This window comes from Pantoea sp. Cy-640 (assembly GCF_011752635.1).
GTDB lineage: Bacteria > Pseudomonadota > Gammaproteobacteria > Enterobacterales > Enterobacteriaceae > Pantoea > Pantoea dispersa.
In genome coordinates this window covers 56,770-113,685 of sequence record NZ_VWXB01000007.1, presented here as the reverse complement: position 1 = coordinate 113,685, position 56,916 = coordinate 56,770, and the positions used below count along the sequence as shown (strand labels likewise).

At 58.0% G+C, this 56,916-nt stretch carries 55 protein-coding genes and 1 other RNA gene (1 of these 56 only partly in view); 25 read left to right on the top strand and 31 right to left on the bottom strand.

The annotated features are described in order from the left end of the window. From F3J36_RS17465 to F3J36_RS17450, 4 genes are all read right to left on the bottom strand, one after another. Positions 1-1,358 carry the 5' portion of a GGDEF domain-containing protein gene (locus F3J36_RS17465; RefSeq protein ID WP_166720119.1) on the bottom strand. It extends 67 nt beyond the left edge of the window, so 1,358 of the gene's 1,425 nt are visible here — the first part of the coding sequence; the start codon lies at positions 1,356-1,358; the stop codon falls past the left edge of the window. A 292-nt stretch (positions 1,359-1,650) separates the two neighbouring features. Beyond that, positions 1,651-3,126, bottom strand: a complete 1,476-nt coding sequence (locus F3J36_RS17460; protein WP_166720118.1) for a SulP family inorganic anion transporter — start codon at positions 3,124-3,126, stop codon at positions 1,651-1,653. Further along, positions 3,123-3,764, bottom strand: a complete 642-nt coding sequence (locus F3J36_RS17455; RefSeq protein WP_166720190.1) for a carbonic anhydrase — start codon at positions 3,762-3,764, stop codon at positions 3,123-3,125. Before F3J36_RS17455 ends, F3J36_RS17460 begins: the two co-directional genes overlap by 4 nt. Before the next feature lie 580 nt (positions 3,765-4,344). After that, positions 4,345-5,154 carry a 5'-nucleotidase, lipoprotein e(P4) family gene (locus tag F3J36_RS17450; protein WP_141497049.1) on the bottom strand — a complete coding sequence of 270 codons (810 nt, stop codon included), beginning with the start codon at positions 5,152-5,154 and terminating at the stop codon, positions 4,345-4,347. A gap of 109 nt (positions 5,155-5,263) precedes the next feature. Here F3J36_RS17450 and F3J36_RS17445 point away from each other — a divergent pair, with 109 nt between their 5' ends. Continuing rightward, positions 5,264-5,974: a polyphenol oxidase family protein gene (locus F3J36_RS17445; protein WP_166720117.1), complete on the top strand. Its 711-nt coding sequence runs from the start codon at positions 5,264-5,266 to the stop codon at positions 5,972-5,974. Between the two features lie 31 nt (positions 5,975-6,005). Here F3J36_RS17445 and F3J36_RS17440 read toward each other — a convergent pair whose 3' ends face one another. The 4 genes from F3J36_RS17440 to F3J36_RS17425 form a co-directional block, all read right to left on the bottom strand. Next, positions 6,006-7,325 (bottom strand): gluconate:H+ symporter, encoded by a 1,320-nt coding sequence (locus tag F3J36_RS17440; protein ID WP_058771315.1) that lies wholly within the window; start codon positions 7,323-7,325, stop codon positions 6,006-6,008. Positions 7,326-7,404: 79 nt separating this feature from the next. Next, on the bottom strand, positions 7,405-8,169 hold the full coding sequence (gene idnO, locus F3J36_RS17435; RefSeq protein ID WP_088516131.1) for a gluconate 5-dehydrogenase: 765 nt from the start codon (positions 8,167-8,169) through the stop codon (positions 7,405-7,407). Between the two features lie 9 nt (positions 8,170-8,178). Then, entirely contained in the window at positions 8,179-9,210 is a 1,032-nt protein-coding gene (idnD, locus tag F3J36_RS17430; RefSeq protein WP_166720116.1) for an L-idonate 5-dehydrogenase, read from the bottom strand. A 169-nt stretch (positions 9,211-9,379) separates the two neighbouring features. Beyond that, positions 9,380-10,081, bottom strand: coding sequence for a response regulator transcription factor (locus F3J36_RS17425; RefSeq protein WP_166720115.1), 702 nt, complete (start codon positions 10,079-10,081; stop codon positions 9,380-9,382). Positions 10,082-10,581: 500 nt separating this feature from the next. Here F3J36_RS17425 and F3J36_RS17420 point away from each other — a divergent pair, with 500 nt between their 5' ends. From F3J36_RS17420 to F3J36_RS17410, 3 genes are all read left to right on the top strand, one after another. Beyond that, the gene (locus tag F3J36_RS17420; protein ID WP_166720114.1) at positions 10,582-14,259 is read left to right on the top strand and encodes an ATP-binding protein; all 3,678 of its coding nucleotides are present in this window, start codon (positions 10,582-10,584) and stop codon (positions 14,257-14,259) included. Between the two features lie 99 nt (positions 14,260-14,358). Further along, positions 14,359-14,982, top strand: coding sequence for a response regulator transcription factor (locus tag F3J36_RS17415; protein ID WP_021509694.1), 624 nt, complete (start codon positions 14,359-14,361; stop codon positions 14,980-14,982). A gap of 318 nt (positions 14,983-15,300) precedes the next feature. Next, positions 15,301-17,307, top strand: a complete 2,007-nt coding sequence (locus tag F3J36_RS17410; protein WP_166720113.1) for an NADPH-dependent 2,4-dienoyl-CoA reductase — start codon at positions 15,301-15,303, stop codon at positions 17,305-17,307. Here the strand turns inward: F3J36_RS17410 and rlmG are convergent, their stop codons facing one another. Beyond that, positions 17,308-18,426 carry a 23S rRNA (guanine(1835)-N(2))-methyltransferase RlmG gene (rlmG, locus tag F3J36_RS17405; RefSeq protein ID WP_166720112.1) on the bottom strand — a complete coding sequence of 373 codons (1,119 nt, stop codon included), beginning with the start codon at positions 18,424-18,426 and terminating at the stop codon, positions 17,308-17,310. It abuts the gene before it with no gap. An 81-nt stretch (positions 18,427-18,507) separates the two neighbouring features. Here rlmG and F3J36_RS17400 point away from each other — a divergent pair, with 81 nt between their 5' ends. Beyond that, positions 18,508-19,008, top strand: coding sequence for a M48 family metallopeptidase (locus F3J36_RS17400; RefSeq protein WP_021509697.1), 501 nt, complete (start codon positions 18,508-18,510; stop codon positions 19,006-19,008). Here the strand turns inward: F3J36_RS17400 and F3J36_RS17395 are convergent. Further along, positions 19,005-20,693 carry a chloride channel protein gene (locus tag F3J36_RS17395; protein ID WP_166720111.1) on the bottom strand — a complete coding sequence of 563 codons (1,689 nt, stop codon included), beginning with the start codon at positions 20,691-20,693 and terminating at the stop codon, positions 19,005-19,007. The genes F3J36_RS17400 and F3J36_RS17395 overlap by 4 nt on opposite strands. A gap of 136 nt (positions 20,694-20,829) precedes the next feature. On the opposite strand from F3J36_RS17395, the gene F3J36_RS17390 reads away from it, so the two are divergent. The 3 genes from F3J36_RS17390 to sstT all read left to right on the top strand — a co-directional run bounded on the left by F3J36_RS17390 (position 20,830) and on the right by sstT (position 24,507). Continuing rightward, a complete protein-coding gene (locus tag F3J36_RS17390) occupies positions 20,830-21,816 on the top strand; it encodes a Gfo/Idh/MocA family protein (protein WP_058776398.1) in 987 nt (328 codons plus the stop codon). 255 nt (positions 21,817-22,071) lie between these two features. After that, entirely contained in the window at positions 22,072-23,043 is a 972-nt protein-coding gene (locus F3J36_RS17385; protein WP_021509700.1) for a TerC family protein, read from the top strand. Positions 23,044-23,271: 228 nt separating this feature from the next. Beyond that, positions 23,272-24,507 carry a serine/threonine transporter SstT gene (sstT, locus tag F3J36_RS17380; RefSeq protein ID WP_031280144.1) on the top strand — a complete coding sequence of 412 codons (1,236 nt, stop codon included), beginning with the start codon at positions 23,272-23,274 and terminating at the stop codon, positions 24,505-24,507. 46 nt (positions 24,508-24,553) lie between these two features. On the opposite strand, the gene F3J36_RS17375 is transcribed toward sstT, so the two are convergent. Together F3J36_RS17375 and F3J36_RS17370 are read right to left on the bottom strand one after the other, a co-directional pair. Continuing rightward, positions 24,554-26,044 (bottom strand): UxaA family hydrolase, encoded by a 1,491-nt coding sequence (locus tag F3J36_RS17375; protein WP_166720110.1) that lies wholly within the window; start codon positions 26,042-26,044, stop codon positions 24,554-24,556. Between the two features lie 4 nt (positions 26,045-26,048). After that, positions 26,049-27,497, bottom strand: coding sequence for a tagaturonate reductase (locus F3J36_RS17370; protein WP_166720109.1), 1,449 nt, complete (start codon positions 27,495-27,497; stop codon positions 26,049-26,051). 298 nt (positions 27,498-27,795) lie between these two features. On the opposite strand from F3J36_RS17370, the gene exuR reads away from it, so the two are divergent. The 9 genes from exuR (at position 27,796) to F3J36_RS17325 (ending at position 33,165) form a co-directional block, all read left to right on the top strand. Further along, positions 27,796-28,548, top strand: coding sequence for a transcriptional regulator ExuR (exuR, locus tag F3J36_RS17365; protein WP_166720108.1), 753 nt, complete (start codon positions 27,796-27,798; stop codon positions 28,546-28,548). A 335-nt stretch (positions 28,549-28,883) separates the two neighbouring features. Then, positions 28,884-29,558 carry a DedA family protein gene (locus tag F3J36_RS17360; RefSeq protein WP_021509705.1) on the top strand — a complete coding sequence of 225 codons (675 nt, stop codon included), beginning with the start codon at positions 28,884-28,886 and terminating at the stop codon, positions 29,556-29,558. After that, the gene (mzrA, locus tag F3J36_RS17355; protein WP_031280145.1) at positions 29,558-29,926 is read left to right on the top strand and encodes an EnvZ/OmpR regulon moderator MzrA; all 369 of its coding nucleotides are present in this window, start codon (positions 29,558-29,560) and stop codon (positions 29,924-29,926) included. Before F3J36_RS17360 ends, mzrA begins: the two co-directional genes overlap by 1 nt. A gap of 173 nt (positions 29,927-30,099) precedes the next feature. After that, on the top strand, positions 30,100-30,474 hold the full coding sequence (locus F3J36_RS17350; protein ID WP_141097289.1) for a DUF1090 domain-containing protein: 375 nt from the start codon (positions 30,100-30,102) through the stop codon (positions 30,472-30,474). A 34-nt stretch (positions 30,475-30,508) separates the two neighbouring features. Continuing rightward, positions 30,509-30,814, top strand: a complete 306-nt coding sequence (locus F3J36_RS17345) for a YqjD family protein (RefSeq protein WP_021509708.1) — start codon at positions 30,509-30,511, stop codon at positions 30,812-30,814. A 1-nt stretch (position 30,815) separates the two neighbouring features. Beyond that, positions 30,816-31,211, top strand: coding sequence for a phage holin family protein (locus F3J36_RS17340; protein ID WP_021312955.1), 396 nt, complete (start codon positions 30,816-30,818; stop codon positions 31,209-31,211). Continuing rightward, a complete protein-coding gene (locus F3J36_RS17335) occupies positions 31,208-31,492 on the top strand; it encodes a YqjK-like family protein (RefSeq protein WP_166720107.1) in 285 nt (94 codons plus the stop codon). The genes F3J36_RS17340 and F3J36_RS17335 overlap by 4 nt, the downstream gene beginning before the upstream one ends. A gap of 206 nt (positions 31,493-31,698) precedes the next feature. After that, positions 31,699-32,109, top strand: coding sequence for a DoxX family protein (locus F3J36_RS17330; protein ID WP_010618799.1), 411 nt, complete (start codon positions 31,699-31,701; stop codon positions 32,107-32,109). Between the two features lie 81 nt (positions 32,110-32,190). After that, on the top strand, positions 32,191-33,165 hold the full coding sequence (locus tag F3J36_RS17325) for a glutathione S-transferase family protein (RefSeq protein ID WP_150360373.1): 975 nt from the start codon (positions 32,191-32,193) through the stop codon (positions 33,163-33,165). Positions 33,166-33,235: 70 nt separating this feature from the next. Here the strand turns inward: F3J36_RS17325 and mdtI are convergent, their stop codons facing one another. The 4 genes from mdtI to rsmI all read right to left on the bottom strand — a co-directional run bounded on the left by mdtI (position 33,236) and on the right by rsmI (position 35,776). Continuing rightward, positions 33,236-33,565: a multidrug/spermidine efflux SMR transporter subunit MdtI gene (gene mdtI / locus F3J36_RS17320; protein WP_021509711.1), complete on the bottom strand. Its 330-nt coding sequence runs from the start codon at positions 33,563-33,565 to the stop codon at positions 33,236-33,238. Next, a complete protein-coding gene (gene mdtJ / locus F3J36_RS17315; RefSeq protein ID WP_166720106.1) occupies positions 33,552-33,902 on the bottom strand; it encodes a multidrug/spermidine efflux SMR transporter subunit MdtJ in 351 nt (116 codons plus the stop codon). Before mdtJ ends, mdtI begins: the two co-directional genes overlap by 14 nt. 600 nt (positions 33,903-34,502) lie before the next feature. After that, an RNA gene (gene rnpB / locus F3J36_RS17310) (RNase P RNA component class A) lies at positions 34,503-34,879 on the bottom strand. Positions 34,880-34,912: 33 nt separating this feature from the next. Continuing rightward, positions 34,913-35,776, bottom strand: coding sequence for a 16S rRNA (cytidine(1402)-2'-O)-methyltransferase (gene rsmI / locus F3J36_RS17305; protein WP_058759850.1), 864 nt, complete (start codon positions 35,774-35,776; stop codon positions 34,913-34,915). 62 nt (positions 35,777-35,838) lie between these two features. Here rsmI and F3J36_RS17300 point away from each other — a divergent pair, with 62 nt between their 5' ends. Genes F3J36_RS17300 through dolP form a run of 4 tightly spaced genes read left to right on the top strand, consistent with a single transcriptional unit; the run spans position 35,839 to position 39,426 of the window. Next, positions 35,839-37,884, top strand: coding sequence for a penicillin-binding protein activator (locus F3J36_RS17300; RefSeq protein WP_166720105.1), 2,046 nt, complete (start codon positions 35,839-35,841; stop codon positions 37,882-37,884). Next, the gene (locus F3J36_RS17295; protein ID WP_021509715.1) at positions 37,842-38,237 is read left to right on the top strand and encodes a YraN family protein; all 396 of its coding nucleotides are present in this window, start codon (positions 37,842-37,844) and stop codon (positions 38,235-38,237) included. Before F3J36_RS17300 ends, F3J36_RS17295 begins: the two co-directional genes overlap by 43 nt. A 14-nt stretch (positions 38,238-38,251) precedes the next feature. Further along, positions 38,252-38,839: a DnaA initiator-associating protein DiaA gene (diaA, locus tag F3J36_RS17290; RefSeq protein WP_021509716.1), complete on the top strand. Its 588-nt coding sequence runs from the start codon at positions 38,252-38,254 to the stop codon at positions 38,837-38,839. Between the two features lie 14 nt (positions 38,840-38,853). Continuing rightward, complete coding sequence (dolP, locus tag F3J36_RS17285; protein ID WP_021509717.1) at positions 38,854-39,426, top strand: division/outer membrane stress-associated lipid-binding lipoprotein; 573 nt, start codon at positions 38,854-38,856, stop codon at positions 39,424-39,426. Between the two features lie 30 nt (positions 39,427-39,456). Here the strand turns inward: dolP and F3J36_RS17280 are convergent, their stop codons facing one another. Beyond that, a complete protein-coding gene (locus tag F3J36_RS17280) occupies positions 39,457-40,158 on the bottom strand; it encodes a pirin family protein (RefSeq protein ID WP_031280148.1) in 702 nt (233 codons plus the stop codon). 129 nt (positions 40,159-40,287) lie between these two features. Here F3J36_RS17280 and F3J36_RS17275 point away from each other — a divergent pair, with 129 nt between their 5' ends. Continuing rightward, on the top strand, positions 40,288-41,187 hold the full coding sequence (locus tag F3J36_RS17275) for a LysR family transcriptional regulator (RefSeq protein WP_021509719.1): 900 nt from the start codon (positions 40,288-40,290) through the stop codon (positions 41,185-41,187). 245 nt (positions 41,188-41,432) lie between these two features. Here the strand turns inward: F3J36_RS17275 and F3J36_RS17270 are convergent, their stop codons facing one another. The 11 genes from F3J36_RS17270 to pmbA all read right to left on the bottom strand — a co-directional run bounded on the left by F3J36_RS17270 (position 41,433) and on the right by pmbA (position 50,971). Continuing rightward, positions 41,433-43,343: a BglG family transcription antiterminator gene (locus F3J36_RS17270; protein ID WP_166720104.1), complete on the bottom strand. Its 1,911-nt coding sequence runs from the start codon at positions 43,341-43,343 to the stop codon at positions 41,433-41,435. A 24-nt stretch (positions 43,344-43,367) separates the two neighbouring features. Next, on the bottom strand, positions 43,368-44,105 hold the full coding sequence (locus F3J36_RS17265) for a KDGP aldolase family protein (protein ID WP_166720103.1): 738 nt from the start codon (positions 44,103-44,105) through the stop codon (positions 43,368-43,370). Beyond that, positions 44,102-45,223, bottom strand: a complete 1,122-nt coding sequence (locus F3J36_RS17260; RefSeq protein WP_166720102.1) for a DgaE family pyridoxal phosphate-dependent ammonia lyase — start codon at positions 45,221-45,223, stop codon at positions 44,102-44,104. The genes F3J36_RS17265 and F3J36_RS17260 overlap by 4 nt, the downstream gene beginning before the upstream one ends. After that, positions 45,207-46,340 carry an amidohydrolase/deacetylase family metallohydrolase gene (locus F3J36_RS17255; protein WP_166720101.1) on the bottom strand — a complete coding sequence of 378 codons (1,134 nt, stop codon included), beginning with the start codon at positions 46,338-46,340 and terminating at the stop codon, positions 45,207-45,209. Before F3J36_RS17255 ends, F3J36_RS17260 begins: the two co-directional genes overlap by 17 nt. A 92-nt stretch (positions 46,341-46,432) precedes the next feature. Beyond that, positions 46,433-47,080 carry a DUF4310 family protein gene (locus tag F3J36_RS17250; RefSeq protein WP_021509724.1) on the bottom strand — a complete coding sequence of 216 codons (648 nt, stop codon included), beginning with the start codon at positions 47,078-47,080 and terminating at the stop codon, positions 46,433-46,435. A 12-nt stretch (positions 47,081-47,092) separates the two neighbouring features. Next, positions 47,093-47,869 (bottom strand): DUF4311 domain-containing protein, encoded by a 777-nt coding sequence (locus tag F3J36_RS17245; protein ID WP_021509725.1) that lies wholly within the window; start codon positions 47,867-47,869, stop codon positions 47,093-47,095. A 25-nt stretch (positions 47,870-47,894) separates the two neighbouring features. After that, complete coding sequence (locus F3J36_RS17240; protein WP_021509726.1) at positions 47,895-48,191, bottom strand: DUF4312 family protein; 297 nt, start codon at positions 48,189-48,191, stop codon at positions 47,895-47,897. 2 nt (positions 48,192-48,193) lie between these two features. Further along, positions 48,194-48,550, bottom strand: a complete 357-nt coding sequence (locus F3J36_RS17235; RefSeq protein WP_021509727.1) for an SFCGS family glycine-rich protein — start codon at positions 48,548-48,550, stop codon at positions 48,194-48,196. Between the two features lie 19 nt (positions 48,551-48,569). Beyond that, entirely contained in the window at positions 48,570-48,908 is a 339-nt protein-coding gene (locus F3J36_RS17230) for a glycine dehydrogenase (protein WP_010617110.1), read from the bottom strand. 263 nt (positions 48,909-49,171) lie between these two features. Continuing rightward, the gene (gene cybC, locus F3J36_RS17225) at positions 49,172-49,558 is read right to left on the bottom strand and encodes a cytochrome b562 (protein ID WP_021509728.1); all 387 of its coding nucleotides are present in this window, start codon (positions 49,556-49,558) and stop codon (positions 49,172-49,174) included. A gap of 72 nt (positions 49,559-49,630) precedes the next feature. Continuing rightward, positions 49,631-50,971: a metalloprotease PmbA gene (gene pmbA, locus F3J36_RS17220; RefSeq protein WP_058775743.1), complete on the bottom strand. Its 1,341-nt coding sequence runs from the start codon at positions 50,969-50,971 to the stop codon at positions 49,631-49,633. Positions 50,972-51,086: 115 nt separating this feature from the next. Here pmbA and yjgA point away from each other — a divergent pair, with 115 nt between their 5' ends. Then, positions 51,087-51,629: a ribosome biogenesis factor YjgA gene (gene yjgA / locus F3J36_RS17215; protein ID WP_058759857.1), complete on the top strand. Its 543-nt coding sequence runs from the start codon at positions 51,087-51,089 to the stop codon at positions 51,627-51,629. A 213-nt stretch (positions 51,630-51,842) separates the two neighbouring features. On the opposite strand, the gene mpl is transcribed toward yjgA, so the two are convergent. After that, entirely contained in the window at positions 51,843-53,198 is a 1,356-nt protein-coding gene (gene mpl, locus F3J36_RS17210) for a UDP-N-acetylmuramate:L-alanyl-gamma-D-glutamyl-meso-diaminopimelate ligase (protein ID WP_166720100.1), read from the bottom strand. 168 nt (positions 53,199-53,366) lie between these two features. Between mpl and fbp the strand changes: the two genes are divergently transcribed. Further along, a complete protein-coding gene (gene fbp / locus F3J36_RS17205) occupies positions 53,367-54,374 on the top strand; it encodes a class 1 fructose-bisphosphatase (RefSeq protein ID WP_021509731.1) in 1,008 nt (335 codons plus the stop codon). 176 nt (positions 54,375-54,550) lie between these two features. Here the strand turns inward: fbp and F3J36_RS17200 are convergent, their stop codons facing one another. Further along, complete coding sequence (locus F3J36_RS17200; RefSeq protein WP_021509732.1) at positions 54,551-54,814, bottom strand: helix-turn-helix transcriptional regulator; 264 nt, start codon at positions 54,812-54,814, stop codon at positions 54,551-54,553. A 91-nt stretch (positions 54,815-54,905) separates the two neighbouring features. Here F3J36_RS17200 and F3J36_RS17195 point away from each other — a divergent pair, with 91 nt between their 5' ends. Further along, positions 54,906-55,196, top strand: a complete 291-nt coding sequence (locus F3J36_RS17195) for a helix-turn-helix domain-containing protein (protein WP_021509733.1) — start codon at positions 54,906-54,908, stop codon at positions 55,194-55,196. 97 nt (positions 55,197-55,293) lie between these two features. Here F3J36_RS17195 and F3J36_RS17190 read toward each other — a convergent pair whose 3' ends face one another. Beyond that, positions 55,294-56,853, bottom strand: coding sequence for a methyl-accepting chemotaxis protein (locus tag F3J36_RS17190; protein WP_166720189.1), 1,560 nt, complete (start codon positions 56,851-56,853; stop codon positions 55,294-55,296). Between the last annotated feature and the right edge of the window lie 63 nt (positions 56,854-56,916).

The following is a 56,916-nucleotide window of genomic DNA, read 5'->3' as shown; positions in this document are numbered from 1 at the left end:
TTGGCAACGTAAAGGTGTTTATCGGCCGCCGACACCAGCCGGTTGATTACCCCCGGCCATTCACGTTCGTTAACCGCACCGCCGCGCGCCAGGCCGAGGCTGACCGTCACGGTCACGGTGTTGCCCTGAATCCAGAACTTCTCTTTCACCATTGCCTGACGAATCACTTCGGCCAGCTGAAACAGCTGGCTGTGGGTGTAATCAAACACCACCACCACGAACTCTTCGCCGCCAAAGCGGCACACCAGACCGCGACTGCCAACCACGTGCTGAATACGGCGCGCAATTTCCTCCAGCACGCCATCGCCGGCATCATGGCCGAAATTATCATTAATGGCTTTGAAGTAGTCGACATCCAGCATAATCACGCCGGCTTCACGCTGCAGGGAAAACGGCTGCTGGCGCAGGTTTTCATACAGGCCGGAGCGCGACAGTAGCTGGGTGAGGAAATCGTGATTGGCGCGCAATGCCAGGCGATGGTTAAGCTGGCGAATGGCGTCCATGCTCACCGCCACCAGCAGCGGGCTGAGCGCTACGGTGGCCACGCCGAGCCGTGCGGAAGTGAGATGGCTGATGGGCAGCAGCGAATCATCGCCCTGAATATTCATCACGCCGTGCGAGACCAGCACGATCTCGGTGATGCCGGTGAACAGAATCACCAGGCTGGTGATCGGAATCGGCAGCACAATGGCACACCAGATCAGCGCCGGTACCGGGAAGGTCAGACTGCCCGCGCCACCAATCAGCGCCCCCACCGTGAGCGACAGCGCCACGGCGAGCAGCGGCAGCAGCCTGGCCGGATGAATCAGCGTCCGCAGCGGCACGCTGCGCAGCGGACGCGTCAGCATCACCGGCAGCAGCATCAGCGAGGTGGAGAACTGCTCGCTGAACCAGTCGGCCCACGCCACCACAAAGCGCGCGTTGAAGTCGATATCCTGCGCCCACGCACCCCAGGTGGCACACGCTGCCGCGCCGAGCAGGCACGCCGGAAAAATGCGCATGGCGTTGAACACCTGGCTGTTTGCGGTTGGCGATTGCAGATGCTTAATCAGCATGCTGACTGACACCAGAATAAACAGGATATTGGCAAAATTAATCGTCACCGCTGGCAGTGCCCAGCCGGAAAAAACCGTATCGTTGAAAATCATGGCGGCAAAACACACCAGATAACTGGAGGTGGTGTGCAAAAACGGGTTGCGCACCATCAACCCGGCGATGAGGGCATTCACCGGCCAGAACAGGGAAAACTCTTCGGGAATACGCAGGTGGCTGCCAACAAAGCAGAAGAACAGCGTAATAAGACACAGCGAAAGAGCATTCTTTTTAACATTATTCTCTTCAAACAGCTTAACGCGCATACGTCTGAACCCTGTAACCTGAAATCGCTGCCATCCGTCGCTGGCATCAGCAATCATTTAACCTGAAAAATCCGTGCGATAATTCGCTAATTAACCCGGTATTCGTCGCCCTGCTCTGCGACTGAGCGGCGCTCACTCTGCCATGAAAGCCAGAGACGAGCTACCGGCCCCGCTAAAAGGGAGTGAAACAGGCAGGCGCTGTGAGCGGCAATTATGCCGTATAAATAAAAAAATCGGATATCCGGGATATCCGATTCTGGCGAAAAAAACTGCATGATTGTGCGCGGAAACGTTATTTCACCGCCACCGGCCACTGGCTCAGCCGGATGCCGCGCTCACCGGCGCTATCCCCGAAATCCTGCAGCACCGCTTTCACGTCCGGATCCATATACTCGGCGTTATCGTGATCGACAATCACCACGCTATTTTCCGGAATCTCCGCCAGCAGCCCCTGCAATTTCGGGTTGTGCATAAAGGTCAGGTTTTGCTGAAAGCGCAGCACGTAATGGTCGTCATAGCGGGTAAGCTGCAGCGCGTTGCGGTGGCTTTGGTAGATGCTGCACAGAATCTGCGTCGCGATACCGATGCCAATCCCGGCCAGCATGCCAAACACAATGATACCGCCGATGGTGGCGAGAAACGGCACGTACTGCTGCGCGCCCATGCGAATCTGTTCGACGAACAGGCGCGGCGTTGCCAGCTTATAGCCGGTATACAGCAGCACCGCCGCCAGGCTGGCGAGCGGAATCGCGTTAAGCAGAGCGCTGAACCACAAGCCACAAATCAGCAGCAGCACGCCGTGCAGCAGAATCGACAGTTTGGTTTGGGCACCCACGCTGACGTTGACCGAACTGCGCACAATCACCGCAGTAATTGGCATCGCGCCGAGCAAGCCAGCGGTCAGGTTACCGATGCCCTGCGCGAACATCTCTTTATTCGGTGACGGCGCCGGATGCTGCGGACGCAGTTTTTTCAGCGCCTCCTGGCTGAGCAGCGTTTCAAGGCTGGCCACCAGCGCCAGCGTAATCGCTACCACCCACACCGACGGATTCTGCCACGCCAGCCAGTCAGGGGTTTCCAGCTCCGCCACCAGCGCCGACATACTGTCGAACGCCGGCAGTACGATACGCGGCAGGCCTTCGCCGACGCTGGGAAACAGGCGATCGCCCAACACCGTGGCGAGGCAGCCAAACAGCACCGCCACCAGCGGGCCGGGCATCCAGCTCAGCGCTTTAACCGCTTTGATCGCGGGCGTGGTCCACAGCCACAGAATCAGCAGCCCGCTAACGGCCACCAGCATCGCGCTGAGCGAAAACGAAAACTCCCCGCTGACCAGCGACAGCAGGCCGGCATCGCTCGCTGCGCCCAGCGCCACCGGAATCTGCTGCATAATCAACAGCAGGCCAATGGCCGCCAGCATCCCTTTGATAACGCTACCTGGCACCAGTGAGATAAAACGACCGGCGCGCAGCAGGCCGAGCATGCACTGCAGCACGCCAGCCAGAATCAGCGCGGTGAGAAACGCGGAAAAGCTGCCGAGCGTCTGGATTGACGCCACAACAATAGTCACCAGCCCCGCCGCCGGGCCGCTCACGGCAAAGCGCGAGGGACTGAGCGCGGTAACCAGCAGACCGCCGATCACCCCGGTGAGCAGACCGGCAAAGGGCGGCAGACCGCTGGCCTGCGCGATGCCCAGACACAGTGGCAGCGCCACCAGAAACACCACCAGACCAGCAGGAATATCCTGACGAAGCGTTTGCAGATTCATGATGAGGGTTCCTCTGACGATTGCTGGATTAACTCTTTCAGATGGCCGGACTGCAGGTCATACACGCAGCCAAATACATCCAGTTGCTGTCCGGCCTGCCAGGCCTGTTGCACCGGCTCGCAGCGCACCAGCTGGCTAAACTGGGCGATGACATTGGCTTCAACCAGCCGGTTAAGCTTGCTGCTCTCCTCTTCCTGCGCGGAACTGGCGTGATAGGCCACCAGCCCGTGCTGCAACGCGCGGCGCAGCGCGGCAATGCGCCTGGCAAGCGCCGAATCCTCCTGCGCTAACGGGCTGGCAGGCAGACCCAGCGCCGCCTGCACGCCGCCGCAGCCGTAGTGACCGCACAGCACAATGCGCTCGACGCCGAGATAAAAAATCGCGTACTGCAGCACGCTGAGAAAGTTGTCATCATCGGGTAGTACCATATTGGCGATATTGCGGTGCACAAATAGCTCGCCCGGATGCGAGCCGGTCAGCACTTCTGCCGGTACGCGACTGTCGGAACAGCCAATCCACAGGGAGTGGGGTTTCTGCTGATGCAGATATTGTTCAAAGTAATCTGGATTACGCTCGCGGCGCTGGAGTGCCCAACTGCGATTTTTCGCTAACAAGGGTTTAAGGGTCGTCACAATTATCTTCTCTCTGTATCCGCAAATAGCGCTTCCGGGCAAATAAATGCATGGCGCAGCACGGTTTTAGCGTTCTGTGGCAGGTGAATACGGCGCTTTCTCACAGAAATTGGTTATAGACGCTTATGAATTGATTTGCACCAGGAATATTTCAGCCCGGCAGAAGAAGCGACCTTATGTAAAATAAGTGTCAGCAAATGTCATGGCAAAGTAAGTTAATGCAAGTGACGCAATCATGGAGCACTCCATTAAAAGTCAATACAATCAGATTATTAAAATTAATTTTTAAAACGCATTTCGGATGCACTGACAAATATATACACGTAAAACTTTTGCGCCTTTATGCTGGTATGGTGGATTACGCTTTGCTCGCTGAGAAAAATCCTAATTACTAAATTTATGAATAGTGTTATCAGCTGGTTTTAACGTTATTTGCGATGATATTTCACTGAAGGCGGCGGAAGGATTAAGTAAGAGATCGGGAAAATGATAAGCAGAATAATAATTACAAAGAAACGTAAATATCACTGGCGCTGACCGCATGCGATAAGCGCCCGCCAGGGCAGGCGCTATTTCGCTTGACGAATTATTTACCGTTCCAGGCTTTCATGCGGGATTCACGCACCTGCAACTGCTGTTCCGGGGTTAACTTATTGTAGTTTTCAGCCATGCCGCTCTCCCAGTCGCCGTACAGTGGATTTGGCAGCACAATGAACTGGGTGCCAAAACGCTGATGGTTGAGCGTGACAAACTGCTGGCGCTGCGCGTTGCCCTGATGCCAGGTGGCACCGCCGAAGTCATTCAGGTTATCGCCGATATACAGCACCACGTTGTAGCCGGCATTTTTAATCGCGTCGAAACGCGCCTGTTTATTGGAGTTACCGGTGCTGAGACGCACGGTTTTGTCGCTTACACCGCTGAAGCCCAGCTTGTTGAGGTTATCGACCGTGGCCGCGTAGTCTTTCTGATCGCGGTTCGAGACGTAGAACATGGTGCCGCCGTGGCTATTCACGTAGTTGGCAAATTCGACGGCACCGGGCACCGCGGTCGCCTGACGCGCCTGCGTCCACGCTGACCAGGTTTTACCGGAGAACGGCTGGCCATTTTTTGCCTGCCACGCGCTGTAGGCGCTGTTATCGATCATGGTTTCATCCAGATCAACAATCACCGCTTTGGGTTTGCCGGTAAGCGAAGGAGCGTTATCAAACGCCATGCGTGCCGTGTTGAACGCCTGCCAGCTCAGCGCCTGATACTCGCCAGACTGCTGGAACCAGTTGACTGCCAGCACCGACTGCTGACCGAGTTGCTGCTGAGCCTGCTGTTTTTGCGGTTGGGCACAGCCGGTGAGCGTCAGGGCAATCAGGCCCGCCGCGGCCAGCCAGGTGGTGTTTTTCATCATGTCGTCCTTAAGTGATTATGGTCATTTTTTGTAAAGCTTTAAAAATGTAGCAGTTAACGTAAGCTGTGGGCAGAGGAAAACCGGGGTCAGGTCACAGGAGACACTTATGGATAATCGCGGGCCGCGCTCAGCGCTGCTGGAGAGTCAACGCTGGCTGGAGTATGCCTTTCAGCCTGCCGGTCAGCCGGCACCGGCCGCTGCGGCCTACGGACAGCAGCGGCACAGCGCAAAAGTGGTGCTGGCCGGGCAAAACCGGCCGCCGAAAAGTTGTGAATCCGATGGGGTAATCAGTGACGATCATCAGCCGGTTGCGGTTTACACCGCTGACTGTCTGCCGGTGCTGTTTGCCGATGTGAAAACGCATCAGGTGGCGGCGGTGCATGCTGGCTTGCAGGGTACGCTCGGCGGCGTGCTGAGCAGTGCCCTCGATCAACTGCTGGCGGGTGGCGCGACGCCGGCATCCCTGCTGGTGGCGATCGGTCCGGCGATCGGCCCGTGCTGCTATGAGCTGGGCGTTGATCGCATCGCACAGATGCAGCAGCGCCCGGACCTGCCAGCGCTAAGCTGGTCACAGCAACAGCCGCATAATCCGCAGGCAATCCGACCTCAGGCACAGGCGCATCATCAGGGAGTATGGTTTGATTTGCCTCAGCTGGCGCAGGACCTGCTGTTACAGCGCGGCATCCCGGCGGCGCAGATTGATCGCGTGGCGGTGTGTACTTATTGCATGGCAGAGGCGGGTTCGAGCTATCGCTATAACACCCATTTTGACAGCGGCTATCAGTCACGTTTCTCGTGGATTCGCCGCCGCGCGTAAGCACGCTTCACCTCCCTGTGAAGCGCGGGCCTTAGTGAATGATGGCGTTGAGCGCCAGTACACCGGCGAGGCCGAGGATGGAGATCAGCGTTTCCATTACCGTCCAGGTTTTCAGGGTTTCCACCACGCTCAGGTTGAAATAGCCTTTGAACAGCCAGAAACCCGGATCGTTCACGTGCGAGGCGATCACGCTGCCTGAACCGACCGCCAGCACCATCAGCGCCGGATCGGTATGGGTAGCGGCAATGATCGGCGTCACGATGCCGGCGGTGGTGATCGCCGCGACGGTGGCCGATCCCAGCGCGATGCGCAGCATTGCCGCCACCGTCCAGCACATCAGCAGCGGTGACAGCGACGATCCTTTCATCAGATCGGCGATGTAATTACCGACACCGCTATCCACCAGCACCTGCTTAAAGGCGCCGCCGCCGGCAATGATAAAGACGATCATGGCGATGGCGGCAATCGAATCGCCACACATATCCATCACCTGCTCCATTTTGCGCCCGTTGCGCAGACCGAGGGTAAACACCGCAATTACCACGGCGATAAACAGCGCCACCGCCGGGTTGCCGATAAATTCAAAGAACTGGCGCAGCGCATTCTCTTTCGGCATCGTCAGTTCGCAGACTGCCGCAATCGCCATCAGTACCACCGGAATCACCGCGGCAAAGATGCTGATAAAGAAGCCCGGCATCTCCTCTTCAGTGAAAATTTTAGGGTTATACAGCCCTTCCGGCGGCGACTTTTCGAAGCTTTTGAGGAATTTTGAGAAGATCGGGCCGGCAATGATCACCGTCGGGATGGTAATGATTAAGCCGTACAGCAGCGTGGTGCCGAGATTGGCACCAAAGATGGTGGCAATGGCGGTTGGACCGGGATGCGGTGGCAGGAAGCAGTGCGTCACCGACAGCGCTGCCACCATCGGCACGCCGACGTACAGCAGCGGCAGTCCGGCTGCCGCAACGATGGTGAACACCAGCGGCAGCAATAGCACAAAACCGACTTCATAGAACATCGCCAGACCGACAATCAGTCCGGTGACCACCAGCGCCCACTGCAGCCGCTGTTTACCGAACGCGGCAATCAGCGTGGTGGCCACCCGCTGGGCAGCGCCGGTATCGGACACCAGCCGCCCAAGCATGGCACCAAAGCCGAGGATCATCGCCAGACCGCCAAGCGTGGAACCAATACCTTTCTGAATCGAGGCCATCACATTGAGCGGCGTCATGCCTTCGGCGATACCTACCACCGCCGAGACAAACACCAACGCAATGAAGCCGTTGACCTTGAAGACAATCATCAGAACCAGCAGCAGTATCACACCCAGCACAATTATGGTTATTGGCATTTTTTATTATCCTTAGGAAGACAGAGGGGTGTTTAAGGTTTAGGCGCGCGCCGGCAATTACGCCAGCCGCGCCACGGCATTACACGGCGACGCGCATACCGCCATCAACAAACAGCAGATGGCCATTGACGAAATCAGATGCGCCCGACGCCAGGAACACCGCCGCGCCAATCAGCTCTTCCGGCTTGCCCCAGCGTGCGGCCGGTGTACGTTTGGTCAGCCAGCCGGTGAAGGCCGGATCGTCAGCCAGCGTCTGGGTCATCTCGGTGACGAAATAGCCCGGCGCAATGGCGTTAACCTGAATATTGTGGCGCGCCAGCTCCACGCACATGCCGCGCGTCAGCATGGTGACCGCGCCTTTGGAGGCGGCATACGGCGTGATGGTGTCGCGGCCCAGTTCGCTTTGCATCGAGCCGATATTGATGATTTTTCCGCGCTGACGCTGCACCATTCTTTTCGCCACGGTTTGTGACACCAGAAACACCGCTGTCTGGTTGACGGCAATCACGTCGTTCCAGTCCTGCTCGGGAAACTCGAGAAACGGTCGGCGGCGCTGAATGCCGGCATTGTTCACCAGGATATCAATCGCGCCCCACTGACTTTCAATCTCCTCCACCGCCTGCTGAACCTGCGCCGACTGCGTGACGTCAAAAGCCTTCGCCCGCGCTTGATATCCCAGCTCGCGCAGTTTCGCCGCGCCCTGCTCTGCGCCGCCCTCGGTGGTGGCGTTGATGATCACTTCCGCGCCCGCCTCCGCCAGACCGCGCGCCAGCAGAAAACCGATGCCGCGCGCCGAACCGGTGAGCAGCACACGCTTGCCCGCCAGGGAAAATAGCTGACTCATACTGACTCCTTAAAACGTTAACTGGACTTTCGCCGCCCGGGTTTTATCACCGGCAAACTGCAGCGCCGCGTCGATATCCTGTAAGTCATACTCGCCGCTGAACAGCGGCAGCGGATTGACCACGCCGCGTGCCAGCCAGTCAACCGCCGTGTTGAATTCGTGGGTGAAACGGAAAGAACCGACCAGATTGATCTCTTTGGCGATCAGCGTCATCAGCGGAAAATCCGGAATGGTGCCGCCCATGCCAACCTGTACCAGCGTGCCTTTGGCGCATACCACGTCGAGACAACGCTGCAGCGAGGACGGATGGCCGGAAGCCTCGAAAGCGACATCGAAGAAGCCTTTATCTGCAAGGTAGGGCGTGAAATCACCGTCAGCCGCGTGGATCACCCCGGTCGCGCCCATCTGCTGCGCCAGGCTGAGCGAGCGTTCGCTGATATCGCTGCAAATAATCTCCGCAGCTCCGCGGGCTTTGGCAGCGGCGGCAATCAGACAGCCAATCGGCCCGACGCCGGAAATGAACACGGTTTTGCCGCTCAGTTCGCCCGCCTGCTGCGTGGCGTGGATGCACACGGCCAGCGGTTCAGCAAACACCATTACGCTGTCATCGGCCTCCTGCGGGAACGGCACGCACTGCGCGCTATCGACCACTTTGTATTGCGTAAAGCCGCCATCCACGTGCGGCAGATACATGGCGCTGCCGAAAAAGCGCATTGAGGTGCACTGATTTTGCTGCTCGCGCAGGCAGTATTTACAGCTGCCGCACGGCTTTGAGGGATTGACCGCCACTTTTTGATTAGGCTGGAGCTGCGGATCGTCGCTCTCCACCACGTAGCCGATCACTTCATGGCCGAGGATCATCGGCATCTTCACTTCAAAGCTGCCGACTTTACCTTCCTGATAGTAGTGCAGATCGGACCCGCAGATGCCGCCGCGCGTGATGCGCACCAGCGTGCCGGTGCCGTCCCACTGCACCTGCTGCTGTGCGACGCTGACCTGTTTTTTGCCGGTAATGACGCAGGATTGCGTTTCAATGTTCATCGTAGCCCCTTCAGTGCTGTAGCAATGGGGGCTATCACAGCGGGATACGGCCGGCGAAACTGTGACGGACATCACTCAAAGCGATGTTACAAAACGGCTGTTACCGGGAACGTGATGCAGAGAGGCGGAAAAGCAGACGGCGGCCATCCCTGACCGCCTTAAAGAAGGATTAGCTACCCGACATCAGGTCGTGGCTGTATTTGAACAATTCCGAATCCGAGCGCAGGCCGAGCTTTTTCAGCGCCGACTGCTTTTGTCCGCTCACGGTTTTGCGGCTGCGTTTAAACTTCACGGCAATTTGCGACACGCTGAGCCCATCGAGAAAACAGCGCACCACTTCTACTTCGCGCGGACTGAGGGTTTTGACCTTCTCATACATATTGCCTTTGCTGGAGAGATCGAGGTTTTCGTTGATGGCGTCTTCATTCATCACGTAGAGGTTTTCCACCTCGTACGCCACTTCCTGCGACAGGAATAGCCGCCCCTGCGCCACCTGACGAATCGCCTGGACGATCTCCTGCATATTGTGGCTTTTTCCAATAAAGCCCTTAACGCCGGCGCTCAGCACCATTTTGACAATCGCCGGACTCTCCATGGACGATGAGATCAAAATCTTTTGCTGCGGATAGTGATTTCGCAACTGTTTCACCAGGGCCAGGCCATCCAGTTCCCGCTCGCCCAGCAAAAAGTCCAGCACCAGCACATCCACCGTGGTGCTGCGCAGCTGACTAAACAGTTCATTACTTGAAGACCAGGTCGCGACCAGATGAATATCGGGTTCGTGTTTCAGGCATAACTCGAAAACGGTACGAACCATCGGGTGATCATCAAGGACAGCGACACGCACCTGTTTATTATGTGCATATACCATTCTTTTATTCCTTTATTACAGTCTCAATTTTGTCCAGTACTGATAACCACACCAGTGAAAATGACCTGAAAGTATGCGCTGACCGCTGCAGAGAAAATCGCCTGCAACGGTTTAAACCAAACGTCACCAGGTTAACAAAAATTAGAATTTTGCTTACGCGTTTAACTTATTACCGCTATTTAAAAGGTAGTTTTACCGGATGAATGGACAGCAGCGTTTAGCGGCCCCGGAAAAACTGCGAAAATTCTGACGTAACTCTGCGAAAGGACCACATAAGAATTGTCTTGAAAGGTCATTTTATGGATAAATCGTTGAAATTTTTGAAATCAAAGCAAAAGCAATATCTAAAAAAAGCCGCGAATGTTAATAATAAGTTAAACATTCGAGAATGGTCGCAAAATATCCTTAATGCGGCATTAGATCAGGCAGGCGGGAAAAATCTCTTTATACTCCTTTTCCCTTATCGGCATTAATGACTTTATTTTCTTCAGGAACGCACGGTGTTTAATCCTGTTAATTTCATCCGTCTGGCGGGCGTGGTCCTGTTTATTTTTTTTTGCGGCGCGCTGCAGGCGCAGGTCAAACCGTTGCAGCTTTTAGCGCGTTACGATACCGCACAGCCCGCGCTGCAGCTGGCGGAGCCCATCTCGTCTGCCTTTCGAAATAAAGTGATTAAAGTCGCGGTGGCCGGTAAAGCACAGCCACCGATATATATGGATACCGATACGCGCCGCTTCGAAGGCCTGAGCGCCGACTACCTGTCGCTGATTCAAAGTATGCTGGAGACCAGCATTGAGCTTTATCACTTCCCCAGTCATAGCGCCGCGCAGCAGGCGGTGCTGAAAGGCGAAATGCATATGCTGGCGATTTACGTCGCCCAGCCGTCGTCACAGTCGCAGCCGCTGCTGGCCAGCGCCCCGTGGATGCTGGATTACAGCGTGATGGGGCTGAAGACCGACAGCGACCTTTTTCTCAATAACGGCATGCCCGAGCAAATCGCCTGGTCAGGCACGCCGCTGCAGCGCCAGTACCTGGAAGAGACATACGAAAACGCGCAGCTGGTGCGTTTCCCGGGCTACTATGATGCCGTCGCTGCCACCGTTTATGGTCAGACGGCGCGCGTCTGGGGAAACGCGGCAACGCTGACGCACCTTAATCGCTATCTGTTTGCCAACGCGCTCACTATTCTGGCCGACGAGCATACAATTCCGCTCAACGTCGGTTTCGGCATCAGTCCGCTATATCCTGCGTTAGCTGACGCCATCAACCAGGCGCTGCCGCAGATTCCGCTGTCTATTCGCATGCAAATCGCCAAACGCTGGCAGCTCGATCCCCATCATGTACTGCAACGCAATCCGCTGGCGCTGACCGCCGACGAAGAGCAGTGGCTGCAAAACAACATTCACATCGAGACCACCTTGCCGCTGGCACAGGCACCGCTCAGTAGCCGGACGCCGGCAGAGCAGTTTCGCGGCATGGCGCCGGACGTGCTGGAGCTGATCACCAGCCAGACCGGCCTGAATTTTGTGGCGCACGCCAGCCATGAACACCCCGGTGGACGTCCTTTGCCAAAGCTGTTTCCGCTGGAAATTCTGGAACCACAGTTCGAAGCACAACCGGCTCTGATTACGCGTCCGTGGCTGGTTTCGCATTGGGTGATCATCCGCAATCAGCAGCCGGGAAACATCATGGCACGTGATACCTTTCCGTTTGGTTCGGCGCTGATGCTAAAAAATTCGCTAATGAAAAGCTGGCTGCAGGAGCACTATCCGCACCTGTCGGTCAGCGATACCGATCGTCCGCTGGATGCGCTGCGCCAGCTGCTGGCGCGCAAGGTCGATGCGGTGATCGTGCCGAAAATTTTTGCTGACTACCTTCTGCGCAACCATTTTGGCAGCGGGCTGATCGTCGAGGGTACGCTGGGCGCCGATCCCGCGCGCTTTGTGATGCGCGTAGAGCCAGGCAATGAGACGCTGGTCAGCATTCTCGATAAAGCGCTGCTGGCCATCCCGCCGGAAACGCTGTTTAAGCTGATGGCGCAGTGGCGTCAGGCGGAACCGCCGTTTCTCAGCGGCTCGTGGCAGAACTATAAGCAAACGATTCTGCTGATTGTTTCGGTATCGCTGGGATTGATTCTGCTGATCCTGCTGTGGAACCACCATCTGCGCAAAGTGATTCAGCAGCGTATGCAGGCTGAGAATGCGTTGAAAAATCAGCTCAATTTTACCCACACACTGTTTAATGACTCGCCGGTGGCAATGTACATCCGCGATAAGCAAACGCGGCTGGTGGACTGTAACAATGCCTATCTGCGCTTTTTGCACATCAAACGCGATGAGGTAATCGGCAAACGACTGTCGGATGTGTTCAACACCAATAACGCCAGCATTCACACCATCGAAGATGGTTATCAGCAGACACTGCTGGATGGTGAAGCGGTAATGCGAGACGTGCAGCTGATGTTTGGCCAGCAGGCCTTCCATCTGTATCACTGGACGCTGCCGTTTCGCGATCGGCTGGGGGAAGTTGCCGGGGTGATCGGCGGCTGGGTCGATGTCACCGAACGTAACGCGCTGTTGCAGGAGCTGCAGCTGGCCAAGGACACCGCAGACAAAGCCAATCGCTCCAAAAGTGAGTTTCTCGCCAGCATGAGCCATGAGATCCGCACGCCGCTGCACGCCATCATTGGTTTGCTGGAGCTGGAAACCCGCTCGCAGCCGTGTGAGACGCTGTCAGAGAATATTCGCGTCGCCTACAGCTCGGCGCGCGCGCTGCTGTCGCTGATCGGCGATATCCTCGATCTGTCGAAGATCGAATCTGGCCAGTATCAACCCACACCGGAAACCGTCTATCTGCCGGATGTGATCGATCAGGCGGTGACGCTGTTCCGCAACAAAGCCGAAAGCAAAGGGATCGATCTGCGCGTAGAGATGGACATCGCGGCCTACTGGGTACAGACCGATCCGCTGATGATCAACCAGATCCTGTCTAACCTGTTGAGTAACGCCATTAAATTCACCGATCGCGGCAGCGTAACCGTGGTGCTGATGCAGGGGATTGGCCAGGAAGAGGAAGGTTGTGAGTTCGTCATAGAAGTGAGCGATGACGGCTGCGGCATGACCGAGGAGCAGCAGCAGGCGATCTTTGAGCCATTTGTCCAGGTCGGTGAACGTCAGCAGCAGCAGATTGGCACCGGTCTTGGCCTGAGCATCTGCCGTAATCTGGCAGAGCTGCTGGATGGCGAACTGATTGTGGAGAGTACGCCAGGTGAAGGATCGGTGTTCTCCTTCTACTTCCGCGCGCCGGCCGGCGAACCGCGCGATCAAACCCAACCGCATCTGTCACAGCCGCTGGTCACCGACAAGCTGTCGGTGCTGGTGATTGATGATCATGCGCCTAATCGCCTGCTGCTGGGTAAACAGCTGGAGCTGGCGGGCCATCAGGTGGTGGTGAGCGAAAGCGCCGTCGAAGCGCTGAAGCTGTGGCAGCAGGATCCGCTGCGCTTTGACCTGATCATTACCGACTGCAATATGCCCGGCATGAACGGATTTGAATTTGCCCAGGCGCTGCGCCAGCATGAACGCCACCATCATCTGCCGCCGATCACGCTATACGGCCTGACCGCCTCCGCCGAGCAGCACATCATGCAGCGCTGCCTGCAGGCTGGCATGAACGACTGTCTGTTCAAGCCGCTGAATCTGGATACGTTGCTGGCGCAAATCACCCACTGTCCGCGCCGCACGCCAAACGCGCCTGACAGCGAGGCTGCAGCCGGCGTGACCGGGCAACCTGCTGCTGACATCCCCGCTGCCGCGCTGCCGGCCCCTGTCGCGGTTCCGACTTTTGCGCCGCTGCTGATGCAACTGGCTGAGCGCGATCCTGCCAGCTGCATCACCCTGCTGGAAAGTATTCGCACCAGCCACGATGAATTGCTGGCGGCGCTGCAGCAAACCACTGATGCTCACGCGCTGTCACAGCTTGGCCATAAGCTGAAAGGCGGTGCCAGCATTCTTAATGCCAGCGCGCTGATGGAGCTGGGGCGCAAGCTGGAGAAACACCAGCAGGAAGGGCACGATGTCGCGCAACTGATTGCCGCCATCGCGTGCGAGATAAACACCGTCAATGAAACATTAATTATCTTTGAACAATATCGGCTGAAAAATCAGCAGGTTTTATAAAAACATAATCTTATCAAGACATTTCTCGGTTCGCCGGGATAAGCCGCCAGACATAATGTCCGCCAGCGCCATCATATCGGTGTCGTAAAAGGGAGATCTATGTTTAATGCAAAAATTCTCATCGTTGATGAGCATCGCCTTGTTGCGGCTGGGGTGCAGGCTTTATTATTAATGAATGGCTTTAATTGTGTCACTACAGCAAACACAATTAATGATGGTATTGACGATGTTATTCATCAGCACATCGACATCCTGATTTTAGATCCTGATTTCAAAGAGAAAAATGGCATCGCCTTTTTACGCGATATCGTAAAATCTAAAACCTGGATGAAAGTCATTCTGCTCAGTCAGAGCAGTAACAATCACCTGCTTATACAATCGCTTAGTCAGGGCGCTAACGGTTTCGTGTCGAAATACGATCCGATTCAGACGCTGATCGCCGCCATTGGCTGCGTATTTAACAATGTAAATTATCTGCCCGGCGATATTCTTGACCGGCGCCAGCGCTATGTTAATGAACAGGATATGCTGTCGCGCCTGACCGAGCGGGAAACGCTTATTTTACGTCAGCTGGCGCAGGGAAAATCCAATAAAATCATTGCCTGTGAATTAGGATTAAATAACAAAACCATCAGTACTTATAAAACTAAAATTTTTCAAAAGCTCGAATCAAAGAATCTGGTCGATATTATCGAACTGGCACGGCGAAACGGTGCCTGCTGAAGCCAAAATCAAGACCAGTCTTGCGGATTAATTCGACTGAGGCATGGCATCATCACCTCGTCCTCACCCGGGATTGTTATAGAGATTGAGTCATACAGGAATTTATAACCACAGAGCTAATTTATTAGCCCAATCTTCATGCCATTACAGGGCGCGCAGGTTTCTTCCCGTGCCTGGCGAAAGTGGTCCGATACTTTCGTCTGCGACTTGCCGCCCTGCTTTTTTTTGATGTTTCTCACAGGCTGAACGCCGCAAATTTCCAGCCCGCACTTTTCCCGCTACAGTTCACTCATCCGACCACTCACTGAGTAAGTGATCATGACTGAGCGTTATCCGCATCTGTTTGCCCCGCTGGATCTGGGCTTTACGCAACTGAAAAACCGTTTCCTGATGGGCTCAATGCACACCGGTCTGGAAGAGCATGCCGATGGCGCTCAGCGCCTCGCTGCCTTCTACGCCGAGCGCGCCCGGGAAGGCGTTGCGCTGATTGTGACCGGCGGCATCGCGCCCAATGCGCAGGGCGTGGTGGCGCAGGGCGGAGCCATGCTCACAGACGAAACCCAGTGCGGCTGGCACCGCCAGATAACCGATGCGGTACATGCTCAGGGGGGAAAAATTGCGCTGCAGATCCTGCACGCCGGGCGCTACAGCTATCAGCGCGATCTGGTGGCGCCCTCGGCGCTACAGGCGCCCATCAACCCGTTTACACCGCAGGCACTGAGTGAAGAGCAGATTGAACAAACCATCGCGGATTTTGCACGCTGCGCCCGGCTGGCGCAGCAGGCCGGTTACGACGGCGTCGAAATCATGGGTTCGGAAGGCTACCTGATTAATCAGTTCCTGGTCGTCCATACCAATCAGCGCGACGACGGCTGGGGCGGTGATGTGGCGCGGCGGCAGCGCTTTGCACTGGAAGTGACGCAGGCGGTGCGCGCCGCCGTCGGTGATGCCTTTATTATTATTTTTCGCCTGTCGATGCTCGACCTGGTGAATAACGGCAGCTCGCTGCAGGAGACGCTGCAGCTTGCCACGGCGCTGGAGCAGCGCGGCGTGACGCTGTTCAACAGCGGCATTGGCTGGCATGAAGCCCGCATTCCCACCATTGCCACCTGCGTGCCGCGTGCCGGTTTCGCCTGGGTCACGCAGCATCTGCGCCAGCACGTCAGCGTACCGGTTATCGCTACCAACCGTATAAATCATCCCCAGGTGGCGGAAGAGATTGTGCGCGACGGTATTGCCGACATGGTGTCGATGGCGCGGCCATTTCTTGCCGATGCCGCGTTTGTCAGCAAAGCGCAGGCGGGCCAGCCCGACGCCATCAATACCTGCATCGCCTGTAATCAGGCCTGTCTCGATCAAATCTTTGCCGGCAAGGTCACTTCCTGCCTGGTCAATCCGCGCGCCTGTCATGAAACGCTGATGCCGGTCATCGCCGCCGCGCAGCCAAAACGCCTGGCGGTGGTAGGTGCCGGTCCGGCCGGTATGGCGTTCGCGCTGCAGGCGGCGCAGCGCGGCCATCACGTCACCCTGTATGAAGCCGATGCGCAGATTGGCGGCCAGTTCAATATTGCCCGCCAGATCCCCGGCAAGGCGGAGTTCAGCGAAACGCTGCGCTATTTCCGCCATCAGCTGGCAGCCGCAGGCGTTGAGCTGTGCCTGAATCATCGCGTCAGCGCCGACGAACTGGAACAGGCGGATGAAGTTATCATCGCGAGCGGCATCACACCGCGCCAGCTGGCGATTCCGGGCATCGATCACCCCAGCGTGCTGAGCTATCTCGAGGTGATACGCGACAAAAAACCGGTTGGCCAGCGCGTGGCGATTATCGGTGCCGGCGGCATTGGTTTCGACACCGCGGAGTTTCTGCTGCAGCACGCCGATCGCGAGGAAGACTTCTACCAAAGCTGGGGTATCGATCGCAGCCTGCAGGCGCGCGGCGGTTTAGTGCGTCCACAGCCGGCTCCTGCCGACCGCCAGATCTGGCTGCTGCAGCGTAAATCCGGCAAGCCGGGCGCCGGGCTGGCGAAAACCACCGGCTGGATCCATCGCGCCAGCCTGCAGGCGCACGGCGTGCAGATGTGGGGCGATGTCGAGTATCTGAAGATTGATGATGACGGGCTGCACCTGCGCCATCAGGGGGAAGCGCTGACGCTGGCGGTAGATAACGTCGTGATTTGCGCCGGTCAGGAACCGCTGCGTACGCTGGCGCAGGCGCTGGCCGCACGCGGCAAAGCAGTGCGGCTGATCGGCGGTGCCGACGTCGCGCAGGAGCTGGATGCACGGCGCGCCATTGCTCAGGCCACCGAACTGGCGCTCAGCCTGTGATTAACGCAGCTTGACCGAACGCAGCACCACAAATTTGGCGTTAGAGGCCACCAGCTCGCAGTTGCCAAACAGCTTCTTCATTTTCTGATGATAGCCAAGGTGGCGGTTGCCGACGATGCGCAGCTCGCCGCCATACTGCAGGCAGCGTTTGGCGTCACGCAGCATCTGCCACGCCAGGTGGTCGGTCACCGCGTGCTGCTGATGGAACGGCGGATTACACAGCACCGCATGCAGCCGGTCCGACGGAAAACCGCTCAGCACGTTGTTAACCCGAAACTGGCAGCGCGCCAGATCCTGCGGTCGGTTCAGCTCAACGTTGAGCTGGCTGGAGGCCACCGCCATCCAGGATTCATCGACGAACAGCACCTCGGCCTGCGGATTCTGTTCCAGCGCCTGCAGGCCGATCACGCCGTTACCGCAGCCGAGATCGACGATTTCGCCCTCAATATCGTGCGGCAGATGTTGCAGAAAGAAGCGCGCGCCAATATCCAGCGCGGCGCGGGCGAACACATTGGCGTGATTGTGGATGTGATACGGCGTCTCGTCGAGCGGCCACACGGTGGTCGCCGGCACGTCCGCCAGCGCCGGGGCGCTGAAATGGCTGTAAATCAGACGCGCTTTTTTCCACGCCAGCGAGGTTTTGCTCTCACCAAGAATGCGTTCAAACAGCTGCAGCGTGGAATTATGGATATCTTTGGCTTTACCGGCCGCCAGAATCAGAGTATCCGGCGTGACGACCGTCCGCAGCGCGCGCAGCTGGTGCTCAAGCAGCGCCAGCGCTTTGGGCAGCTTAATCAGTACCGCCGCCGGAGCAGCCGGCAACGGCGCCAGGCTATCAAGAAAGTGTACCGACGCTTCATCCAGACCGTTGAGACGCAGATTCTGCCGGGCCGCCTGCTGGCTGAGCCACGAGTCGCTGACGTGCCAGATTTCCCGATCGTTCAGCCCGCAGGTCAGCGCGCCAAAGCTGTCATTGAATACCAGCACCGGGCCTGCCGGCAGCGCCTGCTGCAGCAAATATTCATCTGCGGCGTCCCACGCCTGTAGCGGGCTCTCTTCGCGCATCGGCGGGAAGCGCTGAAGCGTCAGCGTGCGATCGGTCAGTTCAAGTTGGCTCATGGAATCTCCGGCATGGTACACTTTGCGCGATTTTCGCCCTGAAAAGGGGGCGCAGTATACTGTCTTTCGTCGGGAATCCCAATGTCATTAATCTATCTGCAGGGTTACCCTGAAAACATCCTCGAACAGGTGCAAGTGCTGATTGATAATCAGCGATTAGCCGCCTTTTTGCAGCAGCGCTATCCCGATACGCACGACGTCGTCAGCGACCGCGCGCTTTATGACTACACGCAGGCGCTGAAAAACCGCTATATGCGCAGCGCACCGCCGGTCAGCAAGGTCATCTGGGATAATAAAATCAAAGTGATGAAGCATGCACTTGGCCTGCATACCGCCATTTCCCGCGTACAGGGCGGTAACCTGAAAGCCAAGGCTGAGATTCGCATCTCGACCTTTTTCCGTCTCGCGCCGGAACCCTTTCTGCGCATGATCGTGGTACACGAACTGGCGCACCTGAAAGAGAAAGATCACAGCAAAGCCTTTTATCAGCTGTGCTGCCACATGGAACCGGACTACCACCAGCTGGAGTTCGACGCGCGCCTGTGGATGACCGAACAGGCGCTGCGCGGCAACGCAGCCTAAAGAAACTCCTGCGCTTTCTGAATCAGACTGGTTTTGGTCAATGCGCCAAGGAAGCGACGCTCCTGCGCATTATTCAGCACCGGTAAACGCTCCAGCGTCACGCGCGCAAACGCCTCCCAGCCTTCACGCATGCTCTGGTGCTGGTAAATGCAGGGGAAATTATCATCCATCACGCTGCTGACCGGCGAATCCAGCGTGATCTCCTGTGCCAGCACTTTGCGCGAAATGTCATGAATTGATACTACGCCAAGAAACTGACCGGCCTGATTAATGACGTAGACGTAGCGCTCGCGCTTGAGCGAACTCACCGCCAGCGCCTGCCCGACCGATTCCGCCGGCTGCAGCGCCGCGCCGGGGATGATCAGCTGATCAACCCGCATATTATCAAAATCATATTTCGCTTCTGAACGATTCAGGTGATGGCTTACCACCGGATAGGTGCTGGCGGACTGCAGCCGGTAGACCAGCATTGACGCCAGTACCGAGGCGATCATCAGAGGGAACAGCAGGCTGCTGTTGAGCGTCATCTCCAGTACCATCAGCATCGCCATCAGCGGCGCCTGACTGACCGCCGCCAGCACCGCCGCCATGCCCACCGCCGCATACAGTAGCGTATTGCCCACCGGCAGATGCAGCAGCACGCCAGTCTGCGCCAGCGCCACGCCGAGCAGCGCACCAATCAATAATGAGGGCGTGAACAGGCCGCCTACCGCGTTGGAGCCGACCGAGAGCGTGGTCGCCAGCATTTTCAGCACCAGCAGGCCGAGCAGACCCGCCAGCAGATAGTTGCCTTCAATGATTTTCACGATCACTTCATAGCCGTTACCGAGGATATCGGTGGAGATCAGCGCCAGTAAGCCAACCGCAAAGCCGCCTGCGCCCAGCCTGAGCGGCAGCGAGCGCACGCGGCTGAACAACGCTTTGCTGCGCGCAATCAGCTTGATCAATAGCCAGCCCGCCACGCCCGCAGCAAAACCAATGATTACCGTCATCAGCAGGCTGGTGAGATCCATTTGAAACAGCGTGTCGGAGAGCGGATAGAGCGCGCTGCGAAAGCCCAGTGACCACATGGTCATCACCGCCACTGCCGAGGCAACAATCAGCGGAATCAGCCGCTGTAGCGCAGAGATACCAAACGCAATTTCCGCGACAAAAATCGCCGACGCCAGCGGGGCGTGATACACCGACGACAGACCGGCTGCGGCCGCCATCGCGACGATGTCGCTGTTGCGCATATTGAGGGATGCTGGCAGCCAGCGCCCCAGCAGGCTGCCGCTCAGCGCCGACAACTGCACCATCGGCCCCTCTTTACCAATCGACGCCCCGCTGCCGATACTGGCAATCGACGACAGCGCGCGAAACAGCGAGGTTTTGGTGGGCACCGCATCCAGCCGCGCGTTAATCACTTCAAGGTAATCGGTTTTCACCGTCTCCTGCTGCTCAATCGCCACCGCGTAGCGCAGGAACCAGCCGGCCAGCAGCCCGCCCGCCCCCACCAGCAGCGGCCAGAAGATCCACGGCCAGACGTGCATCGCGACCGTGATTTCGCTGTCGCTGTGAAACAGCAAATGATTGATGAGATCGATGATGCCGCGAAACGCCAGCGTGACCAGCGAGGCCACCAGGCCCACCGGAATGGCGATCAGCAGTGTGGTCCAGTTCAGTGCGTGTTTGCTTCCGCTCACCCGGCGTCCCCGCATGTCGGTTAAAAAGGGTTTGGCATCATCATATTGGAATGCGGATCGCAGGATCAAATTTCGCCTGCCTGCGCCGCCAGGGAACATGCTACTCTGCCGCTTTCAGAGTGCAGGAGAACCAGCCGTGATACGTTTTGCCATTGTGGGAACCAACTGGATCACCCGCCAGTTTATCGACGCCGCGCACGAGAGCGGCAAAATGAAACTGAGCGCCGTCTATTCACGCAGCCAGCAGCAGGCCGACGCCTTTGTCGCGGATTATCCCTGTCCGCTGACCTTTACCTCACTGGAGGCGCTGGCGGCAAGTGCGGAAATCGACGCGGTGTATATCGCCAGCCCCAATGCGCTGCACTGTGAGCAGGCGCTACTGTTCATGTCGCACGGCAAACACGTCATCTGCGAAAAACCGCTGGCCTCTAACCTGCGTGAAGCTGAGGCGATGATTGCCTGTGCGCGTCAGCATCAGGTGGTGCTGTTTGAGGCGTTCAAAACCGCCAGTCTGCCGACATTCCTGCGCCTGCAACAGGCGCTGCCGCAGTTAGGCACGCTGCGCAAAGCGCTGTTCAACTACTGTCAGTATTCGTCACGCTATCAGCGCTATCTCGACGGTGAGAACCCGAATACCTTTAACCCGCGCTGGTCCAACGGTTCGATCATGGATATTGGCTACTACTGCCTCGCGGCTGCCGTTACCCTGTGGGGTGCGCCGCAGCAGGTGAAAGCTGAGGCCTCGCTGCTGGCAAGCGGCGTCGATGCGCACGGCGTGGTAGTGCTGGACTACGGCGATTTCGACGTCACGCTGCTGCACTCAAAAGTCAGTGATTCCCTGATTCCCAGCGAAATCCAGGGCGAAGCCGGCTCGCTGGTGATAGAGAAAATTTCCGAGTGCCAGCAGCTGCGCCTGATTCCGCGCGGCGGCGAGAGCCAGAACCTGACGCAGCCACAGCACATCAATACTATGCTGTATGAAGCAGAGACCTTTGCCCGGCTGGTGGAAACGCGCCAGGTGGAGCACCCTGCGCTGGAGGTTTCACGCATTACCGCCCGGTTGCTGACAGAGATTCGTCGCCAGACCGGCGTGGTGTTTCCGGCGGATCGGAAAGAAGTGTAAATATTGCAAAATATTACAGCTCCCCCATTGAATCTGCTCGCGCTTGCACGTATGTTGGCGGCAGCAAAGGGGAGTAACTTGTAAGCTGACCGATCGTCATTACGATGCGTAGCGCATCCGGTCGTCAGGCAACCCGGAATTGATTCTGTGTTGTAAGTGAGACCTTGCCGGAAGGCGAGGTTTGCTTGCAGCTCAATAAAGCGGCTGACGTCTTCTGACTCAGCCGTTTTTTCATTTTCAGGACAGGATACGACTATGCACTCTGTAGGCACACCGTTACTCTGGGGCAGCTTCGCTGTCGTCGTGCTCATCATGCTGGCGATCGATCTCTTCTTACAGGGACGACGCGGCGCACAAACCATGTCATTCAAACAGGCTGCCGTCTGGTCGCTGGTGTGGATCTCCGTTTCTCTGCTGTTTGCCGCCGCATTCTGGTGGTATCTCGACGGCAGCGCCGGGCGCGAAGTCGCAACCGCGCAAACCCTGGCTTTCCTGACGGGTTACGTACTGGAAAAAGCGCTGGCGGTCGATAACGTCTTCGTCTGGCTGATGCTGTTCAGCTACTTCGCCATTCCGTCTAATCTTCAGCGCCGTGTGCTGATTTACGGCGTGCTCGGCGCGATTGTGCTGCGTACCATCATGATCTTTGCCGGTAGCTGGCTGGTCACACAGTTCAGCTGGATCCTTTACATCTTCGGCGCTTTCCTGCTGTTTACCGGCATCAAAATGGCCTTCGCTAAAGAGGGCGATGACGCTGCCGTCGGCGATAAGCCGGTGGTGCGCTGGCTGCGTAAGCATCTGCGCATGACCGATGAACTGCACGGCGAAAAGTTCTTCACCCGCAAAAACGGCGTGCTGTTTGCCACACCGCTGCTGCTGGTGCTGATTATGGTGGAGCTGAGCGATGTTATTTTCGCTGTCGACAGTATTCCGGCTATTTTTGCCGTCACTACCGACCCGTTCATCGTGCTGACCTCTAACCTGTTCGCCATCCTTGGCCTGCGCGCTATGTACTTCCTGCTGGCCAACGTGGCAGAGCGCTTCTCGATGCTGAAGTACGGTCTGGCGATCGTACTGGTGTTTATCGGTATCAAGATGCTGATCGTCGAGTTCTACCACATTCCGGTGGCGATATCGCTGACGGTGGTCGGCGTGATTCTCGGCGGTACGTTGCTGATTAACGCCTGGGTAAACCACAGAAACGACCAGAAAGGCATCTCACGATAATCTTCTGCAGGGGCGCTAATCGCCCCTGCTTTGTTTCGCCAGCGCCACCCTTCGCGTTTCATATCTCTGTCACACTTCCTGTCATCAGCAGATCAAAAAACCGATCTGGCGCGCACCGGCAGAATTATCTCTTTTCTCGTCAGCTCTTTTCCTTATACTCCGCCGGGCAAACCGTTTGGCGCGGAGCAACCGCGCACAACACTCATACCGCGATAAAAAGACCGTAATATGCTAAATAATCTTCTTCGACCGCTGGGTGCGCTGTTCTCAGGAAGCCTGGTAAAACAAATCATGATCGGCCTGATTGCCGGCGTGGCGCTGGCGTGGCTTTCACGCGATGCCGCGCTGGCCGTCGGCCTGCTGGGTGAACTGTTCGTGCGCGCGCTGAAAGCCGTGGCACCGCTGCTGGTGCTGGTGCTGGTGATCTCTTCGATTGCCAACCATCAGCAGGGGCAAAAAACCAATATTCGCCCGATCATCATGCTGTACCTGCTCAGTACCTTCTTCGCGGCGGTGGTCGCGGTGATTTTCAGCCATCTGTTCCCGCAGACGCTGTCGATGGACGTCGGCGCGACCGAAATTACCCCGCCGTCCGGCATCACCGAAGTGCTGCACGGCCTGCTGATGAGCATGGTCGCCAATCCGATTGAAGCGCTGATGAACGCTAACTACATTGGCATTCTGGTGTGGGCGATTGGTCTTGGCCTGGCGTTTCGTCATGCCAGCCCGAGCAGCAAAGCCTTCCTGAATGACGCGTCGAATGCCGCGACCTGGGTGGTGCGCTGTGTGATTCGCTGCGCGCCGCTGGGTATTTTTGGCCTGGTGGCATCGATTCTGGCCTCAACCGGCTTCGGCGCGCTGTGGCAATATGCCCACCTGCTGACGCTGCTGATTGGCTGCATGCTGATAATGGCGCTGGTGGTTAACCCGATGCTGGTGTTTCAGAAAATCCGTCGCAATCCTTATCCGCTGGTGTTTACCTGCCTGCGCGAAAGCGGCGTAACGGCGTTCTTTACCCGCAGCTCGGCGGCGAATATTCCGGTCAACATGGCGCTGGCCAAACGCCTGAATCTGGATGAAGACACTTATTCGGTATCGATTCCGCTGGGCGCGACCATCAGCATGGCGGGTGCGTCAATCACCATTACCGTACTGACGCTGGCTGCGGTGCACACGCTGGGCATTGCCGTGGACGTGCCCACCGCTATACTGCTGAGCCTTGTCGCCTCGCTGTGTGCCTGTGGCGCGTCCGGCGTGGCGGGCGGTTCACTGCTGCTGATTCCGGTTGCCTGCAACATGTTTGGCATTCCTAACGATCTGGCGATGCAGGTGGTTGCGGTCGGTTTTATCATCGGCGTACTGCAGGATTCTGCTGAAACCGCACTCAACTCCTCAACCGACATTCTGTTTACCGCCGCCGTATGTCAGGCGGAAGCGGAACGTCAGCCGCGTACCGCCGGTTAACCCGCGTCGCGGCACCCACCGGTGCCGCGCTTTAACCGCTGCCGCTTTAAAGCGTCACGCCACTCTTGAAGATCGCCAGCTCGCGGAAATCATTAGCTTCATTGCGCGCCAGCTGGCCGTTCGCAATCGCCACAATAGTCTCAACAAACTCCGCCAGCAGCGTCTCCATGCTGGTGCCCTCCAGCAGTCGTCCGGCATTGAAATCAATCCAGTGCGGCTTTTTCTCCGCCAGCGGCGTGTTAGTGGCGATTTTCACGGTGGGCACAAAGCCGCCATACGGCGTGCCGCGTCCGGTGGTAAACAGCACCATATGGCAGCCGGCTCCGGCCAGCGCGCTGGTGGCGACCGCATCGTTACCGGGCGCGCTGAGTAAATTGAGTCCCGGCGTGCGCAGCCGCTCACCGTATTTCAGCACATCCACCACCTGACTCTGTCCGGCTTTTTGCGTACAGCCCAGCGACTTCTCCTCCAGCGTGGTGATGCCGCCCGCCTTGTTGCCCGGCGATGGATTTTCATAAATCGGCTGCTGATGATCGATAAAGTAGCGCTTGAAATCGTTAATCATCGCCACCGTTTTGTCGAAAATCGCCGCATCACGGCAGCGGCTCATCAGGATGCGCTCGGCACCAAACATCTCCGGCACTTCGGTCAGCACCGTGGTGCCGCCATTGGCGATCATCTGGTCAGAGAAACAGCCGAGCAGCGGATTGGCGGTGATGCCGGAAAAGCCGTCCGAGCCACCGCATTCGAGACCAAACTTCAGCTCGCTCAGTTTGCCCGGCTGGCGGCGGTCGTGACGCATCACGTTGTACAGCGCATGCAACCGCTGCAGGCCGGCTTCCACTTCATCATCCTGCTGCTGACACTCCATAAACTGCACACGTTCGCTGTCAAAGCCGCCCAGCGTGTCGCGAAAGATATCGACCTGATTGTTTTCGCAGCCGAGTCCAATCACCAGCACCGCGCCGGCATTGGGATGACGCACCATATTTTGCAGCATGGTGCGGGTATTTTCGTGATCCTGCCCCAGCTGTGAACAGCCGAAGGGATGGCTGAACAGGTGCACGCCATCGATGCCGGCCGCGTCGTCACTCTCCCGGAGAAAGCGTGACACAATCTGCCGGGCGATGCCGTTCACGCAGCCGACGGTCGGCAAAATCCACAGCTCGTTACGAATGCCAACCTCGCCCGTGGCGCGACGATAGATCTGTACCTCACGATCCGCCGCCTGCGGTGGCAGCGTGAGGTGTTCCGGCTGATAGTGATAGTCATCGACATCGCTCAGATTGGTGCGCACGTTGCTGGAGTGAATCAGCTCGCCGACGGCGATCGGCTGAGTGGCATGGGCAATCGGCAACCCATACTTAACCACCTGCTCGCCACTGTTGAGCGGTTGCAGCGCAAACTTGTGGCCGCGCCCGATATCCTGCTGCAGCGTAATCCGCTGTTCTGCGACGATAACCTGGGTGCCGGCCGCCAGATCCTGCAGCGCGACGGCGACGTTGTCGCGTGAATGTATTTTGATTGCCTGTTGCATCGCGTTATCTCAGTTGGCTAAGGGCCGTCCGCATGCCGTGGACGAGAATGTTGTGTAGCTGCTGGCTGACCGCGGGGACCAGGCCGGGCCGCTGGGTTAAATCTTCGCCCCAGTGCTGCGCGTCGCTCAGTACGTCGCTCACCAGCTGCTGCGGGGTGAGTTGATCGGTGAGGACCGCAGGCCACAGCCGGGCAAAACGCTGCAGCCAGTGCGCGTCATCCTGCAGCGGCCACTGCCGGTCATCCTGCTGGCCGCGATAAAACGCCAGCAGCGCGGCAAAGGCAAAGATGAGGCGCGGCGGCCAGTCGCCACACTGCTGCTGCGCCTGCAACAGCGCCGGCAGCAGGCGCGTGCGGAATTTGGTCATGCCGTTGAGCGCAATCGCCAGCAGCGCATGGTGAATAAACGGATTGCGAAAGCGGCGCTGCACCGCATCGGCAAAGGCGTGCAGCTCGGCGCGAGGCAAATCCAGCGTCGGGATCACCTCTTCGCGCAGCAGGGCATCGACAAAAGCGGCCAGCTGCGCATCGTTCATTGCCTCGCCCACGCTCGCCAGCCCGGCCTGAAACGCCACCGGCACCAGCGCTATGTGCGCCCCGTTGAGGATCGCCACCTTCTGCGCTTTGTACGGTGTGATGTCATCCACCCGCCTGACGGCTGGCGCCAGCGCCGTCAGCTGCAGTTCGTGCATCAGCGCATCTGGTCCCTGAAGCACCAGCTGGTAGTCGCGCTCCCCGGCCACCAGATAGCGGTCGTCATAGCCCAGTTGGGCTGCAATCTGTGCGCCATCCGGCGGATAGCCGCTGACAATGCGATCCACCAGCGTGTTGTAAAAGGCGCAGTGCTGCGTCACCCATTGCATAAAGGCCGCGGGCAGCTGCCACTGCTGGCAATAACGCAGCACTAACGCGCGTAGCGTGTCGCCGTTATGGTCGATCAGCTCACACGGCACGATCAGCCAGCCTTTATCGGCGGCACCGGCAAAGTGCTGATAACGCGCCCACAGCAGCTGCGTCAGTTTGCCGGGAAACGACGACGCGGGTTGATCCTCCAGCCGATCCTGTTCGGCATACGCGATGCCGGCCTCGGTGGTGTTGGAGAACACAAAACGCATCTGCGGCGCGCGTGCCAGAGCCAGGAATTCTTCGAACTGCTGATAAGGCTGGATTTCACGATTGAGGCTGCGGATCAGCCGGGTTTCGCTGAGCGGTTCCCCGGCGTCATTCAGCCCGCGCAGCAGCGTGGTGTAGAGGCCATCCTGCTGATTGAGCGTCTCCGTCTGCATCCGGTTGCGCGGTCGCACCACCACCACGCCGGCATCGGTGCCCTGATGTTCATTGAGCCAGTCGAGCTGCCAGTCGATAAAGGCACGTAAAAAGTTGCCTTCGCCGAACTGGATCACGCATTCGCTATAGCGTGCGCCGGGGAAATCGCGGCGGTTGAGTCGCAACATGTCGCTTCCTTGAAGATGAAATCGGTCAGCTAATGCGCAAAAGTTATCATACCAATTTCAGCGAAAGGGAGATTTGTTTGCCAACTGCGTCACATTATCCATCATTGCCATACGGCGAAAGCCGGCGCGCCTGTTATCTACATCAAGTTAAGTATATGTATATTCAATTAATTAAAGATAAAACCTGAGCAGGCGCGCAGGTTCTTAACTTGCCAGATGGTATAACAGCTTCAGTGCTTTGCGACATCGCAGGGTAAGTGGTATAACAACTTACTGTCTTTCACAGAACCGAAAAATCATGGACCTGAACGAATCCCGCCGCCTCTACCAGCAACTCGCCAGCGAACTCAAGCAGCGCATCGAAGCGGGCAGTTATGCCGTGGGAGCAAAGTTACCGGCAGAGCGGATGATTGCGGAATCGCACCAGGTGAGCCGTACCGTGGTAAGGGAAGCGATCATCATGCTGGAGGTGGAAGGCTACGTCGAGGTGCGCAAAGGGTCGGGCATTCATGTGATCAGCGACCAGCCACAACCGCGCGACAGCGCCACCGATCAGCTGGAGTTTGCCAGCTATGGCCCCTTTGAACTGCTGCAGGCGCGCCAGCTGATTGAGAGCAATGTCGCCGAATTTGCCGCCACGCAGATCCGTCCACAGGACATCGTGGCGCTGCTGGCAATTCAGAAAAAAGCCCGGCAGGAAGATCACGCGCGCGATTCGACATGGGATATGGAGTTTCACGTGCGCATTGCCCAGGCCACCCAAAACAGCGCGCTGGCCGCCATCGTAGAGAAAATGTGGCGGCACCGGCTGCATAATCCTTACTGGCTCAAACTGCACGAGCACATTGACGCACGCCATATCACCAGCTGGTGCGACGATCACGATCAGATTTTAAAAGCGCTGATGCGCAAAGATCCCGCCGCCAGCAAACTGGCGATGTGGCAGCATCTGGAAAATACTAAACAGATGCTGTTCGACGCCACCGCCGATGATTTCGAGTTCAACGTTGACCGCTACATGTTCGCAGAAAATCCGGTGATCCTGCCCTGAAGCCGCAATGGCAGAAACGCTGCATTTTCAGGCTAAAAAGTCAGTTAATCTGCAATAGTGTCAGCTCGTGTAAAGCTCCTTTTGACCATCTGCGTCAAAAGGTAAAACTCCTGTGCGACCGCGACTTTACACTGTCTGAATCCCGCGATTTTTGTTACAGTTATCGCCCTTTTCTTACCCTTTGCGACAGGGCTATAAAAAGTCGCTGATTTAACAATCAATTCTGGATGGATCCGGAAATCCTGCTCAGGTGGCATACCTAAAATGTATAACTTAACCCGCCTGCGCCTAAGCCCCTCACGGGCACGTTTAACAATGATGTTCAGGAATGATTGATGGATATTTTGCAAGCATTGCTGCATGCCCTGTGGCAGCAGGATTACGAAATGCTCTCCGACCCCACGCTGGTGTGGGCGATTTATGGCGTGTTGTTCATGATTCTGTTTCTCGAAAATGGCCTGCTGCCCGCCGCGTTTCTGCCCGGTGATAGTCTGCTGATTCTGGTCGGCGTGCTGATCGCGAAAGGCACCATGAGCTTCCCGCTGACCCTGCTGGTGCTGACCACCGGTGCCAGCCTCGGCTGCTGGGTCAGTTACATTCAGGGCCGCTGGCTTGGCAATACGCCGACGGTGCAGAAATGGCTCTCCCATCTGCCCGCGCAGTATCATCAGCGCGCCCACAGTCTGTTCCACCGCCACGGCTTGTCTGCGCTGCTGATTGGCCGCTTTATCGCCTTTGTCCGTACCCTGCTGCCGACCATTGCCGGCCTCTCTGGCCTGAGCAATGCCCGCTTCCAGTTCTTTAACTGGATGAGCGGCTTCCTGTGGGTGCTGATTCTTACCGTGCTCGGCTTTGCGCTGGGGAAAACCCCCATTTTCCGCCGCTATGAAGATGAGCTGATGTTCTGCCTGATGCTGCTGCCGCTGGTGCTGCTGGTCATCGGTCTGGTGGGTTCACTGGTAGTGCTGTGGCGTAAACGTCAGGCGGGTCAGAACGGGAAGTCACAGTAATGACAGGGTTGCGTAATTTCCCCAGGCGTTTACTCCCCTGGCTGTGCGCTGGCGTGCTGGCGCTGCTGGCTATCGGCATTGTGCCCAAACTGATGCAGCATGAAACGGTGGTGAAGATCCGCGTGGCACACAGCGGCACCAATCTGCCGGACGGCTTTTATCTCTATCAGCAACTTTCGGCGCAGGGCGTGCGGATTAAAAGTATTACCTCGGCAGGCGATGCGCTGGTCATTCATTTTGAGAATGAAGAGCAGAGCCTGGCCGCGCAGAAAGTACTGCGCCGCCTGCTGCCACAGGGCTTTGTCGTGGCGGCGGGTCCGCAGGCGTCACAGCAGGTGGTGGACGCTAATCGCCCCACCTATAGCTGATCACCGCCGTCGGGTTCATCGCCCGGCGGCACCTCAATCCTCGCTATCCCCGCGTGTTTTTTGAATTTTTTCGTCTGCTGTCTATTCTTAAGTAAGCGCGAGCAGACGACAAGCTGGGATGCCCCTCCTGTCCGGTTTGCGACAGGTCGTCAACAATGGAAGGTAAAAACCTGATGAAACAACAACTACTGCTGGGTGCGATTCTTTTCTCTCTCTCGGGTTCACTGCTGGCAGCGGAATCGCTGTGTCAGCAAAAACAGCAGGATATTCAGCGCGAAATTGAGATGGCGAAACAGCACGACAACCAGCGCCGGGTCACCGGACTGGAACGCGCGCTGACCGAAGTCCGCGCTAACTGCACTGACGAGAAACTGAAATCCGCCCACGCTGAACGCATTGAAGCCCAGCAGCATAAAGTGGCTGAGCGCGAGCGCGAACTGCAGCAGGAGCGCCAGGAAGGCAAAGACCAGGAGAAGATCGGTAAGCGCGAACGGAAGCTGGAAGAGGCACGCCAGGAGCTGAAAAAGCTGCAGGCCGAGCCTTATTAATCGGACTTAAATAAATGATGTAATGGAGAACACCATGGCTAAAGACACCACATCTGAACATCTGCGTGCGGAACTGAAAAACCTTGCCGACACCCTGGAAGAAGTGCTGAGCAGCTCGGCTGATAAGTCGAAAAGCGAGCTGGATAAACTGCGTCACAAAGCACGCGGTGCCATTGAGAGTTCACGCGAGCGGCTGGGCGAATCCGGCGAACGCATCGCGCAGACCACGCGTGAAGCGGCGGAAAAAGCGGATGTCTACGTGCGTGAAAATCCGTGGCACGGCGTGGGTATCGGCGCAGCAGTTGGCGTGCTGATCGGCATCCTGATTTCACGTCGTTGATATGAGCGAGAATCAGAGCCACGGCCCAGGCAAAGGGGTCTTCAATGTAGGTCAGCGCGTGGTGACAACGCTGGTTGGCATGGTCGAGACACGCGTGCGGCTGGCCGTTGCCGAGCTGGAAGAGGAAAAGGCCAATCTGATCCAGATGCTGATCATGATAGGCCTGACCATGCTGTTTACCGCCTTCGGATTAATGAGCCTGATGGTGCTGATTATCTGGGCGGTGGATGCGCAGTACCGGCTGATGGCGATTGCCATCACCACCGGCGTGCTATTCGCGCTGGCGCTGATTTTTGGTTTATGGACGTTGCGTAAATCCCGGCAGTCCACGCTGTTGCGCCATACGCGCAAAGAGCTGGACACCGATCGCACCTTACTCGAGGAGCATCGCTCATGAGTCAGCGTGAACGTGAAGCACGCATTCATGAATTGCTTAATCAGGTACAGCAGCAGCGGCTGGATCTCAGCGCTGCTCGCCGTGACTGGCTGGAAAGCACCGCGCAGTACGATCGCGGCTGGCTGACGTTTCTCAACCTGCGCCGCTATCTGGCGATTGGCAGCAGCGCGCTGGCTATCTGGTCGATCCGCAGCCCCAACCGCATCATGCGCTGGGCCAAACGCGGACTCGGTCTGTGGAGCACCTGGCGCATGATCAAATCGGCGTTGCCGCCACGCTAACTTCCCCACCTTAAACCGGATCGAAAAGGTTCGGTTTTCCTCCTTCAGAATTCCTGAATAACATCGACAGTTTATCTCGCTTACAACTATTGCTGCGCGCGACTATCATCTCCCTCCATCAGCCCGACGAACTGTTTAACGCGGTTTAGCGGGAAAATAACCCGGCAGGCCAACAACCTGCGCCAAAAACCTTGTTGGAGTAAATGATGAAAAAATTCGAAGACTCAGGCCTGCTGCTGGCACGCGTATTAATGACCATCCTGTTTATTACTGCCGGCTGGGGCAAAATCACCGCCTATGCAGGTACCGCACAGTACATGCAGGCGATGGGCGTGCCCGGCTTCCTGCTGCCGCTGGTGATTCTGCTGGAACTGGGCGGCGGCCTGGCGATTCTGTTCGGCTTCCTGACGCGCTTCACCGCGCTGTTCACCGCCGGCTTCACGCTGCTGACCGCGTTCCTGTTCCACAGCAACTTTGCGGAAGGCGTTAACCAGCTGATGTTCATGAAAAACCTGTCCATCGCCGGTGGTTTCCTGGTGCTGGGTCTGGTAGGTCCGGGCGCCTACAGCATTGACCGCCTGATTCGTCAGCGCTTTATGCCAGCAACCGCACGCTAAGCACGCAAGCCGTGCAACAGCACATATTTTGAATAGCAGGGGCGGGGATTTTCCTCGCCCCGTTTTTTTTATGGAGGGCTTATGGGACAACTGATTGACGGTGTCTGGCATGACACCTGGTACGATACGAAGTCAACCGGTGGCCGCTTCAAACGCACAGAAGCAGTCTGGCGTAACTGGATCACGGCAGACGGCAGCGCCGGGCCAACCGGGAAAGCCGGCTTTGCCGCCGAGCGCGATCGTTATCATTTATACGTTTCGCTGGCCTGCCCGTGGGCGCATCGCACCCTGCTGATGCGTCAGCTGAAGGGGTTAGAAGAGATGATTTCGGTGTCAGTGGTGCATCCGCTGATGCTGGAGAACGGCTGGACCTTCGACGATGACTTCCCCGCCGCGACCGGCGATTCGCTGTATCAGAACGAATTCCTCTATCAGCTCTATCTGCATGCCGATCCGCAGTACAGCGGGCGCGTGACCGTGCCGGTGTTGTGGGATAAAAAGCAGCACACGATTGTCAGTAATGAATCCGCCGATATCATCCGTATGTTCAACAGCGCCTTCGACGCGCAGGGCGCTCGCGCCGGCGATTACTACCCGCCCGAGCTGCGTGACAAGATCGACGAACTCAACGGCTGGATTTATGACACCGTCAACAATGGCGTCTACAAAAGCGGATTTGCCACGTCACAGTCGGCCTATGATGAAGCCGTAACCGCGCTGTTCCATGCGCTGGCACGGCTGGAGCAGATTCTCGGTCAGCATCGCTATCTGACCGGCGATCGCCTCACCGAAGCCGATCTGCGCCTGTGGACCACGCTGGTGCGCTTTGACCCGGTCTACGTGACCCACTTTAAGTGCGACCGTCATCGCATCAGTGATTACCGTAACCTGAACGGCTTCCTGCGCGATATTTATCAGATGCCGGGCATTGCCGATACGGTAAACCTGCCGCACATCCGCCATCACTACTACTGCAGCCACAAGACCATCAATCCGAACGGCGTTATTTCGCTGGGACCGGCTTTTGACTGGGATGAGCCGCACGGCCGCGGTTAACGGTTGGCTTACGCATGCCTGCCCTTCTCTCCCGCCATTGGGAAAGGAAGGCAGGCAGTATCGCGCTGCCTCAGGCAAATTTGATCAACACCATCCCGGCCAGCAGCAGTGCCACGCCCAGCCAGCCGCGGGTGTTCAGGCGTTGTCCGAACAGGATCCAGCCTGCCGCTACGGTAGCCACCAGACCGAAACCGCCCCACAAGGCGTAGGCCACCGAGAGATCGATCCCCTTCACTGCCTGCGACAGGGCACTGAATGCCGCCAGGACAGCCACCAGCGATACCACGCCATACAGCGGACGACGGAAGCCGTTGGCGTATTTCAGCGCGATGTTCGCCACAATTTCCAGCACGATGGCCAGCGCCAGCCAGGCCAGATGCACGACGTTAAGCGTGGTCATGATGCAGCTCCTTACGGCTGAATGTCCCTGCTTTGATCAGCGCGATACCCGTGATCAGCGTGATCAAACCCGCCGCCTTCATCACTGACAGCGCCTCGTCAAACAGCATCACGCTGAACAGGGTGATAAACAGAATACCGACGCCTTCCCACATGGCATAAGCCACGCCAAGGGCAATACGTTTAACGGCAAAGGTGAGGAAGATGTATGACAGGGCGATCATCAACAGCATAAAAATATAGCCGGCGCTGCCGCCATTAACGCTGGCCCATTTCATTGACACGGTGCCCGTAATTTCGGCAGCAATCGCTAACGCTAATAAAATCCAGTACAGCATGATTTCTCTCCTGTGAGAAATAAACGCCATCCACGCGCAAACAGCAGCGTGATAGCTGAAAAAGATAAAAAGCCGAGAAGGAGAGAAAAAACTACAGCGCGAAGCGCCAGTGCCGATCGCTCAGTGAGCAGGAGAAAACGCAGGTGGGTGAAGAGGTTAATACGTAAAGTGTAACGAAATGGTTATCCATAATTTTACAACTTATCCACGTTGTTGCTTTTCCCGGTGTGGATGAAAAATTGTCCTCAGTAGTTGAACACCCGCCTATTCTGGCACAGGAAAAAGAACATTTTTGCGGATTTGCGTTTCTTTACGCAGAGAAATGGGGGTTTTGTGCGGTTTTATCTGGCTACGTGCGGTTTTCTGCCCTCACCCTAACCCTCTCCCACGGGGAGAGGGAATAGTCTGCTGCGGTTTTCTGACCTCGTGCCACATGGGGGGAATAGTTAAGTGCGGTCTGGCAGGGCGAGTACTCAACTTGCCACACGCACAATCGGTCCCTTCTCCCGCTTGCGGGAGAAGGTTAGGATGAGGGACAGCACGCACCTTACCCAAAAACAAAACGCCCGCAGATTCTCACCTGCGGGCGCTCATTAAAAAAGTCGAAACTGACCGATAAGCCGGGTTCTGTCGTGGACAGTCATTCATCTAGGCCAGCAATCGCTCACTGGCTCAAGCAGCCTACCCGGGTTCAGTACGGGCCGTACCATGTGAACCCCTATTTGGCCTTGCTCCGGGTGGAGTTTACCGTGCCACGGACTGTTGCCAGCCGCGCGGTGCGCTCTTACCGCACCCTTTCACCCTTACCTGATCCCATTACTGGGCCATCGGCGGTTTGCTCTCTGTTGCACTGGTCGTAGGCTTGCGCCCCCCAGGCGTTACCTGGCACCCTGCCCTATGGAGCCCGGACTTTCCTCCCCTCTGCCCGTCTCCCCCGAAAGGGACGACGACAAAGCGGCGACTGTCTGGTCAGCTTCGGCGCGGGATAATAGGCGATCCGCCCGCGTTTGTCACGCCTCTTGCTGCTCCAGCGCATACTTGTACAGGGCGTTTTTCTTAACTCCATGAATTTCCGCCGTCAGCGCCGCCGCCTTTTTCAGCGGCAGCTCAGCCTGCAGCAGCGCCAGCGTGCGCAGCGCCTCTGCCGGCAGCGTCTCTTCATCCGCTTTATGGCCTTCGACAATCAGTACCATCTCGCCCTTGCGGCGATTCTCGTCCGCCTGCACCCACGCCAGCAATTCACCCACCGGCGCACCGTACAATGACTCCCAGGTTTTGGTCAGCTCTCGTGCCAGCACCACGTAGCGCGCCGCGCCCCATACGCTGACCATATCCTGTAGCGTATCCAGCACGCGATGGGTCGATTCGTAGAAAATCAGCGTGCGCGGCTCATCACTCAGGGCACGCAGCGCATCGCAACGCCCTTTACTTTTGGCCGGCAGAAACCCTTCGTAACAGAAACGATCGGACGGTAATCCCGCCGCACTCAATGCTGTGATCGCCGCGCAGGCACCGGGCAACGGCACCACACGCACCCCGGCCTCGCGGCAACGACGCACCAGATGGTAGCCCGGATCGTTGATTAACGGCGTGCCCGCATCGGAAACCAGCGCAATGCTCTGGCCCTCCTGCAGCTTCGCTAACAGCACGTCGGCCTTCTGCTGTTCGTTATGGTCGTGAAGTGCGAACAGTCGCGCATTGATGGCGAAATGTTGTAGCAACAGCCCGGTATGACGTGTATCTTCCGCAGCGACCAGATCGACGCTCGCAAGCACCGTCAGCGCACGCTGCGTGATATCACCCAGGTTACCGATCGGGGTAGGAACGATATAGAGCGTGCTGGCAGAAATCTCTGCCCGATCGAGTTGTTTCATTGTTTCATCCGAATTGCCGATTTAATATTGAGCATCTTGAAAAAAACATCACTGGATACAGTATGCTTCCTTCGAAAGTCGTACGTCATAAAGCAGGACGCCTGGTCCCTGTTTTGCTCGCGGGCCTGATTCTGGCCGCCTGTAGCGGCCAGGGACCGCAGCAAACCTCAAGCGTAAACGTGCAGGGTCCTGCCACGGGCCGCTCTGACTATTATCTGCAGCAGGTGCAGCAAAGCAGCGATGATAGCAAGACCGACTGGCAATTACTTGCCATCCGTGCCCTGCTGAAGGAAGGAAAGTATCCGCAGGCGCAAAACCAGCTCGGTCAGCTGCCACAGCAGCTCTCTGATGTACAACAGCAGGAACAGCTGCTGCTGCGCGCCCAACTGCAAATTGCCCAGCAGGATTTCAACGGTGCTCAGCAGCTGCTGGGACAGATAAAAGCCGCTGACCTGTCGCAGGATCAGCAGGTGCGCTACTACGCGCTGCAGATTGCCGCTGCGCAAAATCGTCCGTCGCTCGCGCTGCTGCGCGCCTATATTGCTCAGGAACCGCTGCTGAAAGGCGCCGATCACCAGAGCAATATTGACGCCACCTGGCAGGCGCTGACCCAGCTTACCCAGGATCAGCTCAACAGCGTGGTGATCAACGCCGACGAAAATACGCTGCAGGGCTGGCTCGACCTGCTGAATACCTGGCACGCCAACAGCCAGGATGCCCAGATGCTGAAAGCCGCCATTAGCGACTGGCAGACGCGCTATCCGCAAAACCCCGGCGCGAAAACCCTGCCGACCCAGCTCAGCCAGGTGCAGAACTTCACTAAAGCCTCGACCAGCACTATCGCGCTGCTGCTGCCGCTTAATGGTCAGGCGCAGGTGTTCGCCAGTGCCATCCAGAAAGGCTTTAACGATGCGAAAAACGGTGTGCTGACTGCGCCGGCAGCCCCTGCCGCACCGGCCAGCAGCGATGCCAGCGCCTCCACGCAACAGCCCGCCAGCGCGGCAACGCCAGCCAATGGCGATGCCAACACAGTAGTCAGTCCGGCGGCCGCGGCCATCACGCCGTCAGACAGCGCACAGCCGCAGCAGCCCGCCGCACAGCCAGCCGTCGCGCAGCCTGCCAGCAGCGCCCAGGTGAAAGTGTATGACACCAGCAGCCAGCCGATTGCTCAGGTGATGCAGCAGGCGCAGCAGGATGGTGCCACCCTGGTGGTTGGTCCGCTGCTGAAAAATAACGTGGAACAGGTCGCCAACAGCCAGACACCGCTGAACGTGCTGGCGCTCAACGAGCCAGAGCAGATCCAGAACCATCCGAATATTTGCTATTTTGCGCTTTCTCCTGAAGACGAAGCGCGCGATGCCGCGCACCATATCTGGGATCAGGGCAAACGCCAGCCGTTGCTGCTGATGCCGCGCAGCAGCTATGGCGACCGCGTGGGCAAAGCGTTTGCGCAGGAGTGGCAGAAGCTGGGCGGCGCAACCGTGCTGCAGCAGCGTTTCGGCGGCGTGGGTGAGCTGAAACAGGGCATCAACAGCGGTGCCGGTATTGCACTGAGCGGCACGCCGCTGACGGTCCAGCCGGACCAGCCGCAGGGCGTGGCGGTCGCCGGTCTGACGATTCCGGCACCGCAGACCAGCGCTCCTGCACCTGAGAGCGCCAGCAGCAGCGGCAGCGTTGATGCGGTTTACATTATTGCCACTCAGGACGAACTGCAGCTGATCAAGCCGATGATTGCCATGCGCACCAGCAGCCGCAATAACATCGCCCTGTATGCCAGCTCGCGCAGTGCGCAGGCCGGTGCCGGTCCGGACTTCCGGCTGGAGATGGATGGCCTGCAGTTCAGCGATATTCCGCTGCTGTCCGGTGCCAATCCGGGCCTGATGCAGCAGGCGGCGCGCAGTTTCAACAACGACTATTCGCTGGTACGCCTCTATGCGATGGGCATTGATGCCTGGACGCTGGCGAACCAGTTTAACCAGATGCGTCAGGTACCGGGCTTCGCCATTGATGGCAACACCGGCAAGCTGAGCGCCGACACGGATTGCGTGATCAACAGGAAGTTGGCATGGAACCAGTATCGTCAGGGACAAATCGTTCCGGTGCAGTAAACCGCCAGCGCCTCGGCGCTGAGCAGGAGCAGCAGGCGCGTCGCTACCTTGAGCGCGCCGGACTGCAGTGGGAAGCCAGCAATGTGCGCTGCCGCAGCGGGGAAATCGACCTGATTATGCGCGACGCGGATTGCTGGGTGTTTGTTGAAGTGCGCTATCGGCGCGATGCACGTTTTGGCGGCGCGGCTGCCAGCGTGACGCGCCAGAAACAACAAAAGCTGCTGCGTACCGCTGCGCTGTGGTTGCTGGCACGCGGCGGCAGTTTTGATACGGTGAATTGCCGTTTTGACATCATCGCCATCACCGGGCGCGAACTGGTGTGGCTGGCCGATGCCTTTCGTGCGGATGGATAGAACCAGGTGGTCTTGTGCAGGACAGAATTAAAGCGTGTTTTACCGAAAGTATTCAGACGCAAATCGCCGCAGCCGAAGCGCTGCCAGATGCGATTTCCCGCGCCGCGATGACGCTGGTGCAGTCACTGCTGAACGGCAACAAAATCCTCAGCTGCGGTAACGGCGCCTCGGCGGCTAACGCCCAGCATTTTGCCGCCAGCATGATTAACCGTTTTGAGACCGAGCGTCCCAGCCTGCCGGCGCTGGCGCTGAGTGCGGACAATGTGATGCTGACGGCAATCGGTAACGACCGTCTGCACGACGAAATTTATGCCAAGCAGGTTCGTGCGCTTGGACAGGCCGGCGACGTTCTGCTGGCCATCTCCACCCGTGGCAACACCCGCGATATTGTTAAAGCGGTGGAAGCTGCGGTTACCCGCGATATGACTATCGTCGCGCTGACCGGCCATGACGGCGGTGAGCTGGCGGGCCTGCTCGGTCCGCACGATGTGGAAATTCGCATTCCGTCACATCGCAGCGCACGCATTCAGGAGATGCATATGCTGACGCTGAACTGCCTGTGCGATTTGATTGATAACACCTTGTTCCCACACCAGGAATGACTGAAGGAGCTCAAATGAAAGCATTGAACGCTATCGCCATTCTGTTAACCGCCATGCTGCTGCAGGGCTGCGTGGCGGTTGTCGCCGGCGGCGCTGCGGTCGCCACCAAAACCGCCACCGACCCACGTACCGTGGGCACGCAGGTTGATGACGGCACGCTGGAGCTGCGCGTCACTAACGCGCTGGCAAAAGATGAGCAGATCAAAAATCAGGCGCGCGTGGTCGTGACCGCGTATCAGGGCAAAGTACTGCTGACCGGTCAGGCACCGTCAGCCGATCTCGCCAGTCGGGCAAAACAGATCGCCATGGGCGTTGATGGCGCAACAGAGGTGTATAACGAGATTCGCACCGGGCAGAAAGTGAGCCTCGGCACGTCTTCATCGGATACGTGGATCACCACCAAAATCCGCTCGCAGCTGCTGGGCAGCGATCAGGTGAAATCGTCCAACGTGAAAGTCACCACTGAGAACGGAGAAGTGTTCCTGCTGGGTCTGGTGACGCAGGAAGAAGCGAAGGCAGCAGCAGATATCGCCAGCCGTGTCAGCGGCGTGAAGCACGTCACTACCGCCTTTACCATTCTGAAATAATGCCACAGGCGGCCAGCAGGGCCGCCTTTTTTATACCGGAATATCAATCACCAGCGCGCGCAGCGGCGTTTCCGCCTGCAGCGTAATCTGCGCCTCTTCACTGACAAACGCCCCATCGCCACAGCGCAGCTGCTCCTGATGCGCACTGCTGGCCCGTACCTCAAGCGCACCGTGAATCGACTGTAAATAGGCGCGCGGTCCGTGCAGCGCCAGGCTGTACTGCTCGCCCGGTGCCAGCGTGACCTGATGTACCCAAACCTGCTGGCGCAGCTGCAAACTGCCGTCCGCGCCATCCGGTGATGCAATCAGTACATGGGTTTGCTGCGGCAGCGCGCGTTTTTGCAGCAGCGGATTTTCCCGTTCCGGACAGGCGGCCAGCCACAGCTGCATGCGCGTCAGTGGGCGATCCTTGCTGATATTGTGTTCGCTGTAATTGACGCCCTGGCGAGCCGACAGCAGCATCGCTTCGCCCTCGCGCGCCACCAGGTGATTGCCTTCGCTGTCGCGGTATTCGGCTTCACCCTGCAGCACCAGGTTGAGCACATCCACCTGCGGATAGGTGCGCGGCTGAAATGCCGCACCGGGTGCCAGCACTTCCTGATTTAGCACGCGCAGCGAGGCGTAGCCCATCAGCTGGGGATCAAAATAGTGGCCAAATGAGAAGCTATAGCGCGCCTGCAACCAACCGAAATCGGCCTGGCCACATGCGGACGCGCAGCGGGTTGTCATCATGCTTTACCTCCGACGCACTGCGGTGAGAATCCACCACAGGCTTTATACGTCAATGGTAAAAGGCTGGACGCCGGATTGTTAGCCAGTTAATCTGCCTGGCATATTCAAATTTACTGACAGAGAGTCGGCATGGCTAAAGAGCGCGCGTTAACCCTGGAAGCTTTACGTGTGATGGATGCTATTGACCGTCGCGGCAGCTTCGCCGCGGCGGCCGACGAGCTGGGACGCGTGCCATCGGCGCTGAGCTACACCATGCAGAAGCTGGAAGAGGAGCTGGATGTGGTGCTGTTTGACCGCTCCGGCCATCGCACCAAATTCACCAACGTCGGGCGAATGCTGCTGGAACGCGGCCGCGTGCTGCTGGAAGCCGCCGATAAACTCACCACCGATGCCGAAGCGCTGGCGCGCGGCTGGGAAACCCATCTGACCATCGTGGCCGAAGCGCTGATTCCGACCGAACTGCTGTTCCCGCTGGTAGAGAAGCTGGCCGAGAAAGCCAATACGCAGATTTCGCTGGTCACCGAAGTGCTGGCGGGCGCGTGGGAGCGACTGGAACAGGGGCGCGCCGACATCGTGATCGCGCCGGATTTGCATTTTCGCGCCTCCACCGAAATCAATACGCGCAAGCTGTACAGCATTATGAGCGTGTATGTTGCCAGTCCGGATCACCCGATTCATCAGGAAGCCGAGCCGCTGTCCGAGGTCACGCGCGTTAAGTATCGCGGCATCGCCGTGGCGGACACCGCGCGCGAACGTCCGGTATTGACGGTGCAGCTGCTGGACAAACAGCAGCGCCTGACGGTAAGCAGCATGGATGATAAACGCCGCGCGCTGCTGGCCGGTCTCGGCGTAGCGACCATGCCCTATCCGATGGTGGAGAAAGATATCGCCGAAGGCCGCCTGCGCGTCGTCAGCGCCGAGTATACCCGTGAGGTGGATATTATTATGGCGTGGCGCCGCGATAGCATGGGTGAAGCCAAAGCCTGGTGCCTGCGTGAGATTCCGAAACTGCTGGCGAAACGCGGCTGATTGCGGGTGCTGTAGGCATTTCGCCCTCACCCCAGCCCTCTCCCGCACGCGGGAGAGGGAGCCGCCCGAACGTGGTTTTAAGAGGGAATCTAAGAAGGAGTCGTCCGGGCGTGGTTTGAGGGCCAGAATTCAGTCAATCCACCGGGCGCTGAGGATCAGCACCTGAACTCACACGCCGCTGGATCGGTCCCCTCTCCCGCTTGCGGGAGAGGGTTAGGGTGAGGGACAAACCGCACCCATCCCCCTCACAACCGGCTCAGACAATCCATCGCCACCGCTTTAAAGCTGACGAAATCAGCGCAGTCGCGCAGTCTTGTCACCGCCCTTTCGCGCAGGAAGGTGACAAACAGATCGTAAATCGCCATCGCCTCCTCGTATTCGCTCTTACTGATCGCCAGCAGAAAAATCACCGAAGCCGTCTCATCGCCCCAGCTCACGCCGTGCGGTGCCAGCACGGTGTAAACCACGGTTTTTTTAGCCAGTAATCCCAGCGAGTGTGGCAGCGCAATCCCTTCGCCCAGCATGGTACTGACAATCGCTTCACGCTCTTCGACCGAAGGATAAAAATCAGCATCGACATAGCCCTCCACCTCGAGCCGATCGCACAGCAGGCGGAACAGCGCCGACTGGCTCATTGGCCGGTCGAGCACCATGAAATGCTGCGCGTCGAAGTACTTCTCCAGCATGTAAGGCCGGGTGCGGTCCACCAGCACCAGCTTGCCGAGCTGTTCCAGCTGAAACTCCGTAGGGAATGGCGACATCATCACTACCGGCTTGTTCTTCTCGCTGAGCCGCGCGGTTGAAATAACAAAATCTTCATCAATGTGCGCACGCACTTCGTAGTCGCGCTGCGACAGCCGCGCCGTCACCACCAGCTGCGGGTATTTGCGCAGCAGCAGCGCCTCGATCATGCGCAGCGTGGAGTTGCCGCTGTCGCAAACCAGCAACACTTGTGGGTGTCGCTGATAGCCGACATCGTAATGTCGCTCCAGCCCGACGCCGATGTGCAGCACCAGAAAGCCAATCTCGTTTTCGCTAATGGTATACGGCGTGTATTTGCCCCAGCTGGTGACGGCCGCCAGCGTCACATCGTAGGCCATCGGGTAGTGCTGTTTGATGTTACTCAGCAGCGGATTGGGGATGTGGATCTGATAGCGCACGCGGGTGATCATGGTTTTGATGTGCGTGAGCAGATCGGCGCGCAGCTGCTCATCCTGCTGCAGCCGGTAGTTGTAATGGGTGTTGATGTAGTTAAGCAGGTAATCTACCAGCGCATCCGCGTCATCGGCGTTGATGGTGCTGGGGGCCAGCGCCTGAATCTGCCGCGCCGCAATATTGACACGCAGCCAGTTCTCTTCCGCCTGCGAGATGCCTTTACCCACCAGCGGGCGCATCAGATTAACCAGATCGTGCGCCGCCTCGCGTATCTCCTCGCCGACATCCTCCGCGCCGGGATCGCTGAGCGGGAAGCCTTCGCTGATGCGGCGCACCGCCACCGCGCAGTAAATCAGCAGATAGCGCTCGCCTTCATCGCTCAGCCGGATGGCATGCTGCGTGAAACACTGCGCCAGCAGCGGCTGCAGCTGCGCCAGCATGCCGCTGTGCAGCGCCTCGACCGTCAGCAGCGGGCTGTCCGGCGTCTGCTGGTCGATTTGCCACAGCAGATCGGTCAGGCAGGTGCGAATCGCCGCCTCGCTGCCAAACAGTTTCATACCGTAGCGCGGCTTGGTTTCGATGTTAAGATGATAGCGGCCCAGCCACTCGCGCACTTCCGCCATATCACTCTGCAGCGTGGCGCGGCTGACGAACCACTCTTCCGACAGATCTTCCAGCTTGAGCGAATACGCGGCGGTGAGAAAGCGGCTCAGCAAATAGCGCACCCGATCCTGCGAGGTGCGCGGCACCCGCAGCGGTGCCGCACTCTCCTGCTGCAGGCGGCCGAAGCGCACCGCGTCGTCGATTTTTAGCTGATAGCCCGCGCCGCGCGCCAGCACGAACTGAGCGCCGTGCTGTTCCAGCAGCGCATTGAGCGCGGTGATGTCGGTGCGCACCGTGCGCGTTGAAACGGAAAAACGCCGCGCCAGCTCATCCTGTGGCAGCGTTTCGCTTTGCAGCGCCGCGAAGAGTTGAGCTAAACGCTGATTGGGAAATCTCACGGAGCCTCACCTGTTACTCATTTGTTACAGCAGTTTCTTGCACGTTGCCAGAAGCTGACGCACATCGTCAATGCGCGTGTCGCCGCTGGCGCTATCAATAATCGAGCTGTAAACGTGCGGGATGACTTTACTGACTCCGGCCTCCAGAGCAATCCGCACGATCTCTTCGAAATTACTGAGATCGATACCGCCGGTCGGCTCCAGCCAGAAATCATGGCGCGCACAGGCGTCCGCCACCGCGCGATACTCCTCCACCGCGTTCAGGCCGCCCATCGGGAAATACTTTACCGAACTGCCGCCCATATCCTGCAGCATGGCGATCGCCGTGGCGATCGGCACAATGCCGTCCGCCGCCTGCGAACTGCGCGGACCGGTGGAGATTTTCACCTTGCCCGGCGTGCCGGTTGGTGAAACCAGACCGTTCACGATAGTGTGTGGCTGTCCGAGCAGCGCGCGGCTGGTGGCCACGCCGGTGAAGACCTGATTAACGTGCTGCGGCTGCAGTTCCGCCGAGATTTCACTGACCATCGCCGACTGATTCGGGTCGCCCGCACCCAGCCCGACCGACAGCGCATTATCAATCAGCGCCGCGTACTCGCGCATATCGGCAATCGCGGCCTCATTCGAGGCGTAGTTTTTCGACAAAACGCCGACCAGCACATGCCCTTCTGCCGCCTGCCAGATCGCCTGCGCATTCTGCTTTGAACCGGCCAGCACGTTGAGGCACAGACGGCCCTGATAGAAATTGGCGTTAAGATTCATGCGCGTTTTCCTCCGCTGAGCAGCGCCTGGATGCGGCTAAAGATGATGTGCAGCTGTTCCGCGCTGACGCTGCGCACATCCGCTTCGATAATGCCTTCGTTGGCTTTATAGCCGCGGAAATAGATGGCGATGTCGCCGTTTTTCAGCGCCTGCACCAGCTCGCCGGTCGGCCAGCCCGTCACCGCTTCATCAAATTTGATTTCAGCGCGGGCGATGTCACGACCGGCCGCATCCCACACCACGCGCGCGCTGACGCCGTTCAGCGTGTTGAGGTTATCGATAAAGGGCGTCATCTTCGCCACCATGTCAGCGCCGCTGGTTTTGCTCTGCAGCAGGTAGTTTTCAATCGCCTGAGTCAGACCGAGAATGCCCTCTTTGCCGACTTTCATCGCGCGGCCAATGCCGTTGCTCTGGCGTTTCACCCACTCGACGTACTGGCTGCGGCCAATCACCAGGCCGCTGGTTGGCCCTTCGATGGCTTTGGCACCGCTGTAGATCACCAGGTCGGCCCCCGTCTGGTAATAGCACTGCAAATCCTCTTCGGCCGCCGCATCGACAATCAGCGGAATACCGTGTTTGCGCGCGACCACCGCCGCCTGTTCGACGCTGAGATGGCTTTTCTGCACACAGTGATGCGACTTGACGTACAGCAGCGCCGCGGTGGTCGGCGTGATGGCCGCCGCCAGCTGTTCTGGCGAGCACTCATTACTGTAGCCGGCCTCAATCAGGCGTCCGCCGCCCAGCGCCACCATGCTGCCCACTGGCGCGCCGTAGTTCACGTTATGGCCTTTCGGCACCACGATGTCGTGCGGCACGCTGAGCGGCGCGGCGTGCAGGTTATCCAGCAGCCAGTCGTTATCTTTGACGATCACCGCCGCTACGCACTGGGCAATACCGGCCGAGGCGCAGGACACCACCACCGCGTTTTCGACTTCCAGCAGGCGCGCGATGTAAGCACCGGTTTTGTTGACCAGATCTTTGATCTCAAAGTAGTGATTGAGGCCGTAGCTGACGGTATCCACCACGTCGGCGGACGGCGTCGACACGCCGAGAATGGTCATACGGCCGGAGGCGTTGATCACCTGTTTCAGGTCATATTTCTCATAAATCGAAGACATGATGCGCTTTCCCTTCCTCAGTCAGATGCCACTGGCCCGCGATCACCACGGCCAGCGGCAGCAAATGTTGCTCACCCGTGACCCGTTCGCCTTCAGCATCGACGAACGGGCGGGCTTCCTCTTTGACGGTAAAAATGGTCAGATCGGCGTCATAACCGGCGGTCAGATGACCTTTACAGGCCAGACGCAGATCCGCTGCGGCATTAACGGTGACGCAGGCGATCACCTGCGGCAGCGTCATGCCGATGGAGAAAAATTTCGACATCACGTGCGCCAGGCTGTGCACCGGGCCGTTGATGCGGTTGCGACAATAGATATCGGAGCTGATGGTGTCCGGCAGAATGCCCTGGGCAATCGCCTCGCGCGCCACCGCAAAACTGAAGCTGGCGCTGCCGTGGCCGATATCCAGCTTCACGCCGCGCGCGATCGCCTGCTTAACCGCCGCTTTCAGCTCGCCCTGCGGTGACAGAATGCGGTTCGGCTTGCCGTTGAAGCAGTGAGTGATAATGTCGCCGGAAGTGAGCAGCGCGGCGATCTCTTCCAGCACCGGCGGGTTGTTACCGATGTGCACCATCAGCGGCAGATTGCCCGCCGCCTGCTGAATGGCTTTGGCACGCACCAGCGGCTGAATGCCGTTGTCGCCGACCACGCTGCTGCTCATGCGTGCCTTCAGGCCGACAATAAAGTCCGGGCGACGCTGTACCGCCTGCACCACCGCTTCGCCATCAATCTGCGCCATGTCGGCCAGTTCGTTCTGCGTGACGATGCCGGTGCGCGAGATGTTGATCAGCGCGCGCACTTCGGTCTTCGCGCTGCGCGTCAGCTGATAAAAGTCGTCGATGTGATCGGCACCGGTGCTGCCCGCATCCACCACGGTGGTGACCCCCTGCGCCACGCCAATCGCGTCGGCTTCGTCGTGGTAAATCGGTGATTTGGGATAGCAGTGTACGTGGCTGTCAATCCAGCCGGCGCTGACGTAGTAGCGGCCGCCGAGATCGCGCTCCTGTTGCGCTGCGCCGTCCACCTTACCGACCGCCGCGATTTTGCCGGCGCGAATCGCGATATCCACCAGCTGTTCATCACACAGACGCGCGCGGCGCAGAATCAGATCAAACATAAAACCCCCATTTACAGAGCGCACATGCCGTAGCGGCGCAATTTATTGCGCGATAAATCGCGCCGCTACGGGATTGTGCAGCCATTTCGCGCTTACAGTGAAACCGGGAAGATAGCGCCGAGCACCATGGCACCGAGAATCGCGCCGCCGGTAATCGGCTTGTTCCACAGGTAAAACAGCAGCGCACCGACCAGCGAACCGAGGCCGATCGGAATCGACGCCGCCATGGCAGACAGAATAATCAGTGGACCAAGGAAGCGACCCGAGGCATTACCGGCGCCCATCATTACGTCCGCGCCGTAGGTGGAATCGCTCTGGTTGATGGTGAATTTGCGCGCGAGGATAATCACGTAGCCAATCGCCACGCCAATCACCAGCCCGGTTGCCAGCGAGGCGGCAAAGTTCGCCACCGGAAACACGATACCGGCTCCCAGCAGCAGCGCTGGCACACCGAGGCCGACGCCGGTCTGAATCGCGCCGCCGATATCCAGAATCCCTACCAGCGAGCCTTCAATAATGCGCGCAAACAGGAAGCTGGCACCAAACGCCGCCACCGCGCCGTATACGCCGGTTTCCATGCCGGAGCGCAGCATCGAAACGAATGCCACTTCGTTAAAAGCACCGATGCCGTACAGGTAGTACATGTGCGTCCCGGCGAATACGCCGGAGGAGAGCAGGCCGACAAACAGCGGGAAAGACCAGTCGGCGTACCAGAACCCTTTGTTTTCGTTCTCGTTCATGCTGAAGGCTCCTTATTTGCCGCTCAGGCTGTTGTGGATCATGTCGAGCCAGCCAGGGATGCCGAGCTGGAAGGATTGCAGCAGTTTCACATCGAAGCCACGGAAGAAGCCGCTCAGCACAAACAGCAGGACAATCGCAGCCATCATCACTTTGGTGACTTTGTTCCAGCCGCTCTCTTCCACGCCTTTACCGATCAGAATGCCCAGCACCAGACCCGGCACGGCGTTACCCATGATCAACTGCGCCAGACCACCAAAAATGGTTGCCCAGAAGCCCGATTTCTTACCGGCATCAATTGCCGCCAGCCAGAAGATCACCGGCATCACCGTGTTCACCAGCAGATTCGCCGCCGGCACCAGCACTTTTACCGCGGTAACCTGCAGCGCAGCCGGTACGGCGGAAGCGGTACTGTTCAGGAAGGCCACCACGATCATGCCGATAATGCCGCAGGCTATCGCCATGCGTTTCGGGTTATGCAGCGTTTCCGCGACGTTGCGGTTCTTTACCATCAGTGCGGCCGCGCCCCAGTTCGGCAGAATGCGGTGATCCACATCCTGCGTGAAGGAGCCCGCAGCAACGGAGGATGCCCAGGCGTTAAAGAAGAAGCCGAGACCAAAGGAGAAGTGCGAAGCCGGATCGCCCTCGCAGGAGTTGAGCTCGCCCAGCGTACGGAAGGCACCCATCCCCTGCGTGACAGGCGCGTGGAACATGCGCGCCGCGCCCGCTCCAACGCCCACGCCGACTAATCCACCTATGATCAACGACTTAAACAAAATGATTAAAAACATATTGTTACCCTTGTTGTCGTTATTCTTACGTTGCTGTGAAGGTCACGCTCTCGGTGTCGATCACAGTGACGCTGACGGTAATTTCCAGCTCCACGCTGTAATTCCGCCGTTCACGCGCGAGGAAAAAGAACAGAAATTTCTCCTTCCGCACGCTCTCCTGCGCGCGTAGCACCCGCACATCGAGCGGTTCAATGCGCAACAGAATTTTCTGGCTGGTGCGCAGCACCTGCTGCTGCACCTTGCTGAGCGCATCGGCGAAGGCTTTTGCTTTGCTGTCGCCTTTGCCCTGCACCGTGACCTGCGTCTCATACTGTTGTTTCATGCTTAGCTGCCGTGTTTTTTATTCCAGGCCTGAACCAGACGCTCACCCAGCTCTTCTTTATCCATGAAGCCAAAACCGAGCACGGTGGCACCTTCGTTGATGGCGGTTACCCCTTCGTCCACCGAACGCATACCGTGTTTGGCTTTGTAGCCGTACTTGTTCTGCGCGGTGATGGCACCGGCGCCGCCGCTGCCGCAGAAGGAGATGCCGAAATCAGCGTTTTCCGCTTTCATCACGTCGCCCAGTTTCATATCCGCCGCCACGCCCGGCACCACTACAGCCCGACCGCCGGCTTTTTCGACGCCAGCTGCCACTTTCTGCCCTTTACCCAGACGATCGCCAATCACTACCGTTACCATATTCTGTTCCTCTCTCAATTCATGCTTCGTTCGATTTCGCCACTTCGATATGCACCGACAGCAGCCAGGCTTCTTCGACAGGCAAATTGCCAAACAGATCCACCACCTGCTGCGCCAGCGCCATGGTCTCAGGCGAGATGTCCTCAAACAGTTCGGCTTCGACGTCCGGCAGCGCCTCTCCGGTGAGAGAACGTGCCGCCATGGCGCGGACATGTGAGGCCAGCATTTGCTGTTGCACCGCATTGGCTGCAATGTGGTGCGCGGCATACAGCGCCGCGATTTGATTCATCACCTTATCCGCCAGCGCCTGGATTGCCTCCGGCGTGCTCGGTTTCAGCGGGACAGCATCACTCCTCACCTTGTTACTCCTGTTTACAGCGGACAATGTCAGATAATTCGCGTTGAGAAGAAATTACGCTGTCCGCCTGGCGGTGTGGAGACGCAACATTTCCACCTCAAAGTGGAAATCCCACGGGCGACTGTGCGCCAGATCGCACGATGCACGAACTATGCGAGATCGCTCACGAAATGCGTGAAATGAGGTAAAAAGCGGGATAAAAACGGTGGAATGACGCGAAGCCGCGGCAGGAATAAGGCCAGCCTGCAGGCTGGCCCGGTTTATCAGCGGAATTTCTTATGGTTGGCGTTACGGATATCTTCCAGTTTCTTCGCTTCGGTTTTCGCCTCGTCCAGCTTGTTAGCCTGCGCCAGCTGGTCGACAACGTCGATCTGGGCAATCAGTGAGTCCAGACCGGCGTGGTAATCCTTGATCTGTGCGCTGTCAGCGCCCTGACCTTCCAGTTTTTCCGGCGTGGATTTTTTTGCATCCTGCGCAGCCGCACGCATCTTGCCCAGTGCAGCGTGCATTTCCTGGGCGTCAGAGGTTTTCTTGACGACACTCAGCCCGTCTTTCAGGGTATCCATATCCTGCTCCAGGTCAGCCGCGAACAGGCTGGCTGAAGAGAACAGCAACGACAAAGACAACATAGCAATCACATGCTTACGCATAACGTTTTCCTTTAATTATTATCAGGCGAAAAAAAAGCAGCCGCTGAGGGCTGCTTTCATCAAGCGATGTCTTTATTGTCCGGCGATTTTCATCTCCGGCAGCAGCACCGATCCGCATTGTATATTGCTGCGCGTTTCAATGTCGTTACCGACCGTTACCATATTGAGCCACATATCTTTGAGGTTGCCCGCAATTGTGATCTCGCTCACAGGGTATTGAATTTCCCCGTTTTCAACCCAGAAGCCAGCCGCACCGCGCGAGTAGTCGCCGGTCATGGCGCTGACGCTGGAACCCATCATCTCGGTAACGATCAAACCGCGTCCCATCTGCTTCACCAGATCGTCAAAGCTGTGGCCCTGACCGGCGATGCGCCAGTTATGAATGCCGCCCGCGTGGCCGGTGCTTTGCAGGCCGAGCTTACGCGCCGAATAGCTGGTCAGCAGCCAGTTCTGCAGCACGCCATCTTTCACGATTTCGCGCGCTTCGGTGCGTACGCCTTCGCTGTCGAACGGCGTCGAGGCCAGCCCTTTCAGCAGGTGCGGCTTCTCTTCAATCGTCAGCCACGACGGCAGAATCTGCTGGCCCAGCGCGTCGAGCAGGAAGGTGGATTTGCGGTAAACGCTGCTGCCGCTGATCATGCCCACCAGATGGCCGAACAGGCCGGTGGCCACTTCCGGCGCAAACAGCACCGGCGCTTTCATGGTCGGCAGCTTACGTGGCGAAAGACGTGCCAGCACGCGGCGCGCGCACTCCGCGCCCACCCAGTCGGCGCTTTGCAGATCGCCCATCGCGCGGCCAATGGTGTAGGCGTAGTCGCGCTCCATGTCACCGTTGTGCTCGGCAATGACGCAGCTCGACAGCGAATGCCGGCTCGAGCAGTAGCTCTGCAGCATGCCGTGGCTGTTACCAAAGACTTTGATGCCGACGTGGCTGTTAAAGCTGCCCCCTTCGGTATTGGTGATGCGCTTATCAGCCTGCAGCGCGGCCTGCTCGGCCTGCGCGGCCAGCTCAATGGCGCGATCGGCGTCGATCTCCCACGGGTGATAGAGATCGAGATCCGGCGCCTCGAACGCCAGCAGATCGCGCTCGGCCGGCGCAGCACAGGGATCGGGCGAGGTGTAGCGTGCGATATCGATCGCCGCCTGCACGGTGCGTTTAATCGCGTCCGGGCTGAGATCGGTCGAGGAAGCACTGCCTTTGCGGTTTTGGTGATAGACGGTGATGCCAAGCGCGCCATCGCTGTTGAATTCGACGTTTTCCACTTCGCCGTAGCGGGTACTGACACCGATTCCGGTGGTTTTGGTGACCGCCACTTCTGCTCCGTCGGTGCTGGCTTGCGCCAGTTCCAGCGCCTGCGCGACAGCCTGTTCCAACACTTTACGTTGTTCTGCAACCTGAGTAGATACGTTCATCGACCTGCCGTCTAATCTTAAGTATGAATTTATTGAGTCTATCAGACTCAGAGAACAATTTCGCAGTCGCCCGATAAACTGGTAGGATTAGCCTCTTTTTTTAGGGAGCCAACAGATGACGAAGCAGCCCGAAGACTGGCTCGACGATGTGCCGGATAATCAGGAAGAAGAAGACGAAGAGATTATCTGGGTCAGTAAAAGTGAAATTAAACGCGACGCCGAGGAGCTGAAACGCCTGGGCGCCGAGTTAGTGGATTTAGGGAAAAACTCCCTGGATAAGATCCCGCTTGATGAACAGCTGCGTGACGCCATTGAACTGGCGCAGCGCATTAAGAAGGAAGGCCGCCGCCGCCAGCTACAGCTGATTGGTAAAATGCTGCGTCAGCGCGACGAAGAGCCAATCCGCCTGGCGCTGGATAAGCTGAAGAACCGCCACAACCAGCAGGTTGCGCTGTTCCATAAGCTGGAGCAGCTGCGCGATCGGCTGATCGAACAGGGTGATGATGCGGTGGCGGAAGTGCTGAATCTCTATCCGCACGCCGACCGTCAGCAACTGCGCAGTATGATCCGCAACGCGCAGAAAGAGAAAGCCGCCAGTAAGCCGCCCAAAGCCGCCCGCCAGATTTTCCAGTACCTGCGCGAGCTGGCTGAAGCGTAAGTCCGCTGCGGACGGTTGCCCTGCCCTCACCCTAACCCTCTCCCGCAGGCGGGAGAGGGGATATAAAGTATAGTGCCGGGTTAGAAGCAGAGTGCTGAAGTAGCTGAGGACCAGCGCTGAATGTGACGTCCGCACCGGGCGGCCCCTTCTCCCGCTTGCGGGAGAAGGCTGGGATGAGGGCAGATCGCCTCTCGGCCCTGAACCGGCCACGCATTACTTACCTAACCGCTCCAGCAGTTTCTGATGAATCCCGCCAAAGCCGCCGTTGCTCATCACCAGAATCGAATCACCCGGCTGCGCCGCTTTAGCCACCATCTCCACCAGCGTATCAATGTCCGCGCTCCAGTGCGCCGGCTGAATGCAGGCGTCCGCAACGTCCGCAACCTGCCACGGAATGTGGTGCGGCTGGAACAGGAACACCTCATCGGCACGCCCTAACGAAGGGGCCAGTTCGTTCTTACTCACGCCCATCTTCATGGTATTAGAGCGCGGCTCAAGCACCGCCAGAATGCGTGCGGTACCGCCGACTTTACTGCGCAGCGCCGCCAGCGTAGCGAGAATCGCCGTTGGGTGATGGGCAAAATCGTCATACACCTTAATCGCGTTCACTTCGCCGCGTAGCTCGAGGCGACGACGCGCGTTAATGAAGCTGTTCAGCGCCTCTCCGGCATCGCACGGCTTCACGCCAACGTGACGTGCGGCGGCAATCGCCATCAGGCCGTTGTGCATGTTGTGTTCGCCGACCAGCGCCCAGTTCACTTCCGCCACTTTCTCGCCGTCGAGCCAGGCTTCCCAGCGCGAGGCATCCGCCACCAGCTTCTTCGCCTGCCAGCGACCATTGTCGCCCACGCTCTCCTGCTCGCTCCAGCAGCCCATCGCCATCACCTGCTTAATGTTGTGATCGTGTTCCGGCAGCAGGATCTTGCCCTGACCCGGCACGATGCGCACCAGATGGTGGAACTGCTTCTGGATCGCCCGCAGATCGTCGAAGATGTCGGCATGATCGAACTCAAGATTGTTGAGGATCAGGGTGCGTGGGCAGTAATGCACAAACTTGGAACGCTTGTCGAAAAACGCGCAGTCGTACTCATCCGCCTCGATGACGAAGAATGGACTTTTTCCTAATTTTGCCGATACGTCGAAGTTACCCGGCACCCCACCAATAATAAAGCCCGGTTCCAGGCCGCAGGCCTCGAGAATCCACGCTACCATGCCGGCGGTGGTGGTTTTACCATGGGTACCGGCCACCGCCAGCACCCAGCGATCGCGCAGCACGAAATCGTGCAGCCATTGCGGTCCGGAGAGGTAAGGAATGTTGCGTTCCAGCACCGCTTCCACGCACGGGTTGCCGCGCGTCATGGCGTTGCCGATGATTACCAGGTCCGGTGCCGGGTCCAGCTGCGAGGCATCGTAACCTTCTGTTAATTCAATGCCTTGCTGTTGCAGCAGCGTGCTCATCGGCGGATAGACATTGGCATCTGAACCGGTCACTTCGTGTCCGAGCGAGCGGGCCAGCATCGCCAGTCCGCCCATAAAAGTGCCACAAATCCCAAGGATGTGAATGCGCATAAAAAGATCCATTACTCAAAAGTTCGGCGCACAGTGTAACGCCGAGTCCGGAGGGAAGAAACGGATTAGGACTATGGTTTTTGAAGTTCAATCGGCTAAACTGCGTACGCATACGTTGGTAGCTTGTTACAGCTGCTGCCACTCCATCGTAGATTCAGGGAATGTGTTATGAAAACGTTAGGCGAATTCATCGTCGAGAAGCAACACGACTTTCCTCACGCCACAGGTGAACTGACGGCGCTGATTTCCTCCATCAAGCTGGGCGCAAAAATCATCCACCGCGACATCAACAAAGCGGGTCTGGTGGATATTCTTGGTGCCAGCGGCGTAGAGAACGTGCAGGGTGAGCAGCAGATGAAGCTGGATCTGTTCGCTAACGAAAAGCTGAAAGCGGCACTGAAGGCGCGCGGTGTGGTCGCGGGGATTGCTTCCGAAGAAGAAGATGAGTTTGTCATCTTTGAAGGTTCGGAGAACGGTAAGTATGTAGTATTGATGGACCCGCTGGATGGTTCTTCGAACATCGACGTTAACGTTTCCGTCGGCACCATTTTCTCGATTTATCATCGTATTAGCGAGCCAGGCACGCCGATCACTGAAGCCGATTTCATGCAACCGGGCCACAAGCAGGTTGCCGCAGGTTACGTGGTGTACGGTTCCTCAACCATGATGGTGTACACCACCGGCGTGGGCGTTCATGCCTTCACTTACGATCCGTCGCTCGGCGTGTTCTGCCTGAGCCACGAACGCATGACCTTCCCGGAAAAAGGCTACACCTACTCGATCAACGAAGGGAATTACATCCGCTTCCCGCAGGGCGTGAAAAAGTACCTGAAGTTCTGCCAGGAAGAAGATGTATCAACGAAGCGCCCTTACACCTCGCGCTACATCGGTTCGCTGGTGGCGGATTTCCACCGCAACCTGCTGAAGGGCGGCATTTATCTCTATCCCAGCACCGCCAGCCACCCGAAAGGCAAGCTGCGCCTGCTGTATGAGTGCAACCCGATGGCCTTCCTCGCCGAACAGGCGGGCGGTAAAGCCAGCGACGGTAAAAACCGTATCCTCGATATTCAGCCGGAAACGCTGCACCAGCGCTGCCCGTTCTTCTGCGGTAATGATGCGATGGTCGACGACGTGGAACGCTTCATGCGTGAGTTCCCGGACGAACATCAGGCGTAAGTAAGCGGGCATTTAAAATGCCTGCGTGTGAAGCCTGTCAGTAAATGATTTTCGGTCGCCATTAATGGCGACCCTACAGGTCGATGGCACGAATTATGTTGGGTGCGCATTTATGCGCACCGGCATATAGAGATTAATTGCAATTTAATCGGCACTACGCCGTTGCCCAGGCTTACTTATTTTTTATTTCTGATTCTTGCCTGACGATTAATTAATTCACCATTCTCCGCATAATAACGACTCGGCCAGATCTCAGCCGGCGAAATACCAATTGCTTCGGCAATAATTAATTCCCCTTTCGGCCACGGACGCGCCAGCGCGTTGGCTAACGTGGTGGAACATAATCCCGCCTGTCGGGATAACGCCGCCATTGAGGTTCCCTTTTTACGCAGCGCCGCAATGATATCGGCCGGATGCCAGTCTGACTTCGCATTATTCACGCAACTCTCCTTAGTTCGCTTATCCATTCCCGTAACGATACTACGTTACTCGTAGTATCTGACAAGCGCTAAATCTACGATTCTCGTAGTCATGAAACCGACCTCCTCGCTGCAAGACACTTTTTGTCGACGCCTGAAACAAGCGCGTCTGGCGAAAGGTTTGTCGCAGAAAGGATTGGGTATTGCCGCAGGGATTGAAGAGTTTTCTGCCAGCGCGCGTATTAATCGCTATGAACTGGGCGTGCATAAACCGGATTTATTAACGCTGCAATTACTGGCGCAGGTGCTGGAAGTGCCGGCAGCCTATTTTCTGGCGGAAGATGATCGGCTTGCCGCCATGATTCTGGCATTTCCCGCCGGTCTGAACAGCGGTGCACCATAAGGCGCACCGCGTAAATTACCGCTTTACCTTCTCCCGCGTCGCCATCCATCAGGGCGAACGCAGGCAACGTTACCGGTCATCCCTGACCCCACCCTGATTATGCTGTCGCCACGCGGAACTGTGCCATGGATGCCTGCAACTGCTGCGACTGCGCTTCCAGCGACTGCGTAGCGGCGCTGGCCTGCTCCACCAGCGCGGCGTTTTGCTGCGCGGCTTCATCCATCTGCGTCACCGCCTGGTTAACCTGTTCAATACCGCGGCTCTGCTCTTCCGAGGCGATGGAGATCTCCTTCATCAGCGCGGTGACCCGCATCACTTCGCTGGAGATCTCATCCATGGTTTCGCCGGCGCGCGTGGCCATGTCGCTGCCCTCTTTGACCCGCGTCTGTGATTCGCTGATCAACTCACGAATCTCTTTGGCGGCGCTGGCGCTGCGCCCGGCCAGGGTGCGCACTTCGTTGGCGACCACGGCAAAACCGCGCCCCTGCTCACCGGCACGCGCCGCTTCCACCGAGGCGTTGAGCGCCAGGATGTTGGTCTGGAACGCAATGCCGTCGATCACGCTGAGAATATCGGCGATCCGATCGGAGCTGTGGGTGATCTCACGCATCTTCTCCATTACGTAGCACACCACTTCCGCGCCGCGGTCGGCGGTATCGGACACGCTACTGGCCAGCTGATTGGCCTGCTGCGCGTTGCTGGCGTTAAGCCGGACGGTAGCCGTGAGCTGCTCCATGCTGGCGGCAGTCTGCTCGAGCGAGGCCGCCGACTCTTCCGTGCGCTGCGACAGATGCACCGTGCCCGCGGACAGCTCGCGGCTGCCGACGTCAATCTGCAGGCTGGCTTCACGCACCTGGCTGACCGAGTTGCGCAGCGCCAGCTGCATTCCCGTCAGCGCCTGGTTCAGGCGGCCGATTTCATTATTGGCCGCTGCCGGCAGCGGCTGCGACAGATCGCCGGCTGCAATCTGCTCCAGATGCTGGATCGCCCCGTCCAGCGGACGCAGCAGCGCGCGACGCAGCAGCAGCCAGGCCAGTGCAATCAGCAACAGGGTCAGCGCGACGGCGACGCCAATCATGATCTTCATCTGCAGTTCATTGTGCGCCGCTGCCGCCAGGCGTGCGGCAGAGACCTCGTCGGCATACAGGCTGAAGTCGTTCACTGCCCTGGAATAGTTAGCCGCCAGCTGTGACAGGTTGCCTTCCAGCACCTGGTAATACTCATCGGTATACTGCTTTTGCAGCGCATCCATCATGGGTGCCATGGCACCTTTTTGATACGCGCTGAACGCGGCCGCGACCGCATCGGCGAGGCTTTTGCCCTGCGCGGTAACGGTACCGGCATCAATAAACGCGGTGAGATGGCGTTGCGAGCTGGCGACATCCGCCTGCGCCTGTTTGGTGACGGTCGCGCCCTCGTCCAGCAGGCCGATTTCGATTTTGCGCACCGCCAGCGCGGCGCTGGCGCGGGCACGCATCAGATCGGCGTTGCTCTGATACAGGCTGTTGAGTTCAATGCCCTGAATACGGTTGATGGCGTCAAGTGACTGGTTGCCGGAATTGATGGCGTAGATGCCCATACCGCTCACTGCCAGCAGCAGCAGCGTCATAAAGGCCAGAAGAGAGAGTAAAGCCGTGCGTATAGATAGCTGTGTGATCATGATAATTCCCGTGCGCTTTAAAAAAGGGAGAATCCAGTAGCCCTAAAACGGAGAGATTAT

Bases quoted from the DNA above. Each gene is read 5' to 3' on its own strand.
- mdtJ (WP_166720106.1), bottom strand. From the start codon at position 33,902: ATGCTGTACTGGATTTTATTAGCGTTAGCGATTGCTGCCGAAATTACG.
- F3J36_RS17195 (WP_021509733.1), top strand. From the start codon at position 54,906: ATGAAACCGACCTCCTCGCTGCAAGACACTTTTTGTCGACGCCTGAAA.
- F3J36_RS17295 (WP_021509715.1), top strand. From the start codon at position 37,842: ATGGAACCAGTATCGTCAGGGACAAATCGTTCCGGTGCAGTAAACCGC.
- cybC (WP_021509728.1), bottom strand. From the start codon at position 49,558: ATGCGTAAGCATGTGATTGCTATGTTGTCTTTGTCGTTGCTGTTCTCT.
- F3J36_RS17345 (WP_021509708.1), top strand. From the start codon at position 30,509: ATGGCTAAAGACACCACATCTGAACATCTGCGTGCGGAACTGAAAAAC.
- F3J36_RS17370 (WP_166720109.1), bottom strand. From the start codon at position 27,497: ATGTTGCGACTCAACCGCCGCGATTTCCCCGGCGCACGCTATAGCGAA.
- idnD (WP_166720116.1), bottom strand. From the start codon at position 9,210: ATGAACATTGAAACGCAATCCTGCGTCATTACCGGCAAAAAACAGGTC.
- F3J36_RS17330 (WP_010618799.1), top strand. From the start codon at position 31,699: ATGAAAAAATTCGAAGACTCAGGCCTGCTGCTGGCACGCGTATTAATG.
- rlmG (WP_166720112.1), bottom strand. From the start codon at position 18,426: ATGAGCCAACTTGAACTGACCGATCGCACGCTGACGCTTCAGCGCTTC.
- F3J36_RS17280 (WP_031280148.1), bottom strand. From the start codon at position 40,158: ATGATGACAACCCGCTGCGCGTCCGCATGTGGCCAGGCCGATTTCGGT.
- F3J36_RS17265 (WP_166720103.1), bottom strand. From the start codon at position 44,105: ATGAATCTTAACGCCAATTTCTATCAGGGCCGTCTGTGCCTCAACGTG.
- yjgA (WP_058759857.1), top strand. From the start codon at position 51,087: ATGACGAAGCAGCCCGAAGACTGGCTCGACGATGTGCCGGATAATCAG.
- F3J36_RS17275 (WP_021509719.1), top strand. From the start codon at position 40,288: ATGGCTAAAGAGCGCGCGTTAACCCTGGAAGCTTTACGTGTGATGGAT.
- F3J36_RS17385 (WP_021509700.1), top strand. From the start codon at position 22,072: ATGCACTCTGTAGGCACACCGTTACTCTGGGGCAGCTTCGCTGTCGTC.
- mpl (WP_166720100.1), bottom strand. From the start codon at position 53,198: ATGCGCATTCACATCCTTGGGATTTGTGGCACTTTTATGGGCGGACTG.
- F3J36_RS17260 (WP_166720102.1), bottom strand. From the start codon at position 45,223: ATGTCTTCGATTTATGAGAAATATGACCTGAAACAGGTGATCAACGCC.
- F3J36_RS17235 (WP_021509727.1), bottom strand. From the start codon at position 48,550: ATGGTAACGGTAGTGATTGGCGATCGTCTGGGTAAAGGGCAGAAAGTG.
- F3J36_RS17335 (WP_166720107.1), top strand. From the start codon at position 31,208: ATGAGTCAGCGTGAACGTGAAGCACGCATTCATGAATTGCTTAATCAG.
- exuR (WP_166720108.1), top strand. From the start codon at position 27,796: ATGGACCTGAACGAATCCCGCCGCCTCTACCAGCAACTCGCCAGCGAA.
- F3J36_RS17450 (WP_141497049.1), bottom strand. From the start codon at position 5,154: ATGAAAAACACCACCTGGCTGGCCGCGGCGGGCCTGATTGCCCTGACG.
- F3J36_RS17245 (WP_021509725.1), bottom strand. From the start codon at position 47,869: ATGTTTTTAATCATTTTGTTTAAGTCGTTGATCATAGGTGGATTAGTC.
- idnO (WP_088516131.1), bottom strand. From the start codon at position 8,169: ATGAGTCAGCTATTTTCCCTGGCGGGCAAGCGTGTGCTGCTCACCGGT.
- F3J36_RS17410 (WP_166720113.1), top strand. From the start codon at position 15,301: ATGACTGAGCGTTATCCGCATCTGTTTGCCCCGCTGGATCTGGGCTTT.
- F3J36_RS17425 (WP_166720115.1), bottom strand. From the start codon at position 10,081: ATGGTATATGCACATAATAAACAGGTGCGTGTCGCTGTCCTTGATGAT.
- F3J36_RS17460 (WP_166720118.1), bottom strand. From the start codon at position 3,126: ATGAATCTGCAAACGCTTCGTCAGGATATTCCTGCTGGTCTGGTGGTG.
- fbp (WP_021509731.1), top strand. From the start codon at position 53,367: ATGAAAACGTTAGGCGAATTCATCGTCGAGAAGCAACACGACTTTCCT.
- F3J36_RS17360 (WP_021509705.1), top strand. From the start codon at position 28,884: ATGGATATTTTGCAAGCATTGCTGCATGCCCTGTGGCAGCAGGATTAC.
- F3J36_RS17400 (WP_021509697.1), top strand. From the start codon at position 18,508: ATGTCATTAATCTATCTGCAGGGTTACCCTGAAAACATCCTCGAACAG.
- F3J36_RS17325 (WP_150360373.1), top strand. From the start codon at position 32,191: ATGGGACAACTGATTGACGGTGTCTGGCATGACACCTGGTACGATACG.
- F3J36_RS17250 (WP_021509724.1), bottom strand. From the start codon at position 47,080: ATGAACGAGAACGAAAACAAAGGGTTCTGGTACGCCGACTGGTCTTTC.
- pmbA (WP_058775743.1), bottom strand. From the start codon at position 50,971: ATGAACGTATCTACTCAGGTTGCAGAACAACGTAAAGTGTTGGAACAG.
- F3J36_RS17255 (WP_166720101.1), bottom strand. From the start codon at position 46,340: ATGTTTGATCTGATTCTGCGCCGCGCGCGTCTGTGTGATGAACAGCTG.
- F3J36_RS17375 (WP_166720110.1), bottom strand. From the start codon at position 26,044: ATGCAACAGGCAATCAAAATACATTCACGCGACAACGTCGCCGTCGCG.
- rsmI (WP_058759850.1), bottom strand. From the start codon at position 35,776: ATGAAACAACTCGATCGGGCAGAGATTTCTGCCAGCACGCTCTATATC.
- F3J36_RS17350 (WP_141097289.1), top strand. From the start codon at position 30,100: ATGAAACAACAACTACTGCTGGGTGCGATTCTTTTCTCTCTCTCGGGT.
- F3J36_RS17440 (WP_058771315.1), bottom strand. From the start codon at position 7,325: ATGCCAATAACCATAATTGTGCTGGGTGTGATACTGCTGCTGGTTCTG.
- mdtI (WP_021509711.1), bottom strand. From the start codon at position 33,565: ATGACCACGCTTAACGTCGTGCATCTGGCCTGGCTGGCGCTGGCCATC.
- F3J36_RS17415 (WP_021509694.1), top strand. From the start codon at position 14,359: ATGTTTAATGCAAAAATTCTCATCGTTGATGAGCATCGCCTTGTTGCG.
- F3J36_RS17445 (WP_166720117.1), top strand. From the start codon at position 5,264: ATGGATAATCGCGGGCCGCGCTCAGCGCTGCTGGAGAGTCAACGCTGG.
- mzrA (WP_031280145.1), top strand. From the start codon at position 29,558: ATGACAGGGTTGCGTAATTTCCCCAGGCGTTTACTCCCCTGGCTGTGC.
- F3J36_RS17300 (WP_166720105.1), top strand. From the start codon at position 35,839: ATGCTTCCTTCGAAAGTCGTACGTCATAAAGCAGGACGCCTGGTCCCT.
- F3J36_RS17340 (WP_021312955.1), top strand. From the start codon at position 30,816: ATGAGCGAGAATCAGAGCCACGGCCCAGGCAAAGGGGTCTTCAATGTA.
- dolP (WP_021509717.1), top strand. From the start codon at position 38,854: ATGAAAGCATTGAACGCTATCGCCATTCTGTTAACCGCCATGCTGCTG.
- F3J36_RS17240 (WP_021509726.1), bottom strand. From the start codon at position 48,191: ATGAAACAACAGTATGAGACGCAGGTCACGGTGCAGGGCAAAGGCGAC.
- sstT (WP_031280144.1), top strand. From the start codon at position 23,272: ATGCTAAATAATCTTCTTCGACCGCTGGGTGCGCTGTTCTCAGGAAGC.